This is a genomic window from Acinetobacter sp. Ac_3412 (genome assembly GCF_013072675.1).
GTDB classification, from domain to species: Bacteria; Pseudomonadota; Gammaproteobacteria; order Pseudomonadales; family Moraxellaceae; genus Acinetobacter; species Acinetobacter higginsii.
In genome coordinates, this window is record NZ_LXUJ01000011.1 from 288,358 (window position 1) to 346,028 (window position 57,671).

52 protein-coding genes (2 of these 52 only partly in view) are annotated in these 57,671 nt (G+C 40.3%); 46 read left to right on the forward strand and 6 right to left on the reverse strand.

Annotated features, from left to right (window positions below; translation table 11 throughout):
- The 21 genes from A7P54_RS14120 to A7P54_RS14215 all read left to right on the forward strand — a co-directional run.
- A protein-coding gene (locus tag A7P54_RS14120) for a type 4a pilus biogenesis protein PilO (protein ID WP_171549961.1) crosses the window boundary here: on the forward strand, positions 1-219 show its final stretch. Its footprint begins 525 nt before the window's first position; only the last 219 of its 744 coding nucleotides appear in the window; the start codon falls outside the window, past its left edge; its stop codon occupies positions 217-219.
- Between the two features lie 2 nt (positions 220-221).
- Positions 222-749, forward strand: a complete 528-nt coding sequence (locus tag A7P54_RS14125; protein ID WP_171549962.1) for a pilus assembly protein PilP — start codon at positions 222-224, stop codon at positions 747-749.
- Positions 750-810: 61 nt separating this feature from the next.
- Positions 811-2,946 (forward strand): type IV pilus secretin PilQ family protein, encoded by a 2,136-nt coding sequence (locus tag A7P54_RS14130; protein WP_171550083.1) that lies wholly within the window; start codon positions 811-813, stop codon positions 2,944-2,946.
- Between the two features lie 19 nt (positions 2,947-2,965).
- Positions 2,966-3,526: a shikimate kinase AroK gene (gene aroK / locus A7P54_RS14135; RefSeq protein WP_005201348.1), complete on the forward strand. Its 561-nt coding sequence runs from the start codon at positions 2,966-2,968 to the stop codon at positions 3,524-3,526.
- A gap of 20 nt (positions 3,527-3,546) precedes the next feature.
- Entirely contained in the window at positions 3,547-4,629 is a 1,083-nt protein-coding gene (aroB, locus tag A7P54_RS14140) for a 3-dehydroquinate synthase (RefSeq protein WP_171549963.1), read from the forward strand.
- 19 nt (positions 4,630-4,648) lie between these two features.
- Complete coding sequence (locus A7P54_RS14145) at positions 4,649-5,512, forward strand: hypothetical protein (protein WP_171549964.1); 864 nt, start codon at positions 4,649-4,651, stop codon at positions 5,510-5,512.
- A gap of 453 nt (positions 5,513-5,965) precedes the next feature.
- Positions 5,966-10,444, forward strand: a complete 4,479-nt coding sequence (gene gltB / locus A7P54_RS14150) for a glutamate synthase large subunit (RefSeq protein WP_171549965.1) — start codon at positions 5,966-5,968, stop codon at positions 10,442-10,444.
- 71 nt (positions 10,445-10,515) lie between these two features.
- Complete coding sequence (locus A7P54_RS14155) at positions 10,516-11,937, forward strand: glutamate synthase subunit beta (RefSeq protein WP_171549966.1); 1,422 nt, start codon at positions 10,516-10,518, stop codon at positions 11,935-11,937.
- A 168-nt stretch (positions 11,938-12,105) separates the two neighbouring features.
- Positions 12,106-13,515 carry an MFS transporter gene (locus tag A7P54_RS14160; RefSeq protein ID WP_171549967.1) on the forward strand — a complete coding sequence of 470 codons (1,410 nt, stop codon included), beginning with the start codon at positions 12,106-12,108 and terminating at the stop codon, positions 13,513-13,515.
- A 114-nt stretch (positions 13,516-13,629) separates the two neighbouring features.
- The gene (locus A7P54_RS14165; protein ID WP_171549968.1) at positions 13,630-14,520 is read left to right on the forward strand and encodes a metal-dependent hydrolase; all 891 of its coding nucleotides are present in this window, start codon (positions 13,630-13,632) and stop codon (positions 14,518-14,520) included.
- Positions 14,521-14,697: 177 nt separating this feature from the next.
- Entirely contained in the window at positions 14,698-15,288 is a 591-nt protein-coding gene (locus A7P54_RS14170) for a LemA family protein (protein WP_033132630.1), read from the forward strand.
- A 36-nt stretch (positions 15,289-15,324) separates the two neighbouring features.
- On the forward strand, positions 15,325-16,395 hold the full coding sequence (locus tag A7P54_RS14175) for a TPM domain-containing protein (protein WP_171549969.1): 1,071 nt from the start codon (positions 15,325-15,327) through the stop codon (positions 16,393-16,395).
- Positions 16,389-16,949: a TPM domain-containing protein gene (locus A7P54_RS14180; protein ID WP_171549970.1), complete on the forward strand. Its 561-nt coding sequence runs from the start codon at positions 16,389-16,391 to the stop codon at positions 16,947-16,949. Before A7P54_RS14175 ends, A7P54_RS14180 begins: the two co-directional genes overlap by 7 nt.
- A gap of 412 nt (positions 16,950-17,361) precedes the next feature.
- Positions 17,362-17,847, forward strand: coding sequence for a pilin (locus tag A7P54_RS14185; RefSeq protein ID WP_171549971.1), 486 nt, complete (start codon positions 17,362-17,364; stop codon positions 17,845-17,847).
- 60 nt (positions 17,848-17,907) lie between these two features.
- On the forward strand, positions 17,908-19,563 hold the full coding sequence (locus A7P54_RS14190; protein ID WP_171549972.1) for a phosphoethanolamine transferase: 1,656 nt from the start codon (positions 17,908-17,910) through the stop codon (positions 19,561-19,563).
- Positions 19,560-20,180 (forward strand): fused MFS/spermidine synthase, encoded by a 621-nt coding sequence (locus A7P54_RS18850; RefSeq protein WP_216077121.1) that lies wholly within the window; start codon positions 19,560-19,562, stop codon positions 20,178-20,180. The genes A7P54_RS14190 and A7P54_RS18850 overlap by 4 nt, the downstream gene beginning before the upstream one ends.
- Positions 20,170-21,675, forward strand: a complete 1,506-nt coding sequence (locus A7P54_RS14195; protein ID WP_216077122.1) for a fused MFS/spermidine synthase — start codon at positions 20,170-20,172, stop codon at positions 21,673-21,675. The genes A7P54_RS18850 and A7P54_RS14195 overlap by 11 nt, the downstream gene beginning before the upstream one ends.
- Complete coding sequence (locus A7P54_RS14200; protein WP_171549973.1) at positions 21,672-22,877, forward strand: serine hydrolase domain-containing protein; 1,206 nt, start codon at positions 21,672-21,674, stop codon at positions 22,875-22,877. The genes A7P54_RS14195 and A7P54_RS14200 overlap by 4 nt, the downstream gene beginning before the upstream one ends.
- 149 nt (positions 22,878-23,026) lie before the next feature.
- Positions 23,027-23,449 carry a pilin gene (locus tag A7P54_RS14205; protein WP_171549974.1) on the forward strand — a complete coding sequence of 141 codons (423 nt, stop codon included), beginning with the start codon at positions 23,027-23,029 and terminating at the stop codon, positions 23,447-23,449.
- A 44-nt stretch (positions 23,450-23,493) separates the two neighbouring features.
- A complete protein-coding gene (tfpZ, locus tag A7P54_RS14210) occupies positions 23,494-24,228 on the forward strand; it encodes a TfpX/TfpZ family type IV pilin accessory protein (RefSeq protein WP_171549975.1) in 735 nt (244 codons plus the stop codon).
- Positions 24,229-24,310: 82 nt separating this feature from the next.
- Positions 24,311-25,951 carry an O-antigen ligase family protein gene (locus A7P54_RS14215; protein ID WP_171549976.1) on the forward strand — a complete coding sequence of 547 codons (1,641 nt, stop codon included), beginning with the start codon at positions 24,311-24,313 and terminating at the stop codon, positions 25,949-25,951.
- A gap of 65 nt (positions 25,952-26,016) precedes the next feature.
- On the opposite strand, the gene bfr is transcribed toward A7P54_RS14215, so the two are convergent.
- From bfr to gmk, 6 genes are all read right to left on the reverse strand, one after another.
- Positions 26,017-26,481 (reverse strand): bacterioferritin, encoded by a 465-nt coding sequence (gene bfr / locus A7P54_RS14220; RefSeq protein WP_171549977.1) that lies wholly within the window; start codon positions 26,479-26,481, stop codon positions 26,017-26,019.
- Between the two features lie 245 nt (positions 26,482-26,726).
- Complete coding sequence (locus A7P54_RS14225) at positions 26,727-26,921, reverse strand: bacterioferritin-associated ferredoxin (protein ID WP_004776027.1); 195 nt, start codon at positions 26,919-26,921, stop codon at positions 26,727-26,729.
- Between the two features lie 183 nt (positions 26,922-27,104).
- On the reverse strand, positions 27,105-27,485 hold the full coding sequence (locus A7P54_RS14230) for a RidA family protein (protein WP_004657462.1): 381 nt from the start codon (positions 27,483-27,485) through the stop codon (positions 27,105-27,107).
- A gap of 166 nt (positions 27,486-27,651) precedes the next feature.
- Positions 27,652-29,769, reverse strand: coding sequence for an HD domain-containing protein (locus A7P54_RS14235; RefSeq protein ID WP_171549978.1), 2,118 nt, complete (start codon positions 29,767-29,769; stop codon positions 27,652-27,654).
- Positions 29,770-30,106: 337 nt separating this feature from the next.
- On the reverse strand, positions 30,107-30,385 hold the full coding sequence (rpoZ, locus tag A7P54_RS14240) for a DNA-directed RNA polymerase subunit omega (RefSeq protein ID WP_004803954.1): 279 nt from the start codon (positions 30,383-30,385) through the stop codon (positions 30,107-30,109).
- A gap of 70 nt (positions 30,386-30,455) precedes the next feature.
- Positions 30,456-31,079 carry a guanylate kinase gene (gene gmk, locus A7P54_RS14245; protein ID WP_033134526.1) on the reverse strand — a complete coding sequence of 208 codons (624 nt, stop codon included), beginning with the start codon at positions 31,077-31,079 and terminating at the stop codon, positions 30,456-30,458.
- A 103-nt stretch (positions 31,080-31,182) separates the two neighbouring features.
- Here gmk and ispH point away from each other — a divergent pair, with 103 nt between their 5' ends.
- The 25 genes from ispH to mdcE form a co-directional block, all read left to right on the forward strand.
- Complete coding sequence (gene ispH, locus A7P54_RS14250; protein WP_171549979.1) at positions 31,183-32,133, forward strand: 4-hydroxy-3-methylbut-2-enyl diphosphate reductase; 951 nt, start codon at positions 31,183-31,185, stop codon at positions 32,131-32,133.
- A gap of 140 nt (positions 32,134-32,273) precedes the next feature.
- Positions 32,274-32,807, forward strand: coding sequence for a prepilin-type N-terminal cleavage/methylation domain-containing protein (locus A7P54_RS14255; RefSeq protein WP_005201320.1), 534 nt, complete (start codon positions 32,274-32,276; stop codon positions 32,805-32,807).
- A complete protein-coding gene (gene pilV / locus A7P54_RS14260) occupies positions 32,808-33,374 on the forward strand; it encodes a type IV pilus modification protein PilV (protein WP_005201319.1) in 567 nt (188 codons plus the stop codon).
- 1 nt (position 33,375) lies between these two features.
- Entirely contained in the window at positions 33,376-34,362 is a 987-nt protein-coding gene (locus A7P54_RS14265) for a PilW family protein (RefSeq protein WP_005201318.1), read from the forward strand.
- A complete protein-coding gene (locus A7P54_RS14270) occupies positions 34,362-35,165 on the forward strand; it encodes a pilus assembly PilX N-terminal domain-containing protein (protein ID WP_005201317.1) in 804 nt (267 codons plus the stop codon). The genes A7P54_RS14265 and A7P54_RS14270 overlap by 1 nt, the downstream gene beginning before the upstream one ends.
- Before the next feature lie 14 nt (positions 35,166-35,179).
- Positions 35,180-39,538: a PilC/PilY family type IV pilus protein gene (locus A7P54_RS14275; RefSeq protein WP_171549980.1), complete on the forward strand. Its 4,359-nt coding sequence runs from the start codon at positions 35,180-35,182 to the stop codon at positions 39,536-39,538.
- Between the two features lie 14 nt (positions 39,539-39,552).
- Entirely contained in the window at positions 39,553-40,080 is a 528-nt protein-coding gene (locus tag A7P54_RS14280; protein ID WP_171549981.1) for a prepilin-type N-terminal cleavage/methylation domain-containing protein, read from the forward strand.
- Entirely contained in the window at positions 40,067-40,528 is a 462-nt protein-coding gene (locus A7P54_RS14285) for a type IV pilin protein (RefSeq protein ID WP_005201314.1), read from the forward strand. The genes A7P54_RS14280 and A7P54_RS14285 overlap by 14 nt, the downstream gene beginning before the upstream one ends.
- Positions 40,529-40,899: 371 nt before the next feature.
- A complete protein-coding gene (locus tag A7P54_RS14290; RefSeq protein WP_171549982.1) occupies positions 40,900-41,547 on the forward strand; it encodes a GspH/FimT family pseudopilin in 648 nt (215 codons plus the stop codon).
- Complete coding sequence (gene pilV, locus A7P54_RS14295; protein ID WP_171549983.1) at positions 41,544-42,032, forward strand: type IV pilus modification protein PilV; 489 nt, start codon at positions 41,544-41,546, stop codon at positions 42,030-42,032. The genes A7P54_RS14290 and pilV (A7P54_RS14295) overlap by 4 nt, the downstream gene beginning before the upstream one ends.
- A 1-nt stretch (position 42,033) precedes the next feature.
- Complete coding sequence (locus A7P54_RS14300; RefSeq protein WP_171549984.1) at positions 42,034-43,059, forward strand: PilW family protein; 1,026 nt, start codon at positions 42,034-42,036, stop codon at positions 43,057-43,059.
- The gene (locus A7P54_RS14305) at positions 43,056-43,808 is read left to right on the forward strand and encodes a PilX N-terminal domain-containing pilus assembly protein (protein WP_171549985.1); all 753 of its coding nucleotides are present in this window, start codon (positions 43,056-43,058) and stop codon (positions 43,806-43,808) included. The genes A7P54_RS14300 and A7P54_RS14305 overlap by 4 nt, the downstream gene beginning before the upstream one ends.
- Before the next feature lie 12 nt (positions 43,809-43,820).
- Positions 43,821-48,323, forward strand: coding sequence for a pilus assembly protein PilY (locus A7P54_RS14310; RefSeq protein ID WP_171549986.1), 4,503 nt, complete (start codon positions 43,821-43,823; stop codon positions 48,321-48,323).
- Entirely contained in the window at positions 48,307-48,882 is a 576-nt protein-coding gene (locus A7P54_RS14315; protein ID WP_171549987.1) for a type IV pilin protein, read from the forward strand. Before A7P54_RS14310 ends, A7P54_RS14315 begins: the two co-directional genes overlap by 17 nt.
- Positions 48,883-49,045: 163 nt before the next feature.
- Positions 49,046-49,303, forward strand: a complete 258-nt coding sequence (gene rpsP, locus A7P54_RS14320; protein WP_004660208.1) for a 30S ribosomal protein S16 — start codon at positions 49,046-49,048, stop codon at positions 49,301-49,303.
- Positions 49,304-49,319: 16 nt separating this feature from the next.
- Entirely contained in the window at positions 49,320-49,868 is a 549-nt protein-coding gene (gene rimM, locus A7P54_RS14325) for a ribosome maturation factor RimM (RefSeq protein ID WP_004803983.1), read from the forward strand.
- Positions 49,869-49,913: 45 nt separating this feature from the next.
- Positions 49,914-50,654, forward strand: a complete 741-nt coding sequence (gene trmD, locus A7P54_RS14330) for a tRNA (guanosine(37)-N1)-methyltransferase TrmD (RefSeq protein WP_171549988.1) — start codon at positions 49,914-49,916, stop codon at positions 50,652-50,654.
- A gap of 194 nt (positions 50,655-50,848) precedes the next feature.
- Positions 50,849-51,220 (forward strand): 50S ribosomal protein L19, encoded by a 372-nt coding sequence (gene rplS / locus A7P54_RS14335; protein ID WP_004657502.1) that lies wholly within the window; start codon positions 50,849-50,851, stop codon positions 51,218-51,220.
- Positions 51,221-51,357: 137 nt separating this feature from the next.
- Entirely contained in the window at positions 51,358-52,251 is an 894-nt protein-coding gene (gene truB, locus A7P54_RS14340; RefSeq protein WP_171549989.1) for a tRNA pseudouridine(55) synthase TruB, read from the forward strand.
- Between the two features lie 11 nt (positions 52,252-52,262).
- On the forward strand, positions 52,263-53,036 hold the full coding sequence (locus tag A7P54_RS14345) for a TSUP family transporter (RefSeq protein WP_171549990.1): 774 nt from the start codon (positions 52,263-52,265) through the stop codon (positions 53,034-53,036).
- Between the two features lie 158 nt (positions 53,037-53,194).
- Positions 53,195-54,874, forward strand: coding sequence for a malonate decarboxylase subunit alpha (mdcA, locus tag A7P54_RS14350; RefSeq protein ID WP_005317802.1), 1,680 nt, complete (start codon positions 53,195-53,197; stop codon positions 54,872-54,874).
- The gene (locus A7P54_RS14355) at positions 54,874-55,758 is read left to right on the forward strand and encodes a triphosphoribosyl-dephospho-CoA synthase (protein WP_005317805.1); all 885 of its coding nucleotides are present in this window, start codon (positions 54,874-54,876) and stop codon (positions 55,756-55,758) included. The genes mdcA and A7P54_RS14355 overlap by 1 nt, the downstream gene beginning before the upstream one ends.
- 2 nt (positions 55,759-55,760) lie before the next feature.
- On the forward strand, positions 55,761-56,060 hold the full coding sequence (locus A7P54_RS14360; RefSeq protein WP_005317810.1) for a malonate decarboxylase subunit delta: 300 nt from the start codon (positions 55,761-55,763) through the stop codon (positions 56,058-56,060).
- Positions 56,053-56,904 (forward strand): biotin-independent malonate decarboxylase subunit beta, encoded by an 852-nt coding sequence (locus A7P54_RS14365; protein WP_171549991.1) that lies wholly within the window; start codon positions 56,053-56,055, stop codon positions 56,902-56,904. Before A7P54_RS14360 ends, A7P54_RS14365 begins: the two co-directional genes overlap by 8 nt.
- Positions 56,901-57,671, forward strand: the 5' portion of a protein-coding gene (gene mdcE / locus A7P54_RS14370; protein ID WP_171549992.1) for a biotin-independent malonate decarboxylase subunit gamma. Its footprint extends 57 nt past the window's final position; only the first 771 of its 828 coding nucleotides appear in the window; it begins with the start codon at positions 56,901-56,903; its stop codon lies beyond the right edge, outside the window. Before A7P54_RS14365 ends, mdcE begins: the two co-directional genes overlap by 4 nt.

Consider the following 57,671-nt stretch of genomic DNA (forward strand, 5'->3'; position numbering starts at 1 on the left):
GTGACAGGCATTGCCGCTTTACCGCGTATCGTGACCTTGCATGATTTTACGGTTGAAGCAAAAGAAGATACACAGAAAAAATCTGACATTCCTGTTGTCAATTATACGGTTAAAGCAAAAACATATCGTTATGTTGGGGCGGATGAGCAAACAAATAATGCTGCGGTCGCAGCTACGGCTCAAACAACAGCTACTCCACCTGCGCAAGGAGGAAAATAGTAGTGAATAATTATAAATTATTACTGGGTTTATTCATTGGGGCGAGTTTGGTGGGGTGTGATTCGCGTATTGATGCGGTGAATCAGAAGATGGCGGACATTCGTAATCAGCCGCCTTTGCCAATTGAGCCAGCACCAGTTTTTACCCCTGTGCCATTGTTTAACTATTCAGCTCATCAGCTTAAAAGCCCATTTATGCCAAGTTCATTGGCTGCTGAATTGAAGATTATGGCCGGTAAGCGGGTTTATCCAAATTTTAATCGCCAGCCACAGCCTTTAGAAAGTTATGCGTTGGAATCATTGAATATGAAGGGCAGTATGCGGGGTAAAACCAGCAATACCATTGCTCTGATTCAGACACCAGACGGTCAAATTGAACGTGTGCAGGTCGGAAGTTATTTGGGGATGAATCAAGGGCGTATTATTAAAATTAGCCCAACCCAAATCGATTTGGTGGAGATTGTACCTGATGGTCGAGAAGGCTATGTCGAGAGACCTCGTACACTCGTTTTAATTGGACCAGCGCCGTAGGATTAAGGGAATAAAAATGAAAAAACAGTTTAAAGATTCTTTATTTGGGGAAGCGAAGACCATGAATCATGCATTCCGTCAATTTTCTATGGGTGCGATTGCGATTGCGGTGATGCAAGTGGCATCAGCGCAAGTGAGTATGACCAATATCGTACCAATGAGTTTGGGTGATCAGGGCACGGAAATTCGTGTGATGTTTAATGGCCTTCCACCACAACCACAAGCTTATCAACTTGAACAACCTGCTCGTTTGATTCTGGACTTTGATAAGTCACAACAGGGCCTAAAGCAAAACTCGATTCCAGTATCAACCGCTGAAGCGAGTTCAATTGAGGTTGCATCGGATGATCAGCGTTCACGTGTGATTGTGAATTTAAAAGATGCGGGTGCATTCACAACACGTGTTGAAGGCAATACCTTTGTTCTTAAAATTAACTCAGCCAAACCTGCTGCGATAAATACACCTGCTGCCGCTGCGCGTCAGGTACAGCAAGGTGTTTCCAATATTGGTTTCCAAAGAGGCAACCAAGGTGAAGGCTTGGTTGTGATTGATTTGCTGGGTAACAACACCCCTGTGGATGTACAACAACAAGGCAGTAAGATTGTCGTACGTACCATGGGCAATAAAATCCCAGCGCATTTAGCCCGCCGTTTAAATACCAACGATTTTGCAACACCTGTGGCGAGTATTGATGCATATAACGATAAAGGCAATGGTGTGATTACCATTCAATCTGCTGGAAGCTATGAGTATATGGCTTATCAGGCAGAGAATAAGCTCACTATTAGTCTGAAACGCCCTATAGATAACTCTCCAGCCAAAGCCAAGGCACAAACCTATACCGGCAACAAAATCTCTTTAGATTTCCAAGATATTGAAGTGCGTCGAGTGTTACAACTATTGGCTGATTTTACCGGCATTAATATGGTGGCAGCAGATACGGTACAAGGTAATATTACCTTGCGCTTAAAAGATGTACCATGGGATCAGGCTTTAGATATTGTATTAAAAACCAAAAATTTGGATAAACGCCGTAATGGGAGTGTGATCTGGATTGCACCTGTTTCTGAGTTGATTAAGGCTGAGGAAGAAGAAGCCAAAGCCATTGCACAAAGTGTGAAGCTTGCGCCTTTGCAAACCGAATATATTCAATTGAGCTATGCAAAAGCAGTTGATATTGAGAAGTTGATTACGCAAGGCAAGAATGCTAATACAAATAGTAATGGTAATTCTGGCTCAGTAAGCAATGATACATTGTCAGGCGGGTTACTCAGCCCACGAGGTACAGTTTCGGTTGATCCACGCACCAACACCTTAATTGTGAATGATACTTCACAGAAAATTGATCAGATTCGCAAGATGGTCGATTTACTCGATGTTTCTGTTAAGCAAGTCATGATTGAAGCGCGGATTGTCAGTGCTAGTACCGACTTTACCAAAGAGATGGGGGTGAAGTGGGGGATTTTATCTCAGGGGATTACTAATAATAATGACCTATTGGTGGGGGGGAGCGATAAGACTTTATGGAATTTACGCGATCCACAAAAAAATAGTGATACAGGTGGTTGGAAATACGAGATTGAGCGTCCAGATAACCTCAATGTGGATTTAGGCGCGGTGACACCAGGGGCAAGTCGTATTGCCTTCGGTTTGATTAGTCTATCTGACTTTATGCTGGACCTAGAGTTATCTGCAGTACAAGCAGATGGTTATGGTGAAGTAATTTCAACACCAAAAGTCATGACTGCGGACAAACAGGCTGCAAAAATTGAATCAGGTACTAAAATTCCATACGCATCTTCTTCGGGAGGTGGCGCCAATGCAGTGCCGAAAACCGAGTTTATTGATGCAACCTTAAGTCTAGATGTTACCCCAAGTATTACGCCTGAGGGTAAAGTCATGATGAAGCTCAATATTACTAAGGATTCACCAAGTAACCCAACACCAACAGGACAATTGACAATTAATAAAAATTCAATTGATACCAATGTTTTGGTCGATAATGGTGAAACAGTCGTGCTTGGTGGTATTTTCGAACAAGAGAATATTAATTCACAGACAAAGGTACCTTTCTTGGGTGATATTCCCTATTTAGGTAAATTATTCCGTAGGGAGCGCAAAACAGATAATAAACGTGAACTGCTTATTTTTGTGACGCCGAGAATTGTTAATGACACTTTGACCAGAAATCATTAATATATTTTCAATAATTGCAATGAATATAGGTGGCGCGTTGCCAAGCAAAGCGTTTGAAACCCTACCAAATGTTTATTTGGTAGGGCCGATGGGGGCAGGGAAAACAACAGTTGGCCGACATTTAGCAGAATTGTTAGGCCGAGATTTTATTGATAGTGATCATGAGATCGAACGCAAAACAGGCGCGACCATTCCATGGATTTTTGAAAAAGAAGGGGAAGCTGGATTTCGTTTGCGTGAAACCAATGTTTTAAATGATCTCACTTCCCGTCCATTATTAGTGCTGGCGACCGGTGGTGGAGTTGTTACTCAAGCGAAGAATCGTGAATTTTTAAAACAACGCGGTATCGTTGTTTATCTTTATACGCCTGTAGAGCTACAGCTACAGCGAACCTATCGTGATAAAAATCGCCCATTATTACAAGTCGAAAATCCAGAGCAAAAATTACGTGATCTATTGACGATCCGCGATCCTTTATATCGTGAGGTTGCACATTATATAATTGAAACAAATCAAGGTGCAGCACGGGATTTAGCGCAACGTATTTTACACGTCATTTTATCTAAACAAGTTAAATAGTCTCTGGTTGGTTTAAGTTTATGCAAACGTTACATGTTGAGTTAGGTGATCGTCGTTATCCGATCTTTATTGGCAGCCATTTAGATCCTAAAAGTTTACTTGAGCCGTATCTACATGGCCGACAAGTGATGTTAGTGTCCAATACCACTGTTGCACCGTTATATCTCGAACATTATGTGAATGCATTAACCCAGTTGGATAAACAAGTGGCGCAATGCATTTTGCCTGATGGTGAAAAATATAAAGATATCCAGCACTTGAATTTAATTTTCGATGCTCTGCTCGAAGCGGGCTTTAACCGTGATTGTACGGTATTGGCTTTAGGTGGTGGCGTGATTGGTGATATGGCGGGTTTTGCCTCCGCTTGCTTCCAACGCGGTGTGAACTTTGTGCAAGTGCCCACCACGTTATTATCACAAGTAGATTCCAGTGTCGGTGGTAAGACGGGAATTAACCATCCCTTAGGTAAAAATATGTTGGGTGCTTTCCAGCAACCACAAGTGGTACTAGCAGATATGGCACAACTGGATACCTTGCCTGATCGTGAACTGTCTGCAGGTTTGGCTGAAGTAATTAAATATGCCTTATTGGGTGATACTGATTTTCTTGTTTGGTTAGAGCAAAACATGGATGCTTTGGTTGCTCGTGATGCAAATCTATTGGCTGAAGCAGTTTTTCGTTCATGTGCACATAAAGCACGTATTGTAGCTAATGATGAAAAAGAACAGGGTGAGCGTGCGTTGCTCAATCTTGGGCATACTTTCGGTCATGCAATTGAATCTTATCTAGGTTATGGCACATGGTTACATGGTGAGGCAGTAGCAACAGGGATGGTGATGGCTGCAGATTTGTCGCAGCGTTTAGGTTGGATCTCTGCGGAAGATCTGAAACGTACAAAAAATATCATTCAACGTGCTCATTTACCGATATCATGTCCGAAAATTCCATTAGATGAATTCTTGGCTTATATGTCGCACGATAAAAAAGTCTTAAATGGTCAATTGCGCTTGGTTTTATTGAATAAATTAGGGCAAGCAGTGATTACCAAAGATTTTGATGTTGAGCTGATGAAACAATCTATTCTTGCAAATCAATCTGCATAATTAATCATTTGGGAAAAGCATGGCTGTATCACGATCAATTTGGCAAAATATTCAACAATATAGCTGGCTGGTTTTTGCCGTAGCTTGTTTAATAGCTGCATTGATATTTTGGGGTATTACCGATAGTCAGGTGTTGGTCAAAGAAGAGCAGCCATCCCAAACCGAAACTCAAGTCCAAATTCAGCCAGAAAAGGTTGCTGCGACAGCACATTTAGGCGCTCTTTCGGACGAAGTTAAGCCCTTGGATTTAACAACACGTGTCGTTGTTTCCAATGATCATGCACCTGAATTTCGTGGCACTAAATTTATTAAAGAAAATCAGCAGCGATGGACCATGGAGATTTTCCGTAGTTCAGATGAAGCGATTGTTAAAAATTTTCTATTGAACCGTGAAGATCGCAGAAAGTTTATATATTTTCGTTTGAGCGGTGAAGATCAGGTTGAACAATATGTTCTCAGCTATGGTGTATTTACAAATGCTGAAGATGCAAGCCGTCAATTTGCGCAATTAAATCTAACCCTACCAGAATCTGTTCAGCCAACGGCTCATCAATTCTCAAGTTATACGACCTTAGTGAATGATCTAGGTGCTGACGAAATGAAGTCAGCAACCAATCAACTTTATGCAGTTCAGTTAAGACCAGCGGCATTGCCTAGGGTGGATGAGAGTTTACTGATGGGAAGCGGCGCGTCTCAGAGTACAACTGCTGTACGTAGCACGGAACCATCGGCGGTGAAGACCACAGTTACACAGCGTGATGCGCAGGGTAATGTCGTTAATGTAAAACAGACCCAATCGGCACCAAAACCACCTGCAAATGCTGAAAAAATAAAAGAAAATTCAGATGTTTCTAAGCGTGAAGTGAGTGACCCTTTTAATTAAAATTGCACCATAATTGTGCGTTTGTGGTTCTTTTTATAGCACCGTGAAAGTTTTTGGTGCATTTTTGTGCGCAAAAATGAGTGCATTCTTCTTCATATCTTGATGTTATTTTAACTTTTTTAATGATTTAGTAAAAACATGCATATATGGCATGTTTTTTGCTTTTTTGTGGTGCTAATTTGTCTGCTCATTGCCCTGTTTTGTGCTAAACAGTTCATTAATTGGGTGAAATGGAAAGTTTTTGTGCTTTACAAACCTAGGTGAAGGTGTAATAACTGAAAACACTTTATAGAGTGCAATCTCGTAAAGGAAAGACGTATATTGCAAATTCGCCATGAAAAATGTTTTCGCGAAGCATTGAACTTTGTATGAGTTAATCGGCAATATCGCAGAAAATGAATTGATTGTTTGTTGCTCGAAAGAGCCATGTTGAAAGAAGGGTACGCTATGCACATGCCATCGCCTAATACTGTAGCTCCCGCTCAAGGTTTATATCAGCCTGATGAGTTTAAGGATAACTGTGGTTTTGGTCTGATTGCCCATATGAAGGGTGACTCAAGCCATCATCTGGTCGAAACTGCGATTCACAGTTTAAGTTGCATGACGCACCGTGGTGGTATTGCCGCGGATGGTAAGACAGGAGATGGTTGCGGATTGTTATTGGCGATGCCGAAACAATTTTTCCGTGAAGAAGCACAGAAATTAGGTAGTAACCTGACTGAGATTTTTGCTGCTGGTACGGTATTCCTAAACATCGATCCTGCTTTAGCACAAAATGCCAAAAATATTTTGAATAAAGAAATTGCTGCTGAAGGTTTAACTGTTGCAGCATGGCGTGTTGTACCTACAAATAATGATGCTTTGGGTGAGATTGCACTACAATCCTTACCTGCATTTGAACAAATCCTCGTGAACTGCCCGATGGGTTTAACTGAAGTTGAGTTTAACCGTAAGCTCTTCTTGGCTCGTCGTCGTGCAGAACAACAATTACAAAATGATCCACTTTTCTATGTGACGACGTTAGCAACGACTGTTATCACCTATAAAGGGTTGATGATGCCAGCGGCCATTGCTGACTTCTATACTGACTTGGCGGATGAGCGTTTAAAATCACATATTGTGGTCTTCCACCAACGTTTCTCAACCAATACCTTACCACGTTGGCCATTGGCACAACCTTTCCGTTATTTGGCGCACAATGGTGAAATCAACACCATTACTGCAAACCGTAACTGGGCATTGGCACGTACACCAAAGTTTGAAAACCCTTTACTACCAGGTTTAACTGAGTTAAATCCAATTGTGAACCGTACTGGTTCGGATTCATCAAGCTTGGATAACATGCTTGAGATCTTAGTCGGTGGTGGTATGGACCTGTTCCGTGCACTCCGTATGTTGGTTCCACCAGCATGGCAAAACGTTGAGACTTTAGATGCTGACTTACGTGCGTTCTATGAGTTTAACTCGAAGCATATGGAAGCGTGGGATGGTCCTGCGGGGCTCGTGATTCAAGATGGCCGTCATGCGATCTGTATGCTTGACCGTAATGGTTTACGTCCAGCACGTTGGGTGATCACCAAGAATGATTACATCACGCTTGCATCTGAGATTGGTGTATGGGGCTATGAACCTGAAGATGTGGTGTCTAAAGGTCGTGTGGGTCCAGGTCAAATTTTAGTGATTGATACTTTGACAGGCAAAGTGCTTGAGACTAAAGATGTCAGCAATCACCTTAAAAATATGCGTCCATATCGTGAATGGTTGCGTGATCATGCGATTCGTTTACAAGCCAATCCACAGCTTGAAGAACAATTGGTTGATCAAGGCTTAACTGGCGATGCATTAAAAGCAGCGCAAAAAATGTTTATGGTGACATTTGAAGAGCGCGATCAACTGTTACGTCCAATCGCTGAAAGTGGTCAGGAGGCAGTTGGCTCGATGGGTGATGATACGCCAATGGCAGTATTGTCTCGTCAAGTTCGCCATGTGTCTGATTACTTCCGTCAGCAGTTTGCACAAGTGACTAACCCGCCAATCGATCCATTACGTGAATCGATCGTGATGTCATTGGAAACATGTTTGGGCCGCGAACAGAATGTGTTCGAACAAGGTCCAGAGCATGCAGACCGTATCATTATTTCAAGCCCTGTATTGTCTAATTCAAAAATGCAGCAGCTTCGCGATGTTGAAAAAGAGCGCGAAGGTTATGGCGTTGTCGATATTGATCTGAACTATGTCGAAGCTGAAGGGCTGCAAGCAGCAATCGCACGTATCTGTGAAGAATCAGCACAGGCTGTACGTGATGGTAAAACTTTAATCGTATTAACGGATAAAAACTTCCGTGAAGGTTTCTTACCTGCAAACGCAGCATTGGCAACAGGTGCGGTACACCATCATTTGATTCAAACAGGTTTGCGTACCGATGCGAACATTTTAGTTGAAACTGGCTTTGCACGTGACCCTCATCAATTTGCAGTATTACTTGGCTTTGGTGCGACAGCAGTTTATCCATATCTTGCTTATGATGTGATCAATGATTTGGTTGCAAAAGGCGAGTTATTGGGTGATCCAATTCAGGCCCAAGCAAACTTCCGTAAAGGGATGGAAAAAGGTTTACTCAAAGTCCTTTCTAAAATGGGTATCTCTACCGTTGCCTCTTATCGCGGTGGTCAGTTATTCGAAGCGGTCGGTCTATCATCTGAAGTGGTGGATAAATGTTTCCTTGGTGTACCAAGCCGTATTCAAGGTGCAACATTTGCAGACTTAGAGAAAGATCAGAAAAAACTAGCAACCACAGCTTGGCAGCATCGTAAACCGATTGATCAAGGTGGTTTGCTTAAATTCGTATTTGGTAAAGAGTATCACGCGTTTAACCCTGACGTGATTAACTCACTGCATAAAGCGGTGCGTTCAGGTCAATACCAAGACTTTAAAGAATATGCAGAGCTGGTGAATAACCGTCCTGTTGCAACGATTCGTGACTTATTTAAGTTAAAAACCACAAATTCGATTGCATTGGATCAAGTTGAAACGATTGAAGATATTCTTCCACGCTTTGACTCTGCGGGTATGTCTTTAGGTGCATTATCACCAGAAGCGCATGAAGCGATTGCCATTGCCATGAACACCATTGGCGGTCGTTCAAATTCGGGTGAGGGTGGTGAAGATCCTGCGCGTTATGGCACGATTCGTAACTCGAAAATCAAACAGATTGCATCAGGTCGTTTTGGTGTAACTCCTGCGTACTTAACCTCTGCTGAAGTGTTGCAGATTAAAGTGGCACAGGGTGCAAAACCAGGAGAAGGTGGTCAATTACCAGGGGGTAAAGTGAATGGCTTAATTGCACGTTTACGTTACTCAGTGCCGGGTGTCACGCTGATTTCTCCACCGCCACACCACGATATTTATTCGATCGAAGATTTGTCGCAATTGATCTTTGACTTGAAACAAGTCAATCCTCAAGCGATGGTATCGGTGAAATTGGTCTCTGAGCCTGGTGTTGGAACGATTGCTGCAGGTGTTGCAAAAGCCTATGCCGATTTCATTACCATTTCTGGTTATGACGGTGGTACAGCAGCATCTCCGCTGTCATCGATTCACCATGCGGGTTCACCATGGGAACTTGGTTTAAGTGAAGCGCATCAAGCGCTTCGTGTGAACGATTTGCGTGGTAAAGTCCGTGTTCAAACTGATGGTGGTTTGAAAACAGGTTTAGACGTGGTGAAAGCAGCAATTTTAGGTGCTGAAAGCTTTGGTTTTGGTTCAACACCAATGATTGCTTTAGGTTGTAAATACCTGCGTATTTGCCATTTGAATAACTGTGCGACGGGTGTTGCAACGCAACAAGACCATTTACGTCAAGAGCATTATATTGGCGAGCCAGAAATGCTGATCAACTTCTTCAAGTTTATTGCAGAAGAAACGCGTGAATGGCTAGCGGCACTGGGTGTTGCATCACTCAAAGATTTGATCGGTCGTGTGGATTTACTTGAAGTTTTACCGGGTGAAACAGACAAGCATGCGCATCTTGATCTCAGTGCATTATTGACGTCACACCCTGCGGCTGAAGGCAAGGCACAGTATTGCCAAGTTCAAGGCAATGCGCCATTTGATAAAGGTGTCTTAGCTGAAAAAATGGTGGCAGAGATGTTACCAGCAATTGAAGCAGGTGCTGGCGGCTCATTCAACTTTACCGTAGGTAACTGTGATCGTTCGATTGGTGCACGTATCTCAGGTGAAATTGCACGTCGTTATGGCAACTTGGGTATGGAAAACAGCCCAGTGGTCATGAACCTTGTCGGTACAGCAGGTCAGTCGCTTGGGGTTTGGAACGCAGGTGGTTTGCATATCAAACTGGAAGGTGATGCCAACGACTATGTCGGTAAAGGTATGGCGGGTGGTCGAGTATCGATCTTCCCACCAAAAGGTTCGCCATTCCAAACGCAAAATACTGCGATCATTGGTAACACCTGTTTATATGGTGCGACTGGCGGTAAAGTCTTTGCTGCGGGAACTGCGGGCGAGCGTTTCGCGGTACGTAACTCAGGTGCATTTGCTGTGATTGAAGGTGCGGGCGACCACTGTTGTGAATATATGACGGGTGGTGTGGTAACAGTATTAGGTAAAGTGGGTCATAACTTCGGTGCAGGCATGACTGGTGGTTTTGCTTATGTACTCGACCTTGATAATGACTTTGTTGACTACTATAACCACGAACTTATTGATCTAAATCGTATCTCTACAGAAGCGATGGAAGACCACAAAGAAAACTTACTGCGTATTCTTGATGAACATATCCAAGAAACGGGTAGTGCTTGGGCCTACAAGATCCGTAATGAGTTCGACTTCTATAGTCGTAAGTTCTGGCTGGTAAAACCAAAAGCTGCTAATTTACAAACGCTTTTGAAAACAACCCAAGCCGATCCACAATAATTCCACGACTGCATAGATATAGGCAGGTGCAGAGATGAATGACATCGCTGCGCCTACCCACGGAGAGAGACATGGCAGAGCGCCTGAATAATGACTTTCAATTTCTGGATGTGGCACGCCAAGATCCAGAGAAAAAAGATATTACTGTCCGCAAGGCAGAGTTTGTGGAAATTTATAAACCTTTTACTGCGGAAGTGGCTGCGAATCAGACCCACCGTTGTTTAGGCTGTGGTAACCCGTATTGTGAATGGAAATGTCCTGTACATAACTACATTCCAAACTGGTTAAAGCTGATTGCAGAAGGTCAAATTTTCCAAGCAGCTGAACTTTGCCACCAAACCAACACCTTGCCAGAAGTATGTGGTCGTGTTTGTCCACAAGACCGTTTATGTGAAGGTGCTTGTACCTTAAACGATGGTTTTGGTGCAGTGACCATTGGTAATGCTGAAAAATATATTAACGATACGGCTTTTGCATTAGGCTGGCGTCCAGATATGTCTGGCGTTAAATGGACTGATAAAAAAGTTGCGATCATTGGTGCTGGTCCAGCAGGCTTAGGCTGTGCAGATATTCTTGCGCGTGGTGGCGTAAAACCAGTGGTATTTGATAAACGCCCTGAAATCGGTGGTCTGCTCACATTTGGTATTCCAGAATTTAAAATGGAAAAAGATGTGATGAAACGTCGTCGTGAAATCTTCACAGGAATGGGCATTGAGTTCCGTTTAAATACCGAGATTGGTGTTGACGTAACGATTGAACAACTTCTGAATGAATACGATGCTGTATTTATGGGAATGGGAACTTACACCTATATGAAAGGTGGTTTCCCAGGTGAAGATCTCAATGGTGTGCATGATGCATTGGATTTCTTGATTGCCAATGTGAATCGTTGCCAAGGTTGGGAAAAAGATCCAAGCGAATACATCAATCTAGACGGTAAAAAAGTAATCGTTCTAGGTGGTGGTGATACTGCGATGGACTGTAACCGTACCTCATTGCGTCAAGGTGCGCATGATGTGACCTGTGCTTACCGTCGTGATGAAAGCAACATGCCAGGTTCTGCACGTGAAGTGAAGAATGCTTATGAAGAGGGCGTAAAATTCCTGTTCAACCGTCAGCCAATTGAAATTGTTGGTGAAAATGGCAAAGTGACTGGCGTTAAGGTTGTAACCACACAAATGGGTGCGCCTGACAGTCGTGGTCGTCGTAGCCCTGAACCAATTCCGGGTTCTGAAGAAGTGTTACCAGCAGATGCAGTATTACTTGCATTTGGTTTCCGTCCAAGTCCTGCAGATTGGTTTAGCACTGCAAATGTAGGATTAGATGGTTCAGGTCGTGTGGTCGCGGCTGAACAACAAGAGTTCAAGTTCCAGACCTCGAATCCAAAAATCTTTGCGGGTGGTGATATGGTACGTGGTTCTGACTTGGTTGTGACGGCAATCTGGGAAGGACGCCAAGCAGCTGAAGGTATTTTGGATTACCTTGGCGTGTAAGCTTTCTTTCAGTATTTAAGTTTAAAAGCCCAAGCCCAGTGCTTGGGCTTTTTTATTTTGTCTATGGTTTATGGCCAAAGAAAATAAAAACTTTAACAAGCAGTCAATAAATTGCTATGCTACTAATGATAATAATTCTCATTTTTGTTGTGCTGAGTGGATAAAATAATGACATCGAAACTCAATGACAGGCTGTTAATTGCTGCGCTGTATACCAGTACCTTTCTTTGCTTGGTGGATTTGAGCAGTGTAAATTTGGCTTTAACCGCAATTCAAACCCAGTTCAATAGTCATCTTGCCGATTTACAATGGGTGATTGATAGCTATGCACTGAGTATGTCGAGTTTGATGTTGGCGGTGGGGGCTTTAAGCCAATGGTTGGGGCGTAAACGCTTATGGTTAGTCGGTGTCGGGATCTTTATTTTTGGCTCGGTGATTTGTGCCGCAGCGCCTGATTTTGGAATCTTGATTATTGGGCGAGTGATTCAGGGTGTCGCAGGTGCGATGCTGATTCCACTAACGTTGGCAATCATTGTGCATCATTTTACCCAAGCCGATCGCAAGGCACGAGAAATTGGTAACTGGAGTTCATTTAGTGCTTTTGCCTTAATTATTGGACCGCTAATGGGTGGTTTAATGGTGCATTATTTGGGGTGGCAAAGTATTTTCTGGCTAAACCTGCCTGTTGGAATGTTAGCGTTATATTTAGGTTGCAAAGGTATTGCCGACGATCAATATCAGCAAAAAATCAGTTTTGATTATTTGGGATTGATTTATAGCGTGATTGCGATAGCCACCTTGACCTATAGCATTATCATGGTTCAGCAAGCGCATATGGGTTATTTGATTGTTTTTAGTTTCCTGCTTTCGATGGTTTTTGCACTGATTTTTATTCGACATCAAAACCATACGTTGCATCCACTGATTCCACGACATTTATTGCATAACCGCATTTTTTTACATTTCAATCTGATCTCTTTTCTATTGGGATTTGCAGGCTATAGCTCCTTATTTGTCTTTGCACTCTTTTATCAGGAACAAGTTCATTTAAGTGCGGCCCAAGCGGGTTGGCTGATTGCCCCACAATTTCTGATGCAGGCGGTGGTTTCCATTTGCTTTGGTCGGTTACAGCAACGCTATGGTGTGTTACCGTTACTTAGAATGGGATTGCTCATTTCGGGAACGGCGTTAATCGCAATGATCAGCTTCCAGAGCAGTTCATCTTATCTGCTATTTATTGGCTTAAGTGGCATGATGGGGGCAGGTATTGGCTTGATTGTCCCGAGCTCCAGTACCTTGAGTCTACATTCGGTATCGCAGGCAGATGCAAGCTTTGCCGCGGCAATATTAAATATGCTCAGGCAGCTTGGCCTGACCTTTGGCATTGCAGTATTGGGGACCCTGACAGCATTTATTATTCAATGGGCCGTTGAAACACTGCATTATTCTATGGCTCAGGCCCAGTTATTTGCCTTTCATAGTATGGTCGCCATCATGGGCGGACTGTTTCTTGCAGCCATATGGAGCCTGAGAAAAATTAAACAAGAAGAATGTGTCGCACTGATCTCATCGGTCTAGACCAGTCATCATTTTGGTAGTTTTGGCAAACTTTATAAGCTTTTTTGCCCTGTCATTGCCATTTTCCCAGCGTAATACTCGGACTCAGTCTAGAAAATGATGCAGGCAATTGAGATGGCTCTTGCAAATGTGAATGTGGAAAAAACCTATTTAAACCGCCCTAAAGCATTAGGAATTACAGTACGACGTTTGCAATTTAATCCGAAAAAAATCAAACGTCATTATTTTGCCAATTCCCCAGTAATGTCACATCTATTAACAGCACTGTCTTCAACATTTCCAATTGGAGAACAGTATTTTGTGAATAGTGTTCGCAATGTTCGAGATAAAGTACAAGATCCTCAGCTACAGGCGCAGATTGCGGCATTTATTGGGCAAGAGGCGATGCACTCTAAAGCACATACTGAGTTTAACGATGCTTGGCGACGTGAGGATTATAATCTGGATCGTTTTCAGGCTTGGTTGGCAAAACGGGATGATATGCTGCGAAGTATTCATCCGAAATTACAATTGGCTTTGACCTGTGCCTTTGAGCATTTTACTGCAATGTTAGGCGGTTATATTTTAAAACACCCAGAAATACTCAGTACACTAGATGATGATGCGATGAAGCTCTGGGTCTGGCATGCAATTGAAGAAATCGAGCATCGCTCGGTTGCATTTGATGTTTACCAAGAAGTATATGGTGATGATCGTATTCGCCGTTTACTGATGCGTAGCGTGACGACAGGCTTTGCTAGCCTGACGTTTTATGCAACCACGCGGTTGATCTGGCAGGATAAATGGAAGAGCTTACCGAAATTGGGTGGCAATCTGTTTGGTATGTATTTACTGAGTAAAATGCTATTACAGTTGATTCCTGAGTATTTATCGTATTATCAAGCTGATTTTCATCCTGCCAAACACGATTACACTGCATTGGTGAATTACTGGAAAGCACGCATGGCAGATGAATATGGGATGGCAAGTTTCCAAGAGGAAACTTCTTCTAAAATTTATAGTTAATCATCATCCAATACCATCAAAGTTGCTTAGCATGGCATTACATCAAGGTTCTTGAGTAATGCCTTTTTTATTTAAATTCAGATAAAGCAACGTTAATAAATGTTACACAGCCGACAAAAAATCTCATTACAATGAATTATCGCAAAAATATAAAGAAAAACTTGAGGATAAATTTTTATGAAAATCATCAAACAAACCGCATTGGCAACTGTATTGGCAAGCACACTGTTATTTACCGGTTGTGGTTATAACACCTTGCAAGTCAAAGATGAGGCTGTGATTGCTTCTTGGTCTGAAGTTCAAAACCAATATCAACGCCGTGCCGATCTTGTGCCGAATTTGGTCAATGTGGTGAAAGGTTATGCTAAACATGAAGAGCAGGTTTTGGTTGAAGTCACTCAAGCACGTTCTAATGTTGCGGGCTTAAAAGTTGATAAAGAAGTGTTGGAAGATCCAGCGCTATTTGAGAAATACCAACAAGCGCAAAGCCAGTTGACGGGTGCATTATCGCGCTTGATTGCGGTTTCAGAAAATTATCCTGACTTAAAAGCCAATGAGCAATTCCGTGATTTACAAGCACAACTTGAAGGGACTGAAAACCGTATCGCAGTTGCGCGGAACCGTTATATTACCACTGTTCAAGATTACAACGGCTATGTACGTCAATTCCCTCAAGCGTTGACAGCTAAAGTCATTGGCATGAAAACCAAAGAAAACTTTAAAGCGGAACAGTCTGCACAGCAAGCGCCAACAGTTTCATTTAATTAATATCTGAAATTGTTTCGAACTGTGAGGAGTCACCGTATGTTGAACGTGTTTATGCAGAGCTTAAAGCAGAGAATCCTACCTGTTTTAACCATTATTTTTGCGACACTGTTTTTCCAACATACGGTTTGGGCTGAAGTCGCGACCGCAACCGATCAAAGTGATGTGCTTGTTGCGGGTAAAATTATCCAAGAACAGCAAAAGAATAAGACTACTGCTGCACCAGCCACGTCAAATGTTGAAACGCCTACATTGCCTCAAGTGACCAATGACATGGCAGAGGGCGAATCGATTCGTGGTTTGCCAACTTTAAATCAACCCGTGATTGATCAGGCCAAAGTATTGAGTGCTGCTGAAATGCAGCAACTCAATCAGAAAATTCTCAGTCTGTATCAGCAAGGCAAAGCACAAATCGGGGTGATTATCGTACCAACCACTGGGCAGGAAGCCATTTTTGATTTTGCGTTGAGAACTGGTGAAAAATGGCAGCTTGGCTCAGCAAAACGTGATAATGGCTTACTGATGGCAATTGCAGTCAATGATCGTAATATCCAGATCTTGACGGGTTATGGTTTGGAGGGCGTACTGCCTGATGTGGTGTTGAGTCGAATTATCCGCAATCAAATCACTCCTTACTTTAAGCAGGGGCAATATGCACAAGGGATTTCTGCGGGATTAGATGAAATCACTCGTATCGTCAATTTAGACCCTGAGATTGCACAGCAAGCGGCGCAAGAATTGAAAGATCGGCATGAACAAGCAATTCAAGCACAGCAGGCTAAAGACAATACTTTGACTATGGCACTGTTTATCTTGATTGCGGGTGTAGTCGGATCATTTATTGTCGGTAACCGTTTGAGTGCTTCGACTGCAGCTGTGGCGGCAACCGTTGCTGGTTTGGTCAACGGTGCGGGTCTAGTGATGAGCTTATTGCTTGGTGTCGGAATCTTCTTTTTATTGATCACTTCACTCGCACAGTTGATTTTCCAGATGTTCTTGTCTGGTGGTGGTCGCGGTGGCGGCGGAGGTGGTTTTGGCGGCGGCAGTGGCGGTGGTTATAGTGGCGGCGGCGGTAGCTTTGGCGGGGGAGGAGCATCAGGCTCATGGTAACCAAGACAGATACAACACAGATTATTACTCAGCCTAAACTAGATGAGCATGTACAGCCAAGTTTAAAACGCTGGTTCAAGCATTTCCTTTATGTTTCGTCGGCGCATCGTTATTTCAATAAGCAAGATCGAGTCGAGATTGCCAAAGCAGTACACGAAGCGGAAAAGGGGCATGTGGGGGAGATTCAGGTGGTGATTGAAGGACACATTCCGTGTTCACAGGCTTACCATCAAAATACCCGTTTACGCGCGCAGCAGCTGTTTGCTGAATTGGGTGTTTGGGATACTGAACTGAATAGTGGTGTATTGCTATACCTCAACCTATGCGAACGTAAAGTCGAAATTGTGATTGATCGCGGTTTAAAAAATGCTACACCGACTGAAACTTGGAATAGGATCTGTCAAAGCATCGTACTGTTGTTGGCTCAAAAGCAATATCTACAGGCCGTAAATAATGGTGTTGCGGAGATTGGACAGATACTAGACCTGTATTACGTGAAAACAGACCTTAATGATCAAAATGAATTGCCGAATGAGCCGATTATTCTAAATTAAAACGCGATCTTGCCATTTAAAATAGGGCTTGTTGTTTTGTTTAAAATCTATTAATGTGCAGAATGTTCTGTACATTTAATCTATTATCGGTCGATTGTGCCAAATATCTTCTGATAAGCGGTAAAAAAAATATCAATAAATTTTCTGTGAATTGAGTCGCTCAATTTACATACAAGTAGAAAGTAATCAAATTCATTAGCAAAAAAAATGAATAATTAAGCAGTAAAGATGACGTTATTTGTCATTTTTTTTCTTAAAATGTCTGAATTGCTCTCATTTTATCCAACATGAATTTTTTTTAAGTCCCTGTTTTTTTAGGTTAAAATTAGCTAAGCTAAGGACTGGCATAAAACATGCTAATTACTAAATAGCTGAAAAAAGCTTATAAAAAAATATCCATTGGAGAAATGTTATGAAATCAATGCAAAAGGGTTTTACTCTTATCGAATTGATGATCGTTGTTGCGATCATTGGTATCTTGGCTGCGATTGCGATTCCGCAATATCAAACATATATCGCGAAGTCACAAGTAAGCCGTGTGATGTCGGAAACTGGTTCACTTAAAACTGCTGTTGAAACTTGTTTACTAGATGGTAAAACTGATACAACAACTCCAGCCTGTGAACTTGGTTGGACAAATAGTAATTTAATAGGTGCAGCAACTCCGCAAACAGGTTTAACAGTAACCTTCGGTACAGGTGAAAGTAATTCTACTATTGTTGCTCAGTTTGGTGCTAGTGCAGCACAAGCATTACAAGTTAGTGGTAAACGTGATTTAACGTGGACTCGTAATGGTGTTACAGGTGCGTGGTCTTGTTCTACTACTGTATTAGAAAAATATCGTCCAGCAGGTTGTAATACTTCTACTGCAGGTTCAGGTTCAGGTTCAGGAACCTAATTAATTATTTACTGATAAACACCTCTCATTTGAGAGGTGTTTTTTTAGAACTAGATATATATGTTTATTTTATTAATACCTGATTTATATTTTTTATTTCAGAATGGGGACTTTTATTTTTTTTGCTTAAGTTTATTTTGTTTGATTTATATATTTTCACTAATTAGAACTACAAAGTTTCTATTTTTGTTATTTCCTATCTTTTTATTGATTCCATTCTATTTATACTATATTTCGATTTATCATGTTTCTATTAATGAGCAAGTGCTTAGTATTGTTTTAGAAACAGATTTTCAAGAAGCATGGAATTTTGTAGGTTATAAAATATACGTGTATTTCTGTGTGTTTATATTTTGGTGTTTATTTTGTATTTTTATTCTATATGAAAACTATAAAAAACCTTTAATTTGGAAACATCGTAGTCGTTGGTGGGTTTTAATTGTTGGCACAGCTTATTTTTTGTTTTCATATACTATAAATGCAGAAGTGGCGAGTCAGGTTGATCAGAGTTTTGAAAGCCAACAAGATAATTTTCTTGTTGATGAAAAAAATTTTTTTACACAAGAGATTAAAAGAACTTATCCCTTAGGTTTTTTTATTTCTATTTATGATATGTTAAAAGAACAAAGGAAAATTAATATTGCTTTTAAGCAAAATAAGGATTTTAGGTTTAATGCAAAGAGAATTATAAATGATCATAACAAACAAATTTATATACTCGTAATTGGTGAAACGAGTCGTAGAGAGAATTGGCAACTTAATGGTTATGCTAGAAAGACTAATCCAAAACTTAGTCAGCAAAATAATTTAATAAACTTTTCTAATATGCTTTCTGTTTCTAGTGCAACACGTAGTTCTATCCCAATGATTTTGACTCGTAAATCAGCGGAGCATGTCTATAAGTTTAATTTTCCTGAAAAGTCAATAATTTCTGCATTTAAAGAGGTTGGTTTCAAAACGTATTGGTTGTCTACTCAGCAAAGGTTTGGTGCGTTTGATACTAGTACATCAGTTTATGCTAAAGAAGCAGATCAAATGATTTTCTTAAATAAAGCCAACTATACTGATGCTGGTGAGAAAGATGATGTTTTAATTCCAGTCTTAAATAAAATTATTAATTCAAAGGAAAAAAAGCAATTTATTGTTATTCATACATTGGGTAGTCATTATAATTATCAATATCGTTATTCAGAGGATTTTAATGTTTTTCGGCCATCTTTAAATGATTTAAATAAATATAGTTTGCAAGAGAAAAGGTATAAAGATGAACTTGTAAATAGTTATGATAATTCAATCTTATTTACAGATCATGTTTTAAGTAATTTTATTGAAATATTGAAGATGCAGGTTAATGCAGAATCATTTCTGTTTTATGGCTCTGATCATGGTGAGGATTTATTTGATGGCGAGTGTAATAAAAGTGGTCATGGTTTAGAAACAGCAACTAATTTTGAAATTGCTAGTTTTGTTTGGTATTCAGATCTATTTGCATTAAATAATATAAATAAAATAAATATCCTTAGAGGAAATGCAAATAGAAAAATTAATCAAACAGCAATATTTCCAACATTAATTGATGCAGCTAGTATTAAAATACCAAAGGAAAAATTAGAAAAAAGTCTTTTGAGAGAATTCTATAATTATCCACGAATTGTTATGGGAGGGAAGAATTATGATCAATCTCAGCTCGAAGGTCTATGCAGAGAAGTAAAATGAATAAAATACAGCAAAGGAAAATGTTATCTAGTTTGGCGGCTATTTTTTTTGTCTCTGGATTTAGTGCATTAATATATCAAGTATGTTGGCAGCGACTGTTATTTACAGGTTTTGGTGTTGATCTTACTTCAATTACAGTAATTGTATCAGTTTTTATGGCTGGTTTAGGGGTAGGAGCATATTGGGGAGGAAGAATAGCTGATTATTTTAATTCAAAGATTATTGTTATATTTTGTTTGGTTGAGTTAAGTATTGGAATTTTTGGCCTATGTAGCTATTATTTTATTTATACGATACAAGAGTTATTGATATATAATAGTTTATCTGTATTAACTTTGGTAACTTTCTTACTGTTATTTTTTCCCACATTTTTAATGGGAGTAACTCTGCCACTTCTCACTAGTTTTTTTAATCAATATATTAGAAATATTGGACAATCTATAGGTCTGTTATATTTTTATAATACACTGGGAGCTGCATTTGGAGCACTATCAACAGGTTTTTTATTATTTAATAATTTAACTTTGGCGCAAACAATTTATCTAGCTGCTAGTTTGAATATTAGTATTTCTGTTCTTGTATTTATTTTGTATGGAAGAAATAACTATGAAAAATAATAAAATTATTTATCTCATTTCTTTTTTTAGTGGTTTTTTAAGTTTAGGGCAAGAAATTATTTGGATGCGTTTGATTTCTTTTGCAGGAATGTCAGTTCCTCAAACATTTTCTTATACTTTAGCAATATTTCTTGTAGGTATCTCAGTTGGTGCTCAGATTGGTAAACTTATTTGCAAAAATAATAACAATGTTAAAGTCCACGTTTTAGGATATGTTTTTTTTATTGCTGCAATTGTTGATATTTTTTTAATTGCATGTGTTTATTTTTTCTCCCATTTTATTGGTATATCTATTCTGTTTTTTGGATTGTGTGTTTTTATCTGTGCAGCAGTTAGAGGGATTATATTTCCTTTAGTCCATCATGTAGGAACAGTACAAGAAAAAACAGGTGCACAAATTTCTAATGTATATTTTTCTAATGTTTTTGGTAGTGCTTTAGCTCCTTTGATCATTGGCTTTATTGCATTAGATTATTTAAATACACAACAGGTCTATCTAATTATTTGCTTTATGACATTTGTTGTCGCAATTTTGTGTTTGAATTCAAAAAACATAAAAGGATTGATTGCTGTCTTGAGCTTTCTCACTTTATTTATGGTGTTGATACCTGAGCATATTTTTTATGAACTGTCAAAAAATAGCTATGATGAAAATAAATATCCAAGTCATATTTTAGAAAATAAGCACGGTTTTATTCAGGTATATGATGAGGGTGATGACCACATTGTATTTGGAGCAAACGTGTATGATGGTAAATTTAATACTAATATTTTTCATAATACTAATGGTATTGATCGTGCATACTTACTCACAACCATCAAACCTGATGCAAAAAATGTTTTAGTGATTGGTCTGAGTACGGGTTCTTGGGTAAAAGTTTTAACTACAATGCCAAATGTAGAAAAAATAACTGTCATCGAGATCAATCCTGCTTATGTAGAGTTAATTAAAATAAGCCCTATAGTTTCTGATATTTTAAAAGATAAAAGAGTTGAAATTATTTTTGATGATGGACGCAAATGGCTTAAAAAAAACCAAGAGCAGAAATTTGATATAGTGTTAATGAATACAACATGGCATTGGCGTGCTTATGTTTCAAACTTGTTAAGTTATGATTTTCTTAAAATAATTAATGGATCTTTAGGAAAGGGTGGAGTCTTATTTTATAATACTACACAATCATTAGATGCTTATTATACAGCAAAAAAAGTCTTCCCTTATGTCTATAAATATAAGTATTTTGTTTTGGCCTCAAACCAAAAACAGAGTATTCGATTAGACAGTATTCAGTCTAATTTGTGTGATCTAAAAGACTATTTTACCAAAGTGCCTGTTTTTAGTAGTGAAAAAAAATGTTTAGATGCTGCAAAAATAATTATTGAAAATCCATTTTTATCTTATAGTGAAATAAATTTTTCTCAATTAAATAGAAGTCCTGAGGTTATTACCGATAATAATATGCTTTCAGAGTATAAGTATGGGAAAGGATTATGAAAATTAGAATATTTTCCAACATGGAATCTAAAGATTTTTTTTGGGTTTTATTTTTAATTGCGTGTATTTTTGTTGCTACTCATTTTATACTGATTGATCGTGTAGGGTTTTGGCGGTTGGTATATCCTTTTCAAGCACAAATAGCTATATGGAATATTGATTGCTCAGCGAATGCACCTAAATGGATGTCAGAAAGTTTAAAATACATCATAAAAAATCAGAAGAATTTATCGAATCAAATTGCTTATATTGATTCTTCTGGTCATCAATCCTATTGTCAAAGCGGCTGGGAGAAAACAACAGTATTTTCAAAGAAAACGTCAGAAAACACGCGTTTCCGCTATGCCAGCATGACAAAACTAATAACAAATAATGCAATTTTAGATTTACTTAATAAAGGAAAAATAAAATTAGATGATCCGATGGTCAATTTTTTTGATGAATTAAATGGAAAAAACTTTAATGATGAAAGAATAAGAAAAATTACAATCTCTGATTTATTACAACAACGTTCAGGTTTCGACCGCTTGAAAAGTGAAGATGTAATTTTTGCCACGAATAAAACACCATGGTGTCCTTCACAACTTTCGACCTTACTCAAACTGAAATTAGACTTTGAGCCTAATGATCATTATGCCTATGATAACCGCAATACCTGTCTACTCGGTGCGGTCATTGAGCGTGTCACACAACAACCCTATAGGGAATATATTCAAAAAACATACTCTTTAGCAAAATATAACATTAAGTTTGTGGATGGTATTTATTATCAGGATGAAGTACGTTATGACTTTAGGAATAATAACTTTTGGATAGAGAGCGATGATAATTCCTTTAATTTTCAGTCTATTTCTTCTTCTGCTGGATTATCGGGTAATGCTCAAAGTCTCGCATTGCTAATTCGTAGTATGCTTCAGCAGCAACATTTGAATATCTTGGATATCGCTGAAGACAATCTTAAAAAATGCCATATTACTCAATTTAAGTCATGTAATGGTTATGCGATGTGGCAATACCAAAAAAACAGTAGTGCTCCAAGGATGTATTTCCGTAATGGTGGTTTACCGGCAGCCACTTCTTTAGCTATGGTCACAGCAAAAGGAGAGACTATTGTATGGGTGAGTAACGGTGCTACACGTTATGATAAAGATTACGATGAGAATATGTTAGAAAAATACTTTTATCAGATGCTTAATCATTAGTTCTTAAAATATGACTTTTTTGTTGGAATGGTCTCTAAAATGTCATATAGAAATTTATTTTAAATATAACTATATGAAATTTAAAGGTAAAATTTGTGGCATTATTTTTGCTAGCTTTCAATATATTTTAAAATTGGGGGGAAGCAGCCATGAATAAAGGATTTACATTAATTGAATTAATGATTGTGGTGGCAATTATTGGAGTGCTTGCGGCTATAGCGTTACCATTGTATCAGAACTATGTGGCTAGATCTCAAATTACTTCAGCAATCGCAGAGCTTAATGGGGCGAGAACACAATATGAACTTGTAATGAATGATGGCGCTAATAGTAGTGCTTTTACTACAGATAATATGGGTTTCTCAGCACCTGATTCTCAGTTTTGTCATTATCTAGTTCATGCTCCAGATGCTGGTGGTGTTTCTGAGCCAGCCTTGGAATGCCAAATGCACAATGTCGCTACTGTTCTTTTAGGAAAATCAATATACTTAAATCGGCAGGCCAATGGCTCGTGGAGATGTAGTGTTTCAGTAGGGATATCAAATAGCTTGAAACCTGTGGACTGTACATAATTATTTGAGTTCAAAAGAACTTCTTTTTTTATTTTAGGATAGCAATGTCAAAACGCATTAAATTTTTTATTAGTCATTTAACGATTTCTATTTTTATTGCTTCTATTGTTGTTGGGATAGTCTTTTTTCTATGGTATCCAGCACCATTAGCAAAGTCAGTAGGGGTGACTAACATCTTTTTGATGATGCTTGCGATTGATGTAATTATTGGGCCCGTATTAGGCTTACTTGTTTATAAAGAAGGTAAAAAAACCCTTAAAATGGATTTGACGGTAATTATTTTACTTCAGTTTATGGCATTGTCTTATGGGGTGTATAGTATTGAACAAGGGCGGCCAGCATGGATTGTACAAAATGGGGATCGTTTTGAGCTGGTAAGAAAGAATGAAATTGTCCCAGAGCATATCACTCAGGCCAAGCCTGAATACCAAACACCTTCTTGGTTAAAACCAAAGTTTGTTGCGATTAATGCAGGAAACTCAATTGAAGAGCGGAATAAAAATCTGTTTGAAGCAGTCACCACAGGCATTTCAAATGCCATGCGTCCAGAACGTTATCAGTCTGTTGATATGAGTAGAGTACAATTACGAGAAAATGCACAAAATATTGAAATTTTAAAGCAATTTAATGAACCGCAAGCAGTAGAAAAAATTATAAATGCTTATCCTAATGCAGACGGATGGTTGCCATTAAGCTCGACCAGTGTTGACATGACGGTTCTCATTAATAAAGAAAAAGGAGAAGTGGTTAAAATTGTCGATCTACGTCCTTGGAAGTAAATTGTAGTTTTTATCTTATATTTAATTTGTAGCTTCAGGCTTAGCGATATAATTCACTAAGCTTTTTTCTTATGTATAAAGTATGCAATTTTTATGCTTTTTTCTTGCCAGCGTGCTGATTAGCTTTGCTTGGCTGTCTCCATTTCATACTTATCCTTGGGTGACTTTTTCAGGGGAACTTGCTAGCTTTGCCACTGGCTTAGTTTTACTTGCTGTTTTTCTCAATAAAACAATTACTATTCCAAGGGTGCAACTCTGGATCGCACCGATTATTGCTGTTCCATTGTTGCAGTGGGGCTTTGGTCTGGTCAATGACTTTAGCACGGCACTATTAAGCTCACTCTATGTATTCGCTTTTTGGCTGATGATCGTGCTCGGTTATAACCTTTCTTCGCAAGCTGATCAACGTGAACTGCTTATGCAAGAGACCTCTAAGCTGCTATTTGGTATTGCGATTGTCTGTAGTGTCATGGCAATTGTGCAATGGTGCGGGTTTGGCGGTGTTATTAATGGAGTGATGCAATTAAAAGGTGATCGCCCATATGCAAACTTTGGCCAACCGAATCACTTGGCAACCTTTTTGATTATGGGCTTAATGGGGGCTTTATATCTGTATGAAAAAAGGGTCGTGGCTGCATGTTGGTTAGTGCCCTCTAGTCTATTGATCCTATTTACTATTGCTTTAACTCAATCTAGAACTTCATGGGTGGTGTGTTTATTTATTCTATTTTATTGGATGTATAAACAATACAAGCAGCAACCACGCTTCAGCTTTGCTCAGCTTTGGATTTGGTGTATCGGTTTTTTTGTGATTGCAGCGTGGGGTTTGCCACTACTCACAAATGTCATTGAAACGTTTTCAAACTCTGAAGTCATCCAAACAACTAGTTTGGCTGAACGGGCGAGTTCAGGTTATTTACGTTTTGATATCTGGACGCAGATGCTTCTGGCGCTGAAAGAGCAGCCTTGGCTGGGTTATGGGTGGAATCAAACCAGTATCGCGCAGATTAGTATTTTTAATTTACATCCTTCACATGAGTGGGTGATCAGTGCGCACAATGTTCTGTTGGATATCTTGGTCTGGAATGGTTTACCACTTGGATTATTGATTATTGGTTATATGGCAATCTGGTTTTTCTGGTTAGACCGAAATGCCAAAGAAACCACCTCAGTGGTTGCAATTATGATGATTGCTGCAATTCTGATTCATGCCATGCTGGAGTTTCCGCAACGTTATGCGTATTTCCTACTACCCATGGGCTTTTTATTGGGTCTAGTTCAAGCACAAACACCTCAGCTACAAGCAGTGACTTTAAATAAAAATGTCATTCGCCTTATCTGGCTGATTGGTATCGTACTGCTGTTATTGATCTGGCGTGATTACAAGCTATTTCAGGAAAACAGTCGTTTAATTTTTAAAAAGCAGCAACCGACTGTAGAGATATTGGGAAGTTCTAAAATTCTGCTGCTGACGCAATTTCAGCAGCGACTTGATTGGATCAATCTAAAACCTCAAACTCAAATGTCTAATACGGATTTGGAGTGGATGGATGCTTTCGTCAAAAATAAAGCAACCCCTTATAACTTGAAAAAGTATGCACAGGTACTGGTTTATAATCACAAGTTTGAAGAAGCAGAACAGCAACTCTTTATTTTACAGCAGCTGTATGGACAAACACTCAGCCTGCCAGAAGTGATTGAAATGAATAAGCAAGCGAGATAAAAAAAAGCCCTAATTAGGGCTTTTTTTGATTTAACCCAATCAATAGTTTGGGTTGAAGAGAAGAATTAGATTTGGCTTTGAATATAGTTTTCGATACCTACATTCTCAACCAGATCAAGTTGGGTGTCGAGCCAATCCCAATACTCTTCTTCTTTCTCTAAAATTTCTTGGACCAAATCACGGGTCACATAATCCTGTTCTGCTTCAGCAAGTTCAACAGTTTGCTTGAGGGCTTCAATATTTTCTTTGACCTTACGGATATCGCAGTTCAGAACTTCTTCAGTATGTTGACCGATATAGAGCTTGCCTAGATGTTGTAAATTCGGTAAGCCTTCTAAAAATAAAATACGCTCAATCACTTTATCAGCATGTTTCATTTGGCGAATAGATTCTTTATATTCGGCTGAACCGAGTTGCTCAATTCCCCAGTCATTAAACATACGAGAATGTAAGAAATATTGGTTGATCGCAGTTAAATGATGGTACAGCACCTGATTCAGCTGATTGATAACTTCGCGATTGCCTTTCATTGCGCTTACTCCAAAAACACCAAGTGATGCCCTAGTTGCTAAGGCAATTTATTTTATTTTAATCAACAAAGAATCGTCTGGCGAGTAATTTATAGAACGGCAAATGAAAATCACAATCAAAAACATCCTAATATTATTATGATTTTTATAAAAAAACCGCTTAAATGAGGAACTTTTTAAGTTCTACAGGAAGCGGTGGAGTCGTAAAACACGAATTGAATTGGAGGAGGAGTTTTGAAGATAAATCAGGCAGCTATAGAAATACGTGCAGCGATTTCAGCAAGTTCATCGCTGATAATAGCACGGGCTTCTGGAGCGCAACGACCACAACATGTTCCTAGATCGAGTAGGTCACGGATTTCACGATAGCTCTCAGCGCCATTTGCAACGGCGTCTTTGATATCCTGATCTGTAATTCCACGACATAAACAAACATACATGGGAGTGAGCCACAAATATAAATGCGATAATTGATATTATTGATAATTATTATCGTTTGTCAATGAATTTCATTCTAACAATGAGTATATTCTTATTGGGAATTTGAATAAAAAAATACCGCCTGATCGGCGATATTTTTGATGATTCATAACTTTTTGATAAATATAAATTTAAAAAAGTGCTTATGGAATGATCACAATCCCATCCATTTCCACCAAAGCACCTTTTGGTAAGCTAGCAACACCAAGCGCTGCACGAGCAGGGTATGGTTGCGCAAAGTATTCGCCCATAATTTGGTTCACCAATTGGAAGTGTGACAAGTCAGTTAAAAAGATATTGAGTTTGGCAATATCAGCTAAACTGCCACCAGCCGCAGTACAAACGGCTTTAAGATTATCAAATACACGGCGGATTTGGGCTTCAATGCCTTCTACAAGTTCCATACTGTACGGATCTAAACCAATCTGACCAGAAAGGTAGAGTGTATTGCCAACAAGAATTGCTTGAGAATATGTTCCGATAGCAGCAGGGGCGTGTTCAGTATGAATAACTTGGCGTGACATTTAGCTCTCCTAGGTTGTTTTTTCTATCTTAAACCATGCGACTTTAACACAAAAATTCAGGCACGAAAGTCTTGAGTACTGTGTAGTCGCAGTTGCATGGATATATTATTAGAACTTTTATGTCGATGAAATGCTTTAAAGATTCATTTCACAGCTGCACTTGTATTTAATTGGTGGTTGCCAATTTTGCGACTTCAGGCTGTACGATGGGCATATTTAGGCGTTCAATACGAGGGAAGCCAAAGTTCATGCGTAAATCCCGGATAATTTGGGCGATTTGATTTCGGTTGCTGACCACGATGTTGACATAGGTTTTTTGGTCTTGCGAATGAACCATCTCTACCCCCGTTTTGGCTTTACGGCATTGATAGATTAAATCAGAGATCTGCTCATCATTCATTGCCATGTGAATACATAGATAAGCACTGAAACGGACATCATCAATTTCTTCGGATTGCCAATGCAATGGCATGATATTTTCTGGGTGAAGGTGCTGTTCATGTAATAAATTACGACATCGTGAGCGATGCACGATCAAACCGCGTCTGGAGAGGTGTCCTTGGATTGGATCACCCAGTACAGGATTACAGCAATGTGCATATTTTACATCGACGCCTTCTGTACCGACGATTAAACGATCGGAAGCATCATGATGCTGTGAATGATAATCCTGAGCAAATAAATGATTTGCGACCAGTTGTGGTAATAGATCACCCACCGCAATCTGTTCGAACAGGGTATCTTTACTACTTAAATGACGCCACTCCAGCACATTTGTCCAATCAGTTGGCGATAGATCATCAATTGAACGCTGGAATAGTTTTAATGCACGGTTTAGCGCTTGCTGACCAACTAAGCGCTGTTCATCAATATCCTGCTCTCTAAGCATGTTTTGCAGTGCGCGACGTGCTTTCTGCGTGTTAATGAAGCTGAGCCAGTCTGGATTTGGAGTTGCTAAAACATCGGTAATGATCTCAACCACTTGTCCGCTGTGCAATGGTGTCGATAGCGGGCGAATTTCACCATCGACTTTGGCACCAACCGCGTGGTTGCCTAAGAACAAGCTGGCTGAATAGGCGAAATCAACCACGGTTGCGCCTTGTGGTAATTCATGTAATTGCCCATGCGGGGTATAGACCCAAATTTTTTCTTGGTGGAGATAATCGAGCAGATCACTAAAAGTGGTTTTGGCACAGCCACTATCAATTAGGGTATTCAAGTTCTGCATGGATGCTTGAATCGCTGAGCGACAGGCTTGCGGTGCATTTTCACCCAGTACCACACCAAAACGCGCTGCTTTACGCATTAGCTCAGTTTGGATCGTCAATGAAAGTGTGGTCTTTTCACCTTTCAACTGGATCATGAGTGATTGGTTGCCACCAGGTAAAGGACGGCGAATATGATCGCTATATTGTAGAACTTGGAAATTGTCTTTTAGTGCATCAACTAGACGGTCACAATCGGCGATACTTTGTAAAATAATTTCAAAGGCATGGCTGTGACTGAGTTCATTTAAGTCGATTTCATTTTTAATAAAATGGCGCAGTAACTCGATATTATTGTTTTTCTTTTTAATTCGGCCTTTAAGGTCATAGGCTTTTAGCAGTTCAGAAAGTTTTTGCTCCCAAACCGCTTGATATTCGCAACGCTTCGGCTTGGTTTCAAGCAGTGCAGTTTGCACATCATTAAACATGTCTAAATCAAGATTTTGATAACATAGATGTTCAAGGTTATCCGCCATCTCATTCATACCGACCAGACGCGCCATGGGTACAAAAATATCCAGTGTTTCTTGTGCAATACGAGCACGCTTATCTGGACGCAATGCACCTAAGGTGGTCATGTTGTGATAGCGATCGGCTAATTTAATAATAATGACACGAGGGTCTTGTAGCGTTGCTTGCAAGATTTTTCGGAAGGATGCGGCTTTGTTATATTCTTTATCACTGGAATGGCTGAGTTTGGTGACACCATCGACCAATTCTGCGACCACTGAGCCATATTTCTGTCCAATTTCGTCTTTGGTAAATTCAGTGTCTTCAATCACGTCATGTAGTAAGGCCGCCATCAGTGTATCGGCATCAAGACGCATATGCGCCAAAATGCAACTTACTGCAATCGGGTGCAACACATAAGGCTCACCACTTTTACGGGTGATACCACTATGGGCTAAATCAGCAAAATCGCAGGCTGCAAGTACTCGTTGAACGTCACTATCATTAAGATAGGCCTCAATAATTGCTCTGAGCTGCTGCTTGGCTTGGCTGACCTCTTCGCCTGGCATATAACACCTTTTATAACCTAAATTCAGAAATGCTATGTCTGCTGATACTTCAACGATATAAAGATATATTACGTTGATGGTTTACCTATTCAATGCGAATTAAATGTCGTAAACCAGATTTGATCCCATTGAAAACTTACACTGATCGCAAGTGTTCGCAAACATTACGCTTATCTTCTAATGAAAAGCAAATTGAGAAACTTGTCAATTTGTTCATTATAAAAACTCGTAATTTTTTTCAATGACGGATATTGCTTTTATCAATATGCATTGAATTTTGCAAGAAAGAAAAAAGCCCAGAGTCTTCACAATGGGCTTTACGCATAACAAATTCGATTTAGAAAGTGAAACCTTCTAAGTTTAGTGAATTTGTAGACAGTACCATATCAAGGTTTGATGTTTGGTAGTCTTGATCGCGTTGTTTTAAAATTTCTTTAGTCACATGACCAATTGCAATTTCACGCAGCGCAACCACTGTTGGCTTATCATTGTCCCATTCTACAGTGGGTTCCATGCCTTGACGTGCTAATTGACGTGCACGTTTACTCGCCACCAGTACTAACTCGAAGCGGTTATCTACATGGTCTAAACAATCTTCAACGGTTACACGTGCCATAAGTTGTCTCGTTTGAACATTACATTTGAAAAGACTGAGTAGTATAAAAGGCTTTTAGTCCAGACTCAAGTTATTCACGATCAAGGGTAAGCAAGTTTTCGATTAATTGTTGATGACGCACACTTTGTTGCAAAGTAACCAAACGATTTGCAGCGATAATTGCTTCTAAATCATGTACCGCTTTATTGAAATCATCATTAATAATGACATAGTCAAAACTGGCAAAATGACGCATATCCTCAACGGCACAACTTAAACGATGTTCAATGACATCAACAGAATCTGTACCACGATTTGAAAGACGTTGTCTTAAATCGTATTGTGTTGGGGGGAGGATAAAGATTTGTTTTGATTCAGGAAAAAGTCGACGAACCTGTTCAGCACCTTGCCAGTCAATTTCGAGTAAAACATCATGACCTTGTAGCAGTTGTTCTTTGACCTTGGCTTGAGACGTACCATAATAATTTCCGAATACTTCTGCATATTCGATGAAGCCGCCTTCATTAACTTGTGCTAAAAAGTTTTCTTTATTGGTAAAATGGTAGTGAACACCATCAAGTTCACCAGGGCGTTGACCGCGTGTAGTATGTGAGACAGAAACGTGTAAGTTGCTGACTCGATCGAGTAGGGCTTTGACCAAAGATGTTTTGCCTGTTCCTGAGGCTGCAGAAACGACAAACAAGAGACCCGACATGATATTTTTCCTGAATATGATAAAATATCTTGGCTATTGTAGTGTAGCGTGTCATTAAACGAAATAGTTTGGTGTAAAAATTCAGATCATGAGAGAGGATGTTATGGAAATCGTGTTGGCCAATCCACGAGGCTTTTGTGCTGGAGTTGACCGTGCTATAGCAATCGTCAATCGAGCATTGGAATGTTTTAACCCACCTATTTATGTACGCCATGAAGTGGTGCACAACAAATTTGTGGTCGATGATTTACGTCAGCGTGGTGCTGTTTTTGTGGATGAGTTGGATCAGGTTCCTGATGATTCCATTGTGATTTTTAGTGCACATGGTGTATCGAAAGCGGTACAGCAAGAAGCCGATCGCCGTGGTTTAAAAGTATTTGATGCGACCTGCCCATTAGTGACTAAAGTTCATATTGAAGTGACCAAATATGCACGCGAAGGGACTGAAGCTATCCTGATTGGACATGAAGGTCACCCAGAAGTGGAAGGCACCATGGGGCAATATGATAAATCTAGAGGTGGGGAGATTTATCTGGTTGAAGATGAACAGGATGTTGAAGCTTTAATGGTAAGACATCCTGAAAAAGTCGCTTTTGTCACGCAAACCACGCTTTCAATTGATGACACGGCTAAAGTGATTGATGCGCTTCGAAGTAAATTTCCAAAAATTCAAGGCCCGCGTAAAGATGATATTTGCTATGCCACCCAAAACCGCCAAGATGCGGTGCGTGATCTAGCTGAACAGTGTGATGTGGTTCTTGTAGTTGGTTCTCCGAACTCGTCAAACTCGAATCGGTTACGTGAGTTGGCTGAGCGTATGGGTAAGTCTGCTTATTTGGTCGATAATGCGGATCAACTTGAAAAAGACTGGTTTAAAGCAGAGAGCAAAATTGGTGTCACTGCAGGTGCATCAGCCCCAGAAATTTTAATTAAACAAGTGATTCAGCGCTTACAAGATTGGGGTGCGACGCCACCAAAAGAACTACAAGGACGTGAGGAAAACATTACCTTTAGTCTACCAAAAGAGTTGCGTATCCAAGTGATACAAGCCTAATTTTATTAGAAAAATGTGAAATGGAAACGGATGGATGACACTCCATCCGTTTTTTTTTGGTGCTTATCTGCTTTGTATTGGTTCTGTAAAAATAAAATTTAATATAGAGTAGTGAATTTTAATAATTAGGTGCAGGGGCGATGGGGAAAAGTCAGGGGTTCACCTTAATTGAATTGATGGTGACAATGGTGGTACTGGCGATTGTTGCGTCCATTGCTATGCCTAATTTTCAAAAAGTAAGAGCAAAACAAAAAATTGAGTATTCAACAAAAGACCTTGAAAAAACATTAATCCAAGCTCGTTATGATGCAGTTTTACATCGGCATAGAGTAACTGTAAATCTTGGTGAAGCTGGAAATTCGACTCCACAAACTTTGTACTGGTCTGTTCCTGGTGATCAGCAAATATCGTACTTACAGTTTAGCTGTGAAAGTAATGCATGGGATGGAGAGGCAATCGAGGGGATTGATAGATTAGTATTTTTAACAGATGGAAGTGCTCAACTTTCTCGTAATTTTACGGATGACGATGGTCATAATCAACGAGAAGATTTAACGCTCTCAGCTATTCAGATTGTAGTTTCCAATGGGGTTACAACGAATTATGTAGAAATAACCCCTTTAGGAAAAGTGACTGCAAAAAGTGGATCTAAGCAAGGCCAGGAGTGTTCATAAATGCAAGTAGAACATCATCAACAAGGAATGGGTTTGGTTGAGGTGCTTGTAGCACTTTTATTGCTGGCTATTGGTATTTTAGGTTTTGCTTTATTACAAGTCAAAGCATTGGATTCCTCAATCGAAGCATCTAAGCGTATTCAGGCGATGAGTTTAGCAAAAGATATTGCTGAGCGTATTCGGGCGAACCAAGATGGTTTGACGAAAGAAATTGAAGGTACGGACGAGCAAGGTGAGAAAGAAGTTTATAAGGCGTATGTGAGAGCATTTAGCGGTAAAGAAAATTTGAGCTCTTATAGCTATTCAGCATGTTTTTCCAATGCTACTGCTTGTGATAGTGAAAAATTTGCAGCTGAAGATGCAAAACAAGCCCTTTATAACGCTTATCAAAAAGGGATGAAGATTGGTGTGAATCAATGTGCGGGTACTGGGATACAAAGGAATCGTTACTGTATTTATGTAGCTTGGGATGAAACCAATCCAAAAGATGGTACAGGTAGTAATGATTGTACGACGAATGGTAATTATGGCTCGAATACAAAATGCATCGTATTGGAGGCCTACTAAAATGAATAAACAATTAGGTATGACTTTGATCGAACTGATCGTCGCATTGGCTCTTGGGCTAATTATTGTTGCAGCGGGATTTCAATTATTTGTTTCGGGTTCCATTAATTATAATTTGCAGAAAACGCTATCTGAACTTCAAGATAATGGCAACTTCGGACTAAATTATATTACTAAAGACGTTCGGATGGCGAATTTAGATGCGAATCTAGCTATTCTTAATGATCGTAACTTATATAGTGGAATTGTACTGACAAGTTTAAAAAGTTATACATCATTATCTGCTGATGATCAGAAAACACAATCTGCAAATTTACCTTTTCACCTAACTGATGAAAATACCACAAAAATTGCGTTACTCACTCAGGGCGATGGTCAAGCAAGTTGGTCTGGTGCAAGTAATATTCAAGAATACAAAAGTGATCAGTTAGTTATTCAATATAAAGCCATTGTGCCTGGTTCAATGGATTGTGAGGGGCGTAAAGTTTCTCAAGAAGAGATTGAAAAAGGTATCTTTATTATCCAACGCTATTTTTTAAGACAAGATGGAGATGATTTAGCGTTGGTCTGTGATGCGGGTCACTATAAAACTTTATTGGAAACCGCTGAGCTTCCAACAGCCATAAGCAGTTATGGCGGCACTGGTGAGGTGATTATGCGTCGAGTAGATCATTTCCATATTTTATTGGGAGTCAAAGATAATACGACTGATACGTTCAAATATATGTCAGTGAAAGACTATATGGGAGATAGTAATACTTTGGTGAAAGATGGAACTTCTCGTCCAAGAATCATGTCTGTACAGCTAGGTATATTGATGCGTGGAGTAGAGACGGTGCCTAGTAATCAGGAAATTCCCGATAAATTTCAAATTTTAGATCAAAAAGTCACATTAAAAGATGATGCTAAAGCAAAAAGGTATATCCGAGAGGTGATTACTCAAACGGTAGCATTACGTAATGGTTATGGGTTAATGGAGAGTCTGTAATGCGTATTTTTGACCAACGAGGCGCAACGCTTATAACGGTACTCTTCATCTTATTACTGATGACAATTATAGGCACGTTTGCTGTTAAACAAAGTATTGTCGGTTTGAACATTGCGACAAATAGTCAAGCCAGAAATCTCATGCAGCAAACAGCTGATGCGGTATTTTTTGCGATAGAGCAAGACAATAAAAATAATAGTATTTTGCAAAAAAACTTAAGTTCTTTGGGAATGTTGGGGATGGTGAAGTCTGATAATTTTCTAACCAAAGAATTAGTTTTTTGTTATCGTCCGAAAACACAAAAAAATGTCTTTGATTTAAAAAATGCCAGTATTGTGTCATGGGAAGAAGTGACTGATCCGAGTGATAATACAAAAAAAATTACGCAAATTAAGAATGATGAATTGGGTGTAACAGGTTTTTGTCAGTACACCACCAATGATTTTAGTAGTGGTCGTGATGTCATGATTTCACAGATTGCAGTTAAGAAAAGTAGCATCAACAGTGATGTTCCATTTAAGTTTTATCCAATTGGTACAGATTCTTCAACAGTACAGCTCGATAATATTCAACCTGTAAGAGTAGTCGTGACAACAATTATTCCAGGTATGGCAACGGGTGGAAGTTCATGGTCTTCGAATACAACAGAAATTAATAAATGTTTTAAAGATTACACCAATGAAAAGTCGATTGAATATTCTGGTTCAGAAACAGTCACAGATTGTTTTGAAAAAATTGGTGTGCCTTATAGTCAACAAGTGATGGATTATGCGGTGGTGAGCTATGCCACCAAAAGCAGTTAATTGGGGATAACGCAATGAAAATTATGAAACTAAAAAAATTAGTCGTTGCTTGTCAAGCAGCTGCAATGACCATGGCAACTAGTATTGCAGTATCTACTCAGGCCAGTGATACCGAGTTATATAAAGCACCACCCAAAAGTGAAACAACATTACTCTTTATGTTGGATGTCTCAGGAAGTATGGCTGATAGTGGTTCTTATGATGGAACTTCTCAGAGGCGTATTGATCGTCTAAAAGAAGGGATGCTAAAGTTATTAAAAGGTGATGCAACCACAACCAGATTACCAGACAATTTGTCAACAGGTTTGTCGGACTTTAGTGGTGTTAGTGGTCGTATCAAACTGGAAGCCTTACCTTTAGATACACCAGTGAATTTGGCTGGAACACGTCAAATATATAGACAAGTTGAACGATTGTCTCAACCCTTGAGCTGCTCTACAACAGCAACACAAGATACAGTCACCCCACAGGCAAGAACACAAACAAGAACGCAATCTAGAACAAATACTAGAACTCAAACTCAGACTCAAACCCAAATTCAAGAACAGTCTCAAAGCAAATCAAACGAACGGACTAGAAGACGAACCAGAGCAACAACAAATAGTCCATGGAATAACTGGAACCCCAACTGGGGAAGTTGGACTGATACAGGAAGTTGGACACCCTCAGCTTGGACAGCTTGGGTAGATATTAGTAGTTCAAATTGGTCAAATTGGTCAAATTGGTCAAATTGGAACAATGGGAATTTTTTAAATTGGTCAAGTTGGTCTGGTTATGGGACACCTTACAATACTGGTTCAAGTACGACAGGAAACTGGACTGGAGGAGGGGGGTGCAGCAATTTCGGCAATAATGGCGGGGCTTCAGTACTTTCTTCAGTCATTGAAATGTGTACAGAATGGCAAACAAATAATGTAGCTTGTGCGACATGGGTAGCAACCAATAAAACTCTGGCACAAATTAGCTATGAGAATTCGTCTGTTACTATAGCTAATGGTGCGATTACTGGAATAGTGACCCAATCTGGTGGAGCTCAAAATGCAACACCACCAGCACCATCATGGTCTAATTCTAGTACTAACACGGCCCCTAGTTTTGGGGCGTCTACTTTTAATGTTTCTGCTACCGTTGCACTTGGTACGGCAGGAAGTGTTAGTCGTACAACATTAACACCGCCTGATAATGAGGTTACAGATACAAATCCTGTTCCACAATCAGTTTTGACAAATTCAAATAGAACTGAAACTCAGACACAGACAAGAACAAAAACTCAATTTAGGAATAGAACTAATACTATTACCAATACCCAAACAGAAACCCAAACAGAAACTTCAACTCAAACTCAAACTCAAACTGCAAATGTTATTACTCGACAAACTCGAACTGACACAACAACGGCACTTCGTGCTGATACGAGAACAACGCTTTATACAGGAATAGCAACCAGTACTCATCGTTATAGAATGATCGATGCTGTAAATGCACTATCGACAGGCGGGAGTACGCCAACAGCTTATGCTTATGCAGAAGCTGCAGCTTATCTGATGGGGAAAACAACAAAAGGCCTCACATCAAGTGGGTTTGCGGATTCGAATAATAAATCTGCTATTCAGGATGGAAATAACTATCTGGCACCAAGTCGAGTATCAAGTGCTAATCAATGTAATACGCAAGGAATTTATTTCTTAACGGATGGTGAACCAAATTATGGTAATAATAATGGTAACTATACAAATTTCATGTCGAGTACTTTGTCTCCTAAAAGTTTTAGTTGCAGTACCAATCAATTGGTTTCAACGGCTAACTCATGGGGGTGTATTGGAAATTATGCAAAAGCACTCTTAAATCCTGCAAATAATCCTGCTGGTGTTTCAATTAAAACTGCCGTTGTCGGTTTTGGTTCTGATTTTAGTGGAAGTGTGTCAAATAATCCTGATGTTGAGAATGCGAAAAAATGGGGAGAAGTAGGGAAAGGAGGATGGTATTCAGGACAAAGTGCAGCAGATGTTGTTGATAGTGTAAAAAGATTCTTGAAAAAGTTACAAAAATATATCCCGCCAGTCACTACTGGCTCGGTAACTATTCCTGTGGATAATTTGGATACGCAAAATATTCAACCATGGGGCTATTTCCCACAATTTGATCCACGTCCAGATCTAAAAGTCACAACTTGGGTTGGAAACTTAAAGAAATATCAAGTTGTAAGTAATACTTTAAAAGATCAAGATGGTGCAAATGTTATGATCACTTCTGGCACAGATAAGGGCCAGAGCGTGGATAACCCAAATGATTATTGGGCAGATCAAAATATCATGCGAGAGATTACTAAAGTTAGGCAAGTCAACGGAATCGATGAAGAAGAAATAATACGTGTTCGAGTTGGTGGAGCATTAAGCCGTTTATTATTAGGTTCAACTACAACGACAGGTACAGATCCGGTAACGACTGAAAGAAAAATTTTTACTGATCGGAAGTTGAGTTTGGCGGTTGACAATACTACATATGTCGCACAACCAATCACGGATGGTAATCTAATACAGATCAAAACTGCAGATTTAAAAACCAATAATCCCGATAATAACTTTAATGTGGACAGTAAGCGTGGTTATGTTGCTGCGTTATTTGGTTATGATGTAGGTAGCGATGTTGCTGCATCGATTACGGATGAAGTAAATACGGCATTTAACAATTTTCTAAATAATACTAATGCGACACTTCGTCAAATGGGTGCAGTGATGCACTCTAAACCGATCCTCATTACACAAAAAGGAACAACCAAATACGATGAAGATACAGATACGATTAGCTATGATGATCGTGATGATTTAATTGCGTTTGGTACAACTCAAGGTGTATTGCATGTTGTTCGTGCTGGCAAAAGTGCAACGGATAGTGATGCTGGTAAAGAAATTTTCAGCTTTGTACCAAGTGAAATGATAGATAGACAAGCAGAGAGTTTTATTGGTCAACAAGATGACCCAAGTGCAACGCTACATTATGGAATAGATGGGCAATGGACCGCCTATACAGAATATGCCACAAAATCGGGTGAAAAAACCAATGAGCCAGTTGTCAGTGTTGCTAGTGCGAATGGTGGTAAACAATGGCTGTATGGTGGTTTGCGTATGGGAGGTAAGAGTTATTATTCTTTAGATCTTTCAGATGTAACATCAACGAGTGGAACTCCTAAGCTTAAATTTCGTATAAATCCTACTGGCACATGTGGTGTCACTAACGGTCTAGGTTGTATGGGACAAAGCTGGTCTAAACCAAGTATTGCATGGGTAAATTGGCAAGGTAAGCGTAAATTAGTGATGTTTGTTGGTGGTGGTTATGACTCAATTTATGAGAGCTCAGCTGACTATACACCTTCATCAAGCTATATCGATCAAGGCGCTGGGGTTTATATGTTTGATGCGAATGATGGTAGCTTGTTATGGTGGGCAAGTGCGAATGCTGGTTCAACAAATACAGATACTAAAAAAACCTATGCGGCAGATATGAAGCGTAGCGTGGTAAGTAATATTAAAACAGTTGATCGTAACAGCGATGGTCTTGTTGATCATTTGTATTTTGGTGATTTAGGTGGGCAAGTCTGGCGTATTGATTTAAATGCATCTGCGAAAGCTGGTGTGGCTACTGGTGATAGTGGTGAAAATTTTGCAACTCGCGCTGTCCGCATATTAGATATGTCAGGAGCAACAAAAGTACCTCGTTTTTATAATGCACCAACATTTACAATTCATCGCTCTGTTAATGGTTTGTTTGCTGCGGTGAGCATCTCATCAGGAAATTTAAGCTTCCCAATGTCTGCTGATACAAATAATGATGATGGTGTTTATACAATATTTGATAAGGATGTAACTCGCCGTAATCTATCTGTATTGCAAACCACTGAACTATATACTCAAGATGTTAAACCAGGAGCAACTACTGGAAATAATTTGGTTAAAAATACAAATGGAACTACAAAAACAGAGTCGAGCAATGGTGGCTGGTATTATCCCGTTGGAACTAAAAAGCGTATTTTAAATGAGTCAGTTGCAATTGATGGTGATTTATATGTCAGTATTTTTGACTCTGCGGTAGATATTACAGCAACAGATTGTAAAGGTGGGGTACGGGGTGAAAGTAATTCTAAACAATTCTGTTTACCTTATGGTGATGGTGATTGTAAACCGGCTGATAACGGTTCAGGTTCAGGCCCTGGCGGTGGTGCTGATGAGAATTTCTTGGGTAAAGGGAATGTTGGTATTAGTTTTGGGGGAATAAATCGGGATCGTTCGATGGTTCTTAACTTAACACCAGACAAAACTCCAAGAAAGTATACAGGGAAGACGAAATTTGTTTCTCAGCGCTGGTACGAGCGTTAATAAAGGTGGCTTTTATGAAAAATAAGGGTTTTACCTTGATTGAATTGTTAGTGGTATTGGTCATTATTGCTATATTTGCTGCTATGGTCATACCGGGCTATCAGCAATTTGCTAGACGTGGTGCTGCATCTCAAGCAGAACATGAGATACAGCGTTTAGCAACGTTGTTAGAGCAGCACAAAGCACGGAATTTAAATTATAGAGGTTTTGCAACAACGTCAATTGCAGTGCCTGTCAACACCACAGGGCCACGTAAGAACTATACGATTTATGTAAGAGACTCGATTGTACCTAGTGTTGCATTAAATGACACAAGTGCTTTAGGGCAGGGATGGGTAATGTTAGCAGAGGCTAATTCTGCAATAAATTATGGATCAGGTTGTACAACATGTAATGGTTTGCAGGATCAAAATTATAATTATCTGTTAACAAGCGGAGGTATTCGCTGTAAGACAAAAGATAAATTAATTGAGGCAGAAGTTCTAACCAGCACAAAATTGGCGTCAACAAATCCTTGTGGAGTAAACAGTGAAACATGGTAAAGAAATTGGATTTACACTTGCTGAAATGATGATTGTGGTTGTTGTAATTGGCATTTTAGTTGCGATTGCTTATCCATCATATCAACAATATATCTCTAAAACGAAACGCGTAGCAGTAGAAAGTGAAATGTTAGAGATCGCTGCTAGTTTGCAGCGATATAAAGCAATAAACTCTACTTTTATGACGCCAACTAATGCGGCAATTACACTGAGTACCATACATCACAATGGTTTAAGCCCACAATCGGGGCCAACTTTATACAATTTAGCATTATCGAATGTTACAGCTGGAAGTTGGACGCTTACAGCTACGCCTGCAAATGGGCAAACTGGAGATGGCCATGTGGTTTTAAACAATCAAGGACATCGGTGCTGGACCAAAGGTAGTGATAAGAATGGTGGTTCTGCATGTACTCCATCAGCAACAACTAACTGGGATGGTCGCTAATTTCTTTTCCTGATTATTATAAAAAAAGCAAACCTCAGTGTTTGCTTTTTTTATGTATTTCCTTTTGTGAACTATTTAATATTTTTAACAACAATAATTAATGAATGTGACTCATTTATCATTTATCTGTCCTTACCTACCTTTTATCTCTTAAAGGTGGATTTAAGTGCATTTTAGACGGAAATTGGTATTAAACATGAAAACAATCACGAAAATAACGTTCATTTTATTAATATAACGATTTGATTTTACTGATTTAAAATTAAATACCTGTAAGGGTTTTATAAAAATAATTTGTAAAATCAATGCTTAATAAAAAATTAATCAAAATGTTCGTTAAAACAAAAAGATTTGTGCATATGGAGGACTGTATGCAACAAGCACATGATGACTTACAGTCTCGCGCTACAGCTTCTTGTCTTATGATAGAGCCGAGTGTTGTCCAACTTCATCCGCTCAACTTCGAGCGTAGCTCTCCATCTTGCGCTCAGACAAAGCATAGCTTTGTTCATCTTCGTACTCGAAGCCTAGCTTCTCGTCTTGCGATAGGATCGAGTAATACTCGACTGTTTCCTATATCAGGATTTACGTTGGTTGAGCTCATTATCACGATCGCTGTTTTAGCCATCATTGTTTTAATGGCAGCTCCTTCATTTGCAACCATGTATAGCCGACAAAAGCTTGAGTCTTCAGCACGTGAACTAGTGATGAAAATTTCAGAAGCTCGTAGTCAAGCTGTTTTGTTACGACAAAGTACGGGAGTCTGTTTAGCCTCTTTATCCGATGACGATTGTGCTACAGCCATCGCCATTCCAAAAGCAGAAACACAACGAATCTTTATTGTACGTTTAGATCATGGTGTGACCAGTGCCAATAGTTCCTCGACCAATCTTAGCTTTAGACGAAATGGTAGCCTTGCAGCACAAAAGAATTTTATTTTAGAACGGAAAAATCTTTCTTACTGTATTCAGGTCGGGGTGATTGGCGATACCACAATCAAAGAGGGAGCTTGCACATGAATATTCAAAAACAGAAAGGTGTCGGGCTGGTGGAAGTATTGGTTGCTCTGATTTTATTGGCAATCAGTGTATTGGGTTTTGCCGCTTTGCAGTTAAGAGCAATTGACTCCAGTTTTGAGGCGAATAAGCAGGTCTTGGCAACCACCATCGCGCGGGATCTTGCAGAACGTATGAGAGCGAATCCACAAGCAACTCGTGCTGGAAAATATAAGGTGAAAGCGGTGGAAGCTCCTAAAACTGATGTTTCAACTGTAGCAGATAAACCTGAAAAAATTGCCCTACAAGATTTACAAAATGCGGCACTAGAAGCAAAAAATAATGGGATGAACCTTGCCGTCGATCAGTGCCCGACTGGAAATAATCGACAATGTATTTATGTCGCGTGGGATGAGACTAATTTAGCAGGTGATCAAGGCATCGCAGCATGTATTAAAGATGGTGCTTATGTTTCTGGATCACATTGTCTATTCTTGGAGGCATATTGAAATGGAAATAGGCCTCTTAAATCTAAAACATAGCAAGGGTCAGGCAGGATTTACCCTGATCGAGCTGATGATTTCACTGACATTGGGTTTGCTGATTGTCGCTGCTGCGATTCAGCTTTTTATTACAGGGATCACCAGTTATAAGCTACAAAAAGCGATGGCACATATCCAAGACAACGCCAGTCTGGGTTTAAATTTCATTGTGGATGATATTCGTAAGGCCAATCTCAGTTCACCCATACCTGCGATTAATGATCAAACCAGTTATGCAGGAATTTTGCTCAGTTCAAATAATGTGGGTGAAAAAATTGACCTGAATTGTACGGATTGTTTCTCGAATAATCAGATTGCTAGTTTTGGTAATGCCAATGTGACTGGACTAACCAATGATCAATTGCTGATTCGTTATCAGGCACCTCAAGGTGGGATTGATTGCTCGGGACAGGATGTTGCAAGCGGAACTTTTGTGGTACAGCGTTATTATGTGGGTTCGACCTCAACGGATACACGTCAATCTTTACGTTGTCAGGCTGCACAATATACGCAAGCAGTACTTGATAGCAAAACCACAACAGACCGTTTGAAGCTCGCTTGGAGTACAAGTCAGGTAATTTTGCCGAATGTGGATCTTTTCCAAATTCGTTTGGGATATATGGATGGAGATCTCAACAGTGCGAACAGCATGTTGGCCTATACGGATGTTAAAAACTATATGGCCTTGACGGCCGCCAAAAAGAATGTAGATGGAGTAACACAGACGGTTCGTCCTTATGTCCATGCGATTCAAATTGGCGTTTTAGTTCGCTCTGATGATAAAACCGGCAATCAGTCAGTCATTAAACAAAGAAATAAAGAGCCATTCCAGATTCTTGGAACAAAAGTCAATCTCACGCCAGCTTCTCAGGATAACTATTTACGACAGGTCGTTGATCAAACGATTGCTTTAAGAAATGCGATGGGGTGGGTTTCAGAAGGCTGTGACAGTACTAAAAGCACAAGCTGTACAAATGGGGGGGCTGGCACATGAGATATGCTCAACGCGGTTCAACATTGATCGTTGTATTGATGATCGTACTCATGATCACGATTGTGGGGACATTGGCGATCCGTCAAAGTATCAGTTCACTCAAGTTGGTGAGTAATCATCAAATACAAACGCTATTGGCGCAAAATGCAGATGCTGCACTGATGTATTTTCAAGATCCAAATACGCAGCAGAATTTGGCTTCGGCCAATGGCGTTGTCGGGTTCTTTAAAAATGAAAATAACAAAAATGCGGAACTGGTGTTTTGTTTTTCAGGTTCAGAACCATTTGCATTAAGTAAAGCGGCTTACCGATTAAATAGTACGACTTTTGAGCCGATAGCAACCAATAGCGGTGCTTGTAAAGTTGATCCTAACAATGCCACGAATGATACAGCATCTCAGTCGAGTGGTCGTAAACAAGTGGTTACACAGGTTTATATTAAAAGAGAAATCGGATCTACAGTCCCTTTTGCAGATTTGTCCCGTGGGACAGAGGTGTTGGGTGCAAAAACTGAAAGTAATATTCGCTTACGTGTCTATGTTGTATCTGTCATGCAGGGCTTACTCACCTCTGATGCTCTGTTTACTGCAGATAACGATATTAAAAAGGGCTGTTTAACCAAAAGTATTGATAACAACGGCGCAAATGATGTTGCTACTTGCTTAAAACAAAATACAGAAAAACCGATATATAACATACAAGTCGCAGAATATCGTTTCTTGTCTGACTTTGAACCTTCGAGTTCATAAGGGAGAAAGGTCATGAATAATAATAAGATAAAAAAACAGTTTAAACATGAGCATCCACAAGAACACAGAACCAAAGCATTATTGTTGAGTTGTACGATCGCATCTAGCTTTTTGATTTTTTCATCTGTCGCAACTGCCAGTGATATTGAGATTTACCAACCAGCAGCAGGCAATAAAAAACGTCTCATGTTGATGGTTGATCAGTCTCGCAGTATGGGCGGTGCAGGTCTTTTGGACTTGGTGAAAGATTATCCCTTATGTATCGATCAAGGGGTTACCGATGTACTAGGCAAAAATGGTTTGAATTTGGGGATTAAAGTCGCAGGTCAAACCGATCTGATCAATGTAACTAAAGAGGCAACTGATTTAGTGAATCAGTTGATCTTGAAAGGGTTACTTGGTAATGGACAAGGCCAAGGAATACTAGATTCCATTGCAGAGATTAAAACAGAGCAGCCGAGTACGGCTTATCCATTCCCACGTCAGTCGTGTACGGTAGTTACTACGGATGCAACGGTTAAGTTACTGGATAACTTACTCAATGGTTTATTGGGGGTGAAAACTGGGTTATCTGCTGAACAATATATCCGTGAAACTTGTGATCCGCTGATTGATATTAGTTTGCTTAAATCGATTACCAATTCATCTACGGTAGGAATTTATCGCTGCTATGATAAAAATTCACGTGTCCGTATGGCGCTCACCGATGTCTTGAAAGGTAAAAAGGGGGAGGCTGGTCTGCCTGATATTGATCAAATTCCTGATAGCACCATGGTCGGGTTATCTATTTCACCTTATAACCAAACCGTGAATGATCGTGCTGGTGCAATTGTATTTGAACCCAAATTACTTAGTGATACTTATTTGTATAACGGGAAAACGAAAACGCATCGCCAGCATATGATTGACTATATCGCTAGCTCAAATATGGATTCAAAAGGTGAGTTCAATTTGCAAAGCTTACTCTCGATTGCACCGAAGCTAGTCACTGGTTTGTTGAATGATGTGGTTGCCACCCTAGGGAAAATTTTAAGTAACCCACTTGATGCGGTGAGTGAATTATTGAATTTGGAAAATACCAATAATGCCTTAAATGATGTACTGACCATGTTGGGACTTGGTGGTAATAATCCAATGGCAAGTACCTATGCTGAAACAGGCGCCTACTTGTTGGGGAATACCACCAAGGGGACAGGTGCAAGACAATATGCTAAACGTAATGCTTTATTAGGGTTATTTGGCGCACCATTATTATGGACTGATTATGAATGTAAGACTTGGAAAGCCGATGGTATGACTTGTGCTGATTGGAAATATGCTGGTCTGCTAAATACCAATGGCTATAAAAAAGTTGATGGGAATTTATTAAACTTGTTAGGTGTTTTGCAAGTGGGTAAGCAAGAAATTTTCTATGAATATCGTGCTGATGTAGATGCCAAATATAGTGGTTTTAGTGACAGCCAAAATAATAATAGTAGTATTAATCCACTGATTAAAAGTAATGGTAATTTTTATCAAGCACCATCAACCGCGCCGCAATGTGATGCCAATGGATTAATGGTGATTGCAGGTGGAGTACCAACCATTGCCCCGACTTTAACAGACTCTTTATTGCAACCTCAAGGTAGTCAATCTGATGCGACTAAAGTTGCGATGGAGCGCTTGATGGCGCGTTCCTTGGATAATAGTCAGGCTTTAAGTGTGCAATATAAAGATGGACGTTTGAATGATAATTGGGGATTTAGATGTAATTCAACAGAGCTAAAAGCCACGACTTTAGGAAATAATAAAAACTCAAATGATAATACTGATTTTGCAACGTGGCAGTGTATTGGTGCCTATGCTCGGGATATTCGGGCATTAAAAACTAATCCAATTAAAACCGCCGTGATTGGTTTGGATCGCTCATTTTTACAATTGCCAAGTTATATTGCAGGACAGGAAAATAGCACGGATACCAAAGGCTTAACCCAAATCTCAAGTACCAATGTGGCACAGGATCAACTGTTAACAGGTATTGTACCGAAAGCAGTGCGTGATTTACTGGGCGCCACGGGAGCACTTTTAGATGGTTTATTGCCGAATAGTTTGATCGGCAGTGGTTTAACCACAGGGATTACCAGTCTGTTAGACCGTTTATTACCAAGAAATCCAGAAGATATTAAAAATATGGCACGTTGGGGCGTGATCGGCGGTGGTGGTTGGTATAACGCTGCGAATAGCCAAAATATCGCGCAAAGTATCAAGGATTTTCATGATGATTTAGGGGTAACAGATGGCGACCCAATTGGTTTACAAACACTACCTGAAGATCCGCTTACACCGTATCGGATGAGTAATGAAGTCTATAAAAGTATGTTTGAGCCAACGGAAAAAGCCAGTTGGTTTGGGAACTTTAAAAAGTATTATGTAGAAACTGATAATTCGATTAATAAGCTCAAAGACGCATGGGATACCAGCTCAACAAGCTACGATGTACAAGACTGGAATAAGGGAGGGGTACTGGCCAAACTTAAAAATTTAAAAAATAAGACGGATAATTCAGATCCAACTAAACCCATTATTACAGAACGTAAAATACTAATTAATCGTGATTGCCAGCAAATCGAAAATACGACAACGTATCAATTCACTGAAGTGGGAGGTCTGAAAACGATTGATAAGAAATATCTAGATATTCAATGTGGTTCTGGAACAACAGCACAGACAGATACGAAAGGCTATTTGTTGATGAATTTGTTGGGCTATAACGTAGGCAATGCCGCAACAACTGCTGATCTGACTGAAGCAAATCGTACTAATTGGCAGGTGGGAATGAATCTGCACTCGACGCCGATTAAATTGACTCAGGAAGCCGTTTTTAATACAGACAATAGTGTGAAAGAACGCAAAGACTATATGTTGTTTGGCACCACTCAAGGTCTTTTACATGTGGTTGATGCTAAAACGGGTGAGGAAAGCTTTGCCTTTGTTCCGAATGAAATGCTGGAAAACACACAACAAAGTAAAGCATTTTTGGAAAAACCATCGGGCATAAAAGCCAATATGGCCTATGGGGTTGATGGTGCGTGGACGCTGTATAGTGAATATGTCTATGGCATGAAAGCTGTAAGTAGCGGTAGTACCAGTAGTGAGGTCATTGCAACGGTTGGTGAAATTAAAAAAGACAGTAAGGTTCTCGCGAAAGGAAAGCAAATAGCCTATGGCGGTTTACGTATGGGAGGGCGTAGTTATTATGCCTTGGATCTAAATGATATCACCCAGCCAAAACTCAAATTCCATATCGACCCAGATAATAACCGTATTATTAGTTTGCAATCGAATGGGACCTATAAAACTACAACTCATGCCGCATTAGCCTCCATGGGGCAAAGTTGGTCTAAACCGACGATCACCACCATTATGTATAAAGGTGCAGCAAAACGTGTGATGTTGGTGGGTGGCGGCTATGACATGGAGTATGAAAAGGCAGCACCTACGATTACGGGTGCGACCAAAGGGCGTATGGTGTATATGTTTGATGCCGATAATGGCGATTTAATTTGGTATGCAGGAGGAGATAGCCAAGCCACATCATGTAATCCAGATGATGCGAACTATGGATTGAAAATGAAAGATCTATATAGCGTTGTTAGCCGTATCAATGCAGTTGATCGCGATGGCGATGGTATGGCAGACCATCTATATTTTGGTGACCTTGGTGGCCAAGTATGGCGGATTGATCTAAGCAAAGAATTTGGTACAAAAGCTGGTAGTTGTGGTGCTTATAGTGTGCTGTTTAAAGATAGTACAAGCCGCTTCTATGAAGCACCAAATTTTAGCGTCTATGGCTATGAACAACCACTTGCAGTGGTGAGTATTGCATCGGGAAATCGTAGCCTTCCTTATAGTGATAAGACTTCAAGTAGTACGATTTATAATCTCTTTGATCAGGATGTCGTGCGTAAAAATTTCACCGCTACGGGGAATAGCACACCTAAACTTTTGCCAACTGATCTTAAAGCAATGCTGACTGAGAATGATTTGAAAGGGAAGAATCTAGTACAAGTCAAAGCGATGCTGCCAAATGGTTGGTATGCACAGGCCAATACCGTGGTTGGAAAAGAGCTTGATGCACAAGGTAATGAAGTGAGTCTTACCAATCAAACGGGGAGTAAGGTCTTAAGCGAAATGGTGGTGATGAATAAGAGCCTTTATGCCAGTGTTTATAATCCGAATACGACTATAGGCAATGGTTGTAAAATTCAGGCCAATGGTGCAACCACAGTTCAACGTTTCTGCTTACCATTTGGTGTCTGTGAACAAGACGTCAAAGACATCACTATGAGCTTTGGCGCAGGGCATGGGATTGTGGATTCGATGGTGGGTGCTGGAATTGGTTTAAGTGACAAAAATGGTCTGACACGTCAGTTACTGAATCCAAATGCAAAAGATAAAATTGGGAATAGTAAACTTCCAATGAATACTATGCGTCGTCAATTAGTGCCACTCACTTGGTATGAACGTAATGAATAAAATGCTGTTATGTCGATGTGTGGCTTCGGAAGTGGTAAGACCTCGTGTTTCTTACCACTTTCAGTCTACTAAACGTTCTTGTGTAGCGAGGAAACGTTGCACAGGCTTTACTCTAATTGAGCTGATGATTACGGTTGCAATCGTGGCAATTATTGCTGCGATTGCGGTTCCAAGTTATGACACTTATATCCGCCGTGTAGACTTATCTACAGCACAACAAGAAATGCTTAAAGTTGCAGAGCTTTTGGAAAAACATCGGGCACGCAATTTTAGTTATGATGGTTTTGTGCTGAAAGGAACCGCGACGAATCAAGGTGCTTACTATTCCGTACCGAGTGCAACCAACACCAGCTTGCTTCTACCTTTGACAGCAACGAGTGCTAACCAAAAATTCACGTTAACATTAACGGTCAATACTCAGGCGTGGTCATTAAAAGCCGTGAGCCAAAGTCCGAGGAATTATTCCTTGTTATTAACAAGCACAGGCCTTAAGTGTAAGACCAAAACGGCTGCAAATATCACGACATCAAGCTGTGGCAATGAGACTGAAGACTGGTAACTCAGCAGATTTTATAAATTAAATTCATAGCTGTGGATAACCCAAAATTTAATCTTTCTTTCAAAGCAAATATAACGTAGAATATCGCCCTCTATGAAAGGGGTTTGAAGTGTTGCCGATGGTCGGCGCAGGGATAATCCGTAAAAATTATAAGGTTGTTCTCATGGTTGTTATTCGTTTAGCGCGCGGTGGTGCAAAAAAACGTCCATTCTATCAAATCATTGTAACTGATAGCCGCAATGCACGTGATGGTCGTTTCATCGAGCGTATTGGTTTCTTTAACCCAACTGCACAAGGTAAAGCTGAAAAAGTTCGTTTAGATGCTGACCGTTTTGCTCACTGGGTTGCGCAAGGTGCTCAACCTTCAGATCGCGTTGCTTCTTTAGCTGCTCAAGCTAAAAAAGCTGCAACTACTGCATAATTGTAGTAGGTAGCCCATGACATCGACACAGAATGTGCCAGAAGATCGTATTCAGATTGGACAGTTACGTTCAGCTTATGGATTGAATGGGTGGCTCTGGGTTTACTCTAATACAGAACCTATGAGCAATATGTTTGACTACCTTCCTTGGTACATTGAAACCAAGGCAGGTTGGCAAACTATTGATGTAAAACGTTGGAAACCACATGGCAAAGGCTTGGTTGTTGCATTAAAGGACGTGAATGATCGTACTGGTGCAGAAAATCTGGTTGGCGCAAATATCTGGATTGCCAAATCTCAGCTTCCAAAAGCAGATGTAGACGAGTACTACTGGTCTGATCTTAAAGGTCTAACGGTGTTAGGTCTTGATGATGAAGAACAAGAAGTCAATCTCGGTCAAATCTACGAACTGTTTGAAACTGGTGCCAATGATGTCATGGTTGTCAAAGCGACGCCTGATAGCATTGATGCTGAAGAGCGAATGATTCCTTGGCATAAAGATGTGGTACAACGCGTTGATCTTGAAGCTGGTCGTATTTACGTCAATTGGGGCGTAGACTACTAATCCTTTCGGGGAAGGTAGCGCAGCAGGAAAATAGAGGAGTCTGCGGTGTTTTTTGCAGTCATCACGTTGTTTCCTGAAATGTTTGAAGCGATTACAGCGCACGGGATTAGCGGGCGTGCAGCAAAGCGTGACATCGTGCAAGTGACTTGCATTAACCCACGAGATTTTGCTGAGGGCAACTATAAACGAGTGGATGAACGTCCGTTCGGTGGTGGTCCGGGTATGGTGATGATGGCTGAGCCTTTGGCACAAGCAATTACCCATGCTAAACAACTTGCAATGCAAGCAGGCTGTGTCCATGCGCCAGTGGTGTATATGTCACCGCAAGGCAAAACCTTAAATGAACAGGCAGTACAACAATTCGTTGATTATGATGGTTTGATTGTATTGTGTGGGCGTTATGAAGGGGTCGATGAGCGTTTAATCCAGCATTATGTTGATCAAGAATGGTCAATTGGAGATTACGTATTATCGGGTGGTGAACTTCCTGCCATGGTATTGCTCGACAGTATTATTCGTCGATTGCCAAATGTCATGTCTGACGAGCAATCTGCGATACAAGATTCTTTTGTGGATGGTTTACTGGATTGTCCACAATATACCAAGCCTGACTGTTTCGAAGGGTTGGAAGTGCCTGAGGTACTTAAATCAGGACATCATGCCAATATTGAGAAATGGCGTTTTTTGCAGCGTTATCAACGTACTTTAGACCGTCGACCAGAATTGGTGGAAAAAGTAGAGTTGAGCAAACAGCAAATTAAATGGCTAAAAAATTCGAAAGGTTAAACTGGTATCAGTTTGTCTTCGCACCCAACGAGAAGCGTTGCTTCGAGTTTTACTTAAACTTAGTTTAAGTTAAAAATAGGCTCTTTAAGGCAATTTTGCTCTAAAGGGAAAGTTAAACGGGAGATATGCGCTTTAGCCTCTATTCCCAGCGGTGTCAGAGACCTCTTCTCTCCCGCACATATTGGAGATTCCACATGAGTGGTAAACATCCTTTAGTTCAAGCTGTTGAAAATGCACAGTTAAAATCAGACATCCCTGCTTTTGCACCGGGCGATACAGTTATCGTTCAAGTTAAAGTAAAAGAGGGTGACCGTGAGCGTCTTCAAGCATTTGAAGGTGTTGTAATCGCGAAGAAAAACCGTGGTTTAAACTCTGCTTTCACAGTTCGTAAAATCTCTAGCGGTGTTGGTGTTGAGCGTGTTTTCCAAACTCACTCTCCAATCGTTGCTAAAATCGAAGTGAAACGTCGTGGTGACGTTCGTCGTGCTAAACTTTACTACCTACGCGAGTTGTCTGGTAAAGCTGCACGTATTCGTGAAAAGTTACCAGCTCGTAAACAAGGTTAATTTTAACTTTGTTGTAAAGCAAGAAAATGCGCCTTTGGCGCATTTTTTTATGTCTGTTTGTGGCTAAAAGCCAATCCTTTTTTAAATCCTAGACCGAGTTTTGCTAAAATAGGTCTTTATGCTTTGATTTTTCTTTTATGAAAAAAAGTTCTTATCGTCATTTGAGCGGTGTTTTCCTATTAAATAAACCTTTAGGTTTAAGTTCTAATTCTGCATTACAAAAAGTGCGCCGTCTGTTCAATGCACAAAAAGCAGGGCATACAGGTGCGCTCGATCCATTGGCGACAGGTTTATTGCCGATCTGTTTAGGCGAAGCGACCAAGTTTTCACATTACTTACTGGACTCAACCAAACGTTATCAAACTACGGTCAAATTAGGGCAAACCACAGCGACAGGTGATGTTGAAGGCGAAATCCTTCAGCAGAGAGAAGTGCCGGCATTGAGCGAAGAACGAATTGAACAAATACTTGAGCAATTCCGTGGTGATATTCAGCAAGTGCCACCGATGTATTCGGCCTTGAAACGTGATGGTCGTCCACTCTATGAGCTGGCACGTAAAGGGATCGAAATTGAGCGTGAGGCACGCCCAGTCACCATTTATAACTTAAGCTTGCTTGGCTTTACTGAAGATAGTTTGACATTGGATGTGACTTGTTCAAAAGGCACTTATATCCGTGTATTAGGTGAAGATATCGGCGAGGCTTTGGGCTGTGGTGGCCATTTAACTAAATTGCATCGTACCCAGACAGGCCATTTTGAGATTAATCCAAGTTATACCATTGAATATCTCGAAAGCCTTACCCAAGAACAACGCGATGCCTTATTACTGCCAGTCTATGCACCTGTTGAGCATTTTCCTCGTGTGCAATTGCCTGAAGGCCGTGGAAAGTATTTTGGTAACGGTCAGGAAAGCAATATTGATCATGAAGCTGCAGCTGAAGTGTTGGTTTTTGATGGTGGACGTTGCCTAGGTTTGGCTGAAATCACCGATAAAAAACGTCTAGTACCAAAACGCTTGTTAAATTTATAAGAGTATCGTCAATGGAATGGGAACTGATTCTAACCTTAGTGTTCTTTGCTTTTTGTGCAGGAACCATTGATGCTGCCGTCGGTGGCGGCGGTTTGATTCAGATTCCTGCCCTGATGGGGGCTTTACCACAAACCGCACCTGCGACCTTGTTTGGCACCAATAAACTGGCCTCGATTTGTGGTACAGGTTCGGCGGCTTTTTCATTTGTGCGTCGGGTCAAATTGCAATGGTCACTACTCGGTGTGATTGCATTATTCGCCTTTATTAGCTCATTCATTGGCGCGGCCTGCGTATCATTGGTGCCAACCCATATCTTAAGACCGATTGTCTTGATCATGCTGATCGTGATTGCGATTTACACCTTTATGAAGAAGCAATTCGGGCAAGTGCACGTCGATCAAAAAATTACGCCCAAATTACTGGTGTTGGCTGCGATGGGTAGTCTAGCGATTGGTTTTTATGACGGTATTTTTGGTCCAGGGACTGGTAGTTTCTTTATTTTCTTTTTCATTCGCTTTTTACAGGTCGATTTTTTACATGCTTCAGCATTGTCAAAGATTGGCAACTTCATGACCAATCTGGCAGCACTCAGTTTCTTTATTCCGACAGGGCATGTGCTTTTTGCCTTGGGAATGATGATGGCGGTTGCCAATATTGCAGGCTCGTTATTGGGTGTACGTTTGGCTCTAAAATACGGCAGTGGCTTTATCCGTATTTTATTCTTGATATTGGTGAGTATTTTAATCTGTCGCTTGGGCTATCAGATTTTGATTGGAACATCGTAAATATTTTAATAAATAAAGATTTAAGTCCTGCGATTACAGCTATTACTGAATAATCATTAACTTCAAGTTAATAATCGATGCTGTAGGTTGATTGATCAAAATTCCATAAAGCGTTTTTATAGATTCAGAATAACACTATGATCTATAGGTAAGCACACATGGAAGGCTCAGTTCAGAATAAAGAACGGTTATGGACCAAACGGCGTCATACTAAACAGCTAAAGCTGGACATGGCAAACCAATATACCGATGGTGTGGTCATTCCAACTCAAGACATTATTAAAGTCTTGGAAACATTGATTACACCGGGCGATAAAGTTGTCCTCGAAGGCAATAATCAAAAACAGGCAGATTTCCTATCGCGCTCCTTAGCGCAAACCAATCCAGATGTTTTACATGATCTGCATATGATCATGCCGAGCGTAGGTCGTTCAGAACATCTTGACCTATTTGAGAAAGGCATTGCGCGAAAACTGGATTTTTCTTTTGCTGGCCCTCAGAGTTTGCGTATTAGCCAACTCATCGAAGATGGCTTATTGGAAGTTGGTGCGATTCATACCTATATCGAATTGTATTCACGTCTGGTGGTCGATCTTATTCCAAATGTGGTGCTCTCGGCAGGCTTTATGGCAGACCGTCAAGGCAATATTTACACAGGCCCAAGTACGGAAGATTCCCCAGCACTTATTGAACCTGCAGCTTTTAGCGATGGGATTGTGATTGTTCAGGTGAATGAGCTGGTCGATGATGTATCAGAGTTACCACGTGTCGATATTCCTGCTTCTTGGGTTGATTACGTTGTTGTGGCAGATCAGCCTTTTTATATCGAACCACTCTTTACCCGTGATCCAAAACATATCAAACCCGTTCATGTGCTCATGGCGATGATGGCGATTCGTGGGATTTATGAAAAGCATAATGTACAGTCTCTCAATCATGGTATTGGTTTTAATACAGCGGCAATTGAACTGATTTTGCCGACCTATGGTGAGTCTTTAGGTTTAAAAGGAAAAATTTGCCGAAACTGGACACTGAACCCTCATCCAACTTTAATTCCAGCGATTGAGACAGGTTGGGTTGAAAGCGTACATTGCTTTGGTACTGAACTTGGTATGGAAAAATATGTCGCTGCTCGGCCAGACATTTTCTTTACAGGCCGTGATGGGGCGTTACGCTCCAACCGCATGATGTGTCAGCTGGCAGGTCAATACGCAGTTGATTTATTTATTGGTGCAACATTGCAAGTCGATGGTATGGGACATTCTTCGACTGTCACTAAGGGGCGTTTGGCTGGCTTCGGTGGTGCACCAAACATGGGCCATGATCCTCGCGGCCGTCGCCACGATACCCCTGCATGGTTAGATATGCGATTGCAAGGTGCCAATGAAACAGAAACCTATTTGACACGTGGAAAAAAACTGGTTGTACAAATGGTCGAAACCTTCCAAGAAGGTGGAAAACCAACTTTTGTGGAACGCCTTGATGCGATTGATGTGGCTAAAACAGCAGGTCTACCTTTAGCACCGATCATGATTTATGGCGATGACGTCACGCATTTTCTGACCGAAGAAGGCATTGCTTATCTATATAAAGCAAGCAGCCAAGAAGAGCGCCAAGCCATGATTGCTGCGGTTGCAGGCGTGACCAGTATTGGTTTAACTCAGGACCCTAAAACAACAGCACGTTTAAGAAGCGAAGGTCTAGTGGTATTCCCAGAAGATTTAGGTATTCGCCGCACCGATGCAACACGTGAGCTGTTAGCTGCGAAAAATATTGCCGACTTGGTGACATGGTCCGATGGCTTATATCAACCCCCTGCAAAATTCAGGAGTTGGTAATGATGGCACAAGTTCAATATCAAACACTAAGCGATAGTCAGCTTCTGGCAGATATGGCGGTAGATGCTCTGATTGATGAAGTTAATCTGACCCCTAAACCCGCCTTGGTTGATCGCCGTGGTAGTGGTGCACATGATGACCTGACTTTGGAATTAATGGAGCGCTCTGCAAAAAGCTTACAGCCCATGTTCGAGGCAATGGCCCAAGCCGCAGCGCATCACGGAAAAGTTTGTTTAGCTCTGCGTGAAGACATTGGTGAAATTGGTCGCCAAGGTGAAAAAGTCATGATGTTGGCAACAGGTGGCGTCAATACACATCGCGGTGCAATTTGGGCCTTGGGTTTAATGGTGACGGCGGCAGCATTGGCACGTACCAATCAACAATATGTATCGGCTGTTGAGCTATGTCAGTTAGCAGGTCAGCTTGCCCAGCTTGAAGATCGTTTTATTCCTGAGCAGGCTTTAAGTCATGGTCAGCAGGTTCAGAAGAAATTAGGCATCTTAGGTGCCAAAGAACAGGCACAACAAGGTTTTCCAACGATTGTGAATTTTGGTTTAAAGCAGCTTTATCAAAGTCGCAGTAAACCTATGAAAGAAGCGTTCGCTCGTCTAGATGCCTTGCTTGCCATGATGACTGACCTGACCGATACCTGCGTGCTTTATCGCTCGGGAATATCGGGTTTAAAGCGTATGCAACAAGGGGCACAGCAAGTACTGGATTTGGGCGGAAGCTCAAGCTTGGAAGGCCGACGTGCTTTGCATCTTTTAGAGATTGATCTGCTTCGTATGAAAGCTTCTGCCGGCGGTGCCGCAGATTTGTTGGCAGCAACCTTGTTTATAGATCATGTTGAGCAGTCAACTTTAAAAAATAAAGAGGGATTTTGATGATGGAAGCTCTTCATTTTGAGTTTGTGGCGACAGAGCCACCTGTAAAAAAAGCGTTAGTAGGATGTGTGGGCTCGGGTGATTTAGAAATTTTGATGGAACCTGGCGAGAAAGGGAAAGCTTCTATTCATGTCGTCACTTCGGTAGATGGTAGTGCGGCACGTTGGCACAATCTATTTGAACGAATTTTTACTGCACAGACACCGCCAGCGGTCAAAATTGATATTCATGACTTTGGTGCAACCCCCGGCGTCGTTCGCTTACGTCTGGAACAAGCATTAGAGGAGATTATGCATGACTGATATCGAGAGCTTGTTAAATAAACAGGATTTTATTGAACTCAGCGCAAGGGAACGTGCCAAAGCATTGTTAGATGAGGGCACATTCCGAGAGTTGCTTGATCCATTTGCACGCGTCATGTCACCTTGGTTGATTCGGCAGAATATTGTCCCGCAAGCCGATGATGGCGTGGTGATTGCAAAAGGTTCTATTCAAGAACAGCCAGTGGTTTTAATTTCAATTGAAGGCTTATTCCAAGGTGGAAGCTTGGGTGAAGTTGGTGGTGCCAAAATTGCGGGCGCTTTAGAGCTTGCGGTTGAAGATAATCTTAAGGGTATTCCTACTGCTGCAATTTTACTGTTAGAGACGGGTGGCGTTCGTTTACAAGAGGCAAATCTGGGTTTGGCTGCAATTGCTGAAATTCAGGCCGCAATTGTGAATTTACGTCAGTATCAACCAGTGATTGCTGTGGTTGCTGGGAGTGTCGGGTGCTTTGGTGGTATGTCAATTGCTGCTGGATTATGCAGTTATATTGTGATGACGCAAGAAGGCAGATTGGGGCTGAATGGCCCACAAGTGATTGAGCAGGAAGCAGGCATACAAGAATATAACGCCAAAGATCGTCCATTTATTTGGAGTATTACAGGTGGTAATCAGCGCTTCGCCAGTGGTTTAGCCGATGTTTATGTGGATGATGACCGCAATAAAATCCGTCAACAAGTGATTGATTATTTGCAACAAGGTTTGCCTCATCAACATCGCAGTTCAAATTACGCATTTTATTTAGCGCAGCTACAACAAGTCGATACTGCCGAGCAAATTACTCCAGCAAAGGTTCAGGCTTTGTATCAAGGAGAGCAAGCATGAATATCGCCGTTGATACATTAAAAGCATCTACTCGAGGTGCAGATTGGTTTAAGGCTTTCACGCAGGGCTTTAAGGTAGTTGAAGGCTTTCCTGCTTCTGTTTTGGTTGCGGATGGTCAGATCGGTCAACAAGCACTACGGGTAATTGCTGTTGTTCCAGATAGTAATAATCTGTTCCCGCGTGCAAGACAAGGTGAAGTTGGATTGCTGGAGGGTTGGAGTTTGGCAAAAGCTGTTGATGACGTGATTCAGGCCGATGCAAATGCTGAAACGAAACGTGGCATTTTATGTCTGGTGGCTGTGCCTAGTCAGGCTTATGGACGTCGTGAAGAATTATTAGGCATTCATCAAGCTTTAGCGGGTGCAGTAGATAGCTATGCCAGAGCCAGATTAGCAGGACATCCTATTGTCAGTTTATTGGTTGGAAAGTCGATGTCGGGGGCTTTCTTGGCGCATGGTTACCAAGCCAATCGTATTATTGCCTTAAAAGATTCAGGTGTTATGGTGCATGCAATGGGCAAAGAATCTGCTGCACGCGTTACTTTGCGGTCGGTTGATGAGTTAGAGCAATTAGCATCAAGCATTCCTCCAATGGCTTATGACATCGAGAGTTATGCAACGCTTGGTTTGTTGTCTGAACTTTTATCGGTTGAGAATCCAGAGCAACCAACAGTGAATGATCTTTCATTGGCAAAGCTGGCTGTAGAACAAGCATTTAAAGAGATTCATGCTGAGCTGTCCAGAGGGCTGGGACAAAGACTTCATGGA

Bases quoted from the DNA above. Each gene is read 5' to 3' on its own strand.
- A7P54_RS14130 (WP_171550083.1), top strand. From the start codon at position 811: ATGAATCATGCATTCCGTCAATTTTCTATGGGTGCGATTGCGATTGCG.
- aroK (WP_005201348.1), top strand. From the start codon at position 2,966: ATGAATATAGGTGGCGCGTTGCCAAGCAAAGCGTTTGAAACCCTACCA.
- aroB (WP_171549963.1), top strand. From the start codon at position 3,547: ATGCAAACGTTACATGTTGAGTTAGGTGATCGTCGTTATCCGATCTTT.
- A7P54_RS14145 (WP_171549964.1), top strand. From the start codon at position 4,649: ATGGCTGTATCACGATCAATTTGGCAAAATATTCAACAATATAGCTGG.
- gltB (WP_171549965.1), top strand. From the start codon at position 5,966: ATGCCATCGCCTAATACTGTAGCTCCCGCTCAAGGTTTATATCAGCCT.
- A7P54_RS14155 (WP_171549966.1), top strand. From the start codon at position 10,516: ATGGCAGAGCGCCTGAATAATGACTTTCAATTTCTGGATGTGGCACGC.
- A7P54_RS14160 (WP_171549967.1), top strand. From the start codon at position 12,106: ATGACATCGAAACTCAATGACAGGCTGTTAATTGCTGCGCTGTATACC.
- A7P54_RS14165 (WP_171549968.1), top strand. From the start codon at position 13,630: ATGGCTCTTGCAAATGTGAATGTGGAAAAAACCTATTTAAACCGCCCT.
- A7P54_RS14170 (WP_033132630.1), top strand. From the start codon at position 14,698: ATGAAAATCATCAAACAAACCGCATTGGCAACTGTATTGGCAAGCACA.
- A7P54_RS14175 (WP_171549969.1), top strand. From the start codon at position 15,325: ATGTTGAACGTGTTTATGCAGAGCTTAAAGCAGAGAATCCTACCTGTT.
- A7P54_RS14180 (WP_171549970.1), top strand. From the start codon at position 16,389: ATGGTAACCAAGACAGATACAACACAGATTATTACTCAGCCTAAACTA.
- A7P54_RS14185 (WP_171549971.1), top strand. From the start codon at position 17,362: ATGAAATCAATGCAAAAGGGTTTTACTCTTATCGAATTGATGATCGTT.
- A7P54_RS14190 (WP_171549972.1), top strand. From the start codon at position 17,908: ATGTTTATTTTATTAATACCTGATTTATATTTTTTATTTCAGAATGGG.
- A7P54_RS18850 (WP_216077121.1), top strand. From the start codon at position 19,560: ATGAATAAAATACAGCAAAGGAAAATGTTATCTAGTTTGGCGGCTATT.
- A7P54_RS14195 (WP_216077122.1), top strand. From the start codon at position 20,170: ATGAAAAATAATAAAATTATTTATCTCATTTCTTTTTTTAGTGGTTTT.
- A7P54_RS14200 (WP_171549973.1), top strand. From the start codon at position 21,672: ATGAAAATTAGAATATTTTCCAACATGGAATCTAAAGATTTTTTTTGG.
- A7P54_RS14205 (WP_171549974.1), top strand. From the start codon at position 23,027: ATGAATAAAGGATTTACATTAATTGAATTAATGATTGTGGTGGCAATT.
- tfpZ (WP_171549975.1), top strand. From the start codon at position 23,494: ATGTCAAAACGCATTAAATTTTTTATTAGTCATTTAACGATTTCTATT.
- A7P54_RS14215 (WP_171549976.1), top strand. From the start codon at position 24,311: ATGCAATTTTTATGCTTTTTTCTTGCCAGCGTGCTGATTAGCTTTGCT.
- bfr (WP_171549977.1), bottom strand. From the start codon at position 26,481: ATGAAAGGCAATCGCGAAGTTATCAATCAGCTGAATCAGGTGCTGTAC.
- A7P54_RS14225 (WP_004776027.1), bottom strand. From the start codon at position 26,921: ATGTATGTTTGTTTATGTCGTGGAATTACAGATCAGGATATCAAAGAC.
- A7P54_RS14230 (WP_004657462.1), bottom strand. From the start codon at position 27,485: ATGTCACGCCAAGTTATTCATACTGAACACGCCCCTGCTGCTATCGGA.
- A7P54_RS14235 (WP_171549978.1), bottom strand. From the start codon at position 29,769: ATGCCAGGCGAAGAGGTCAGCCAAGCCAAGCAGCAGCTCAGAGCAATT.
- rpoZ (WP_004803954.1), bottom strand. From the start codon at position 30,385: ATGGCACGTGTAACCGTTGAAGATTGTTTAGACCATGTAGATAACCGC.
- gmk (WP_033134526.1), bottom strand. From the start codon at position 31,079: ATGTCGGGTCTCTTGTTTGTCGTTTCTGCAGCCTCAGGAACAGGCAAA.
- ispH (WP_171549979.1), top strand. From the start codon at position 31,183: ATGGAAATCGTGTTGGCCAATCCACGAGGCTTTTGTGCTGGAGTTGAC.
- A7P54_RS14255 (WP_005201320.1), top strand. From the start codon at position 32,274: ATGGGGAAAAGTCAGGGGTTCACCTTAATTGAATTGATGGTGACAATG.
- pilV (WP_005201319.1), top strand. From the start codon at position 32,808: ATGCAAGTAGAACATCATCAACAAGGAATGGGTTTGGTTGAGGTGCTT.
- A7P54_RS14265 (WP_005201318.1), top strand. From the start codon at position 33,376: ATGAATAAACAATTAGGTATGACTTTGATCGAACTGATCGTCGCATTG.
- A7P54_RS14270 (WP_005201317.1), top strand. From the start codon at position 34,362: ATGCGTATTTTTGACCAACGAGGCGCAACGCTTATAACGGTACTCTTC.
- A7P54_RS14275 (WP_171549980.1), top strand. From the start codon at position 35,180: ATGAAAATTATGAAACTAAAAAAATTAGTCGTTGCTTGTCAAGCAGCT.
- A7P54_RS14280 (WP_171549981.1), top strand. From the start codon at position 39,553: ATGAAAAATAAGGGTTTTACCTTGATTGAATTGTTAGTGGTATTGGTC.
- A7P54_RS14290 (WP_171549982.1), top strand. From the start codon at position 40,900: ATGCAACAAGCACATGATGACTTACAGTCTCGCGCTACAGCTTCTTGT.
- pilV (WP_171549983.1), top strand. From the start codon at position 41,544: ATGAATATTCAAAAACAGAAAGGTGTCGGGCTGGTGGAAGTATTGGTT.
- A7P54_RS14300 (WP_171549984.1), top strand. From the start codon at position 42,034: ATGGAAATAGGCCTCTTAAATCTAAAACATAGCAAGGGTCAGGCAGGA.
- A7P54_RS14305 (WP_171549985.1), top strand. From the start codon at position 43,056: ATGAGATATGCTCAACGCGGTTCAACATTGATCGTTGTATTGATGATC.
- A7P54_RS14310 (WP_171549986.1), top strand. From the start codon at position 43,821: ATGAATAATAATAAGATAAAAAAACAGTTTAAACATGAGCATCCACAA.
- A7P54_RS14315 (WP_171549987.1), top strand. From the start codon at position 48,307: ATGAACGTAATGAATAAAATGCTGTTATGTCGATGTGTGGCTTCGGAA.
- rpsP (WP_004660208.1), top strand. From the start codon at position 49,046: ATGGTTGTTATTCGTTTAGCGCGCGGTGGTGCAAAAAAACGTCCATTC.
- rimM (WP_004803983.1), top strand. From the start codon at position 49,320: ATGACATCGACACAGAATGTGCCAGAAGATCGTATTCAGATTGGACAG.
- rplS (WP_004657502.1), top strand. From the start codon at position 50,849: ATGAGTGGTAAACATCCTTTAGTTCAAGCTGTTGAAAATGCACAGTTA.
- truB (WP_171549989.1), top strand. From the start codon at position 51,358: ATGAAAAAAAGTTCTTATCGTCATTTGAGCGGTGTTTTCCTATTAAAT.
- A7P54_RS14345 (WP_171549990.1), top strand. From the start codon at position 52,263: ATGGAATGGGAACTGATTCTAACCTTAGTGTTCTTTGCTTTTTGTGCA.
- mdcA (WP_005317802.1), top strand. From the start codon at position 53,195: ATGGAAGGCTCAGTTCAGAATAAAGAACGGTTATGGACCAAACGGCGT.
- A7P54_RS14355 (WP_005317805.1), top strand. From the start codon at position 54,874: ATGATGGCACAAGTTCAATATCAAACACTAAGCGATAGTCAGCTTCTG.
- A7P54_RS14360 (WP_005317810.1), top strand. From the start codon at position 55,761: ATGGAAGCTCTTCATTTTGAGTTTGTGGCGACAGAGCCACCTGTAAAA.
- A7P54_RS14365 (WP_171549991.1), top strand. From the start codon at position 56,053: ATGACTGATATCGAGAGCTTGTTAAATAAACAGGATTTTATTGAACTC.